Source organism: Klebsiella sp. JB_Kp042 (genome assembly GCF_040065275.1).
GTDB lineage: Bacteria > Pseudomonadota > Gammaproteobacteria > Enterobacterales > Enterobacteriaceae > Klebsiella > Klebsiella quasipneumoniae.
Window position 1 is genome coordinate 1 of record NZ_JBEAJL010000090.1, and the last position, 56273, is coordinate 56273.

The 56273-nt window shown below is 60.0% G+C and carries 56 protein-coding genes and 2 pseudogenes (1 of these 58 running past the window's edge); 24 read left to right on the forward strand and 34 right to left on the reverse strand.

What is annotated here, in order from left to right:
- Nucleotides 1-409 precede the first annotated feature (409 nt).
- The 6 genes from ABLV54_RS16590 to ABLV54_RS16615 all read left to right on the forward strand — a co-directional run bounded on the left by ABLV54_RS16590 (nt 410) and on the right by ABLV54_RS16615 (nt 4976).
- Entirely contained in the window at nt 410-724 is a 315-nt protein-coding gene (locus ABLV54_RS16590) for a BON domain-containing protein (RefSeq protein ID WP_023290762.1), read from the forward strand.
- Nucleotides 725-869: 145 nt separating this feature from the next.
- Entirely contained in the window at nt 870-1436 is a 567-nt protein-coding gene (gene yqaB / locus ABLV54_RS16595; protein ID WP_004205690.1) for a fructose-1-phosphate/6-phosphogluconate phosphatase, read from the forward strand.
- Nucleotides 1433-1861 (forward strand): YqaA family protein, encoded by a 429-nt coding sequence (locus ABLV54_RS16600; protein ID WP_023290761.1) that lies wholly within the window; start codon nt 1433-1435, stop codon nt 1859-1861. Before yqaB ends, ABLV54_RS16600 begins: the two co-directional genes overlap by 4 nt.
- Nucleotides 1862-1927: 66 nt before the next feature.
- On the forward strand, nt 1928-3484 hold the full coding sequence (gene gshA / locus ABLV54_RS16605) for a glutamate--cysteine ligase (RefSeq protein WP_049013824.1): 1557 nt from the start codon (nt 1928-1930) through the stop codon (nt 3482-3484).
- 156 nt (nt 3485-3640) lie between these two features.
- Nucleotides 3641-4156, forward strand: a complete 516-nt coding sequence (gene luxS / locus ABLV54_RS16610; protein WP_023290759.1) for an S-ribosylhomocysteine lyase — start codon at nt 3641-3643, stop codon at nt 4154-4156.
- 52 nt (nt 4157-4208) lie between these two features.
- On the forward strand, nt 4209-4976 hold the full coding sequence (locus ABLV54_RS16615; RefSeq protein WP_032456498.1) for a helix-turn-helix transcriptional regulator: 768 nt from the start codon (nt 4209-4211) through the stop codon (nt 4974-4976).
- On the opposite strand, the gene leuA is transcribed toward ABLV54_RS16615, so the two are convergent.
- From leuA to ABLV54_RS16685, 14 genes are all read right to left on the reverse strand, one after another.
- Nucleotides 4955-6631 (reverse strand): 2-isopropylmalate synthase, encoded by a 1677-nt coding sequence (gene leuA / locus ABLV54_RS16620; RefSeq protein ID WP_101881224.1) that lies wholly within the window; start codon nt 6629-6631, stop codon nt 4955-4957. The two genes, ABLV54_RS16615 and leuA, sit on opposite strands and share 22 nt — an antisense overlap.
- Before the next feature lie 135 nt (nt 6632-6766).
- On the reverse strand, nt 6767-8305 hold the full coding sequence (gene emrB / locus ABLV54_RS16625; protein WP_002914342.1) for a multidrug efflux MFS transporter permease subunit EmrB: 1539 nt from the start codon (nt 8303-8305) through the stop codon (nt 6767-6769).
- 15 nt (nt 8306-8320) lie between these two features.
- On the reverse strand, nt 8321-9493 hold the full coding sequence (emrA, locus tag ABLV54_RS16630) for a multidrug efflux MFS transporter periplasmic adaptor subunit EmrA (protein ID WP_004205697.1): 1173 nt from the start codon (nt 9491-9493) through the stop codon (nt 8321-8323).
- Between the two features lie 125 nt (nt 9494-9618).
- Nucleotides 9619-10149, reverse strand: a complete 531-nt coding sequence (mprA, locus tag ABLV54_RS16635) for a transcriptional repressor MprA (protein ID WP_002914337.1) — start codon at nt 10147-10149, stop codon at nt 9619-9621.
- A gap of 90 nt (nt 10150-10239) precedes the next feature.
- Nucleotides 10240-10575: an L-valine transporter subunit YgaH gene (gene ygaH, locus ABLV54_RS16640; RefSeq protein WP_004205699.1), complete on the reverse strand. Its 336-nt coding sequence runs from the start codon at nt 10573-10575 to the stop codon at nt 10240-10242.
- Nucleotides 10565-11311: an AzlC family ABC transporter permease gene (locus ABLV54_RS16645; RefSeq protein WP_101881223.1), complete on the reverse strand. Its 747-nt coding sequence runs from the start codon at nt 11309-11311 to the stop codon at nt 10565-10567. Before ABLV54_RS16645 ends, ygaH begins: the two co-directional genes overlap by 11 nt.
- Nucleotides 11312-11491: 180 nt before the next feature.
- A complete protein-coding gene (proX, locus tag ABLV54_RS16650) occupies nt 11492-12490 on the reverse strand; it encodes a glycine betaine/L-proline ABC transporter substrate-binding protein ProX (protein WP_023290755.1) in 999 nt (332 codons plus the stop codon).
- A 77-nt stretch (nt 12491-12567) separates the two neighbouring features.
- A complete protein-coding gene (proW, locus tag ABLV54_RS16655) occupies nt 12568-13635 on the reverse strand; it encodes a glycine betaine/L-proline ABC transporter permease ProW (RefSeq protein ID WP_044524462.1) in 1068 nt (355 codons plus the stop codon).
- Nucleotides 13628-14830, reverse strand: a complete 1203-nt coding sequence (gene proV, locus ABLV54_RS16660) for a glycine betaine/L-proline ABC transporter ATP-binding protein ProV (RefSeq protein WP_002914328.1) — start codon at nt 14828-14830, stop codon at nt 13628-13630. The genes proW and proV overlap by 8 nt, the downstream gene beginning before the upstream one ends.
- A 356-nt stretch (nt 14831-15186) precedes the next feature.
- Complete coding sequence (nrdF, locus tag ABLV54_RS16665) at nt 15187-16149, reverse strand: class 1b ribonucleoside-diphosphate reductase subunit beta (protein WP_032453806.1); 963 nt, start codon at nt 16147-16149, stop codon at nt 15187-15189.
- A gap of 10 nt (nt 16150-16159) precedes the next feature.
- Nucleotides 16160-18301, reverse strand: coding sequence for a class 1b ribonucleoside-diphosphate reductase subunit alpha (gene nrdE / locus ABLV54_RS16670; protein ID WP_101881222.1), 2142 nt, complete (start codon nt 18299-18301; stop codon nt 16160-16162).
- Nucleotides 18274-18684 (reverse strand): class Ib ribonucleoside-diphosphate reductase assembly flavoprotein NrdI, encoded by a 411-nt coding sequence (gene nrdI, locus ABLV54_RS16675; RefSeq protein WP_023290751.1) that lies wholly within the window; start codon nt 18682-18684, stop codon nt 18274-18276. Before nrdI ends, nrdE begins: the two co-directional genes overlap by 28 nt.
- Nucleotides 18681-18926, reverse strand: coding sequence for a glutaredoxin-like protein NrdH (gene nrdH / locus ABLV54_RS16680; RefSeq protein ID WP_048298086.1), 246 nt, complete (start codon nt 18924-18926; stop codon nt 18681-18683). The genes nrdI and nrdH overlap by 4 nt, the downstream gene beginning before the upstream one ends.
- Nucleotides 18927-19109: 183 nt before the next feature.
- Complete coding sequence (locus tag ABLV54_RS16685) at nt 19110-19541, reverse strand: carboxymuconolactone decarboxylase family protein (RefSeq protein WP_023290749.1); 432 nt, start codon at nt 19539-19541, stop codon at nt 19110-19112.
- Nucleotides 19542-19629: 88 nt separating this feature from the next.
- On the opposite strand from ABLV54_RS16685, the gene ABLV54_RS16690 reads away from it, so the two are divergent.
- On the forward strand, nt 19630-21000 hold the full coding sequence (locus ABLV54_RS16690; protein WP_101881221.1) for a PLP-dependent aminotransferase family protein: 1371 nt from the start codon (nt 19630-19632) through the stop codon (nt 20998-21000).
- A gap of 119 nt (nt 21001-21119) precedes the next feature.
- Here ABLV54_RS16690 and ABLV54_RS16695 read toward each other — a convergent pair whose 3' ends face one another.
- On the reverse strand, nt 21120-21467 hold the full coding sequence (locus ABLV54_RS16695) for a DUF883 family protein (RefSeq protein WP_032432206.1): 348 nt from the start codon (nt 21465-21467) through the stop codon (nt 21120-21122).
- Between the two features lie 149 nt (nt 21468-21616).
- Here ABLV54_RS16695 and ABLV54_RS16700 point away from each other — a divergent pair, with 149 nt between their 5' ends.
- Nucleotides 21617-21979, forward strand: coding sequence for a DUF2002 family protein (locus tag ABLV54_RS16700; RefSeq protein ID WP_002914291.1), 363 nt, complete (start codon nt 21617-21619; stop codon nt 21977-21979).
- A 78-nt stretch (nt 21980-22057) separates the two neighbouring features.
- Here ABLV54_RS16700 and alaE read toward each other — a convergent pair whose 3' ends face one another.
- Nucleotides 22058-22507, reverse strand: coding sequence for an L-alanine exporter AlaE (gene alaE, locus ABLV54_RS16705; protein ID WP_004205719.1), 450 nt, complete (start codon nt 22505-22507; stop codon nt 22058-22060).
- Between the two features lie 728 nt (nt 22508-23235).
- Here alaE and stpA point away from each other — a divergent pair.
- A complete protein-coding gene (gene stpA / locus ABLV54_RS16710; protein WP_048298704.1) occupies nt 23236-23637 on the forward strand; it encodes a DNA-binding protein StpA in 402 nt (133 codons plus the stop codon).
- 75 nt (nt 23638-23712) lie between these two features.
- Here the strand turns inward: stpA and ABLV54_RS16715 are convergent, their stop codons facing one another.
- Complete coding sequence (locus ABLV54_RS16715) at nt 23713-23892, reverse strand: hypothetical protein (protein ID WP_023290745.1); 180 nt, start codon at nt 23890-23892, stop codon at nt 23713-23715.
- Between the two features lie 204 nt (nt 23893-24096).
- On the opposite strand from ABLV54_RS16715, the gene lpxO reads away from it, so the two are divergent.
- Nucleotides 24097-24999 carry a lipid A hydroxylase LpxO gene (gene lpxO, locus ABLV54_RS16720; protein WP_032453800.1) on the forward strand — a complete coding sequence of 301 codons (903 nt, stop codon included), beginning with the start codon at nt 24097-24099 and terminating at the stop codon, nt 24997-24999.
- On the opposite strand, the pseudogene ABLV54_RS16725 reads toward lpxO, so the two are convergent.
- The 3 genes and pseudogenes from ABLV54_RS16725 to ABLV54_RS16735 form a co-directional block, all read right to left on the reverse strand.
- A pseudogene (locus ABLV54_RS16725) lies at nt 24980-25526 on the reverse strand (rhodanese family protein). The gene lpxO and the pseudogene ABLV54_RS16725 sit on opposite strands and share 20 nt — an antisense overlap.
- A 7-nt stretch (nt 25527-25533) precedes the next feature.
- Nucleotides 25534-25833 (reverse strand): metalloregulator ArsR/SmtB family transcription factor, encoded by a 300-nt coding sequence (locus tag ABLV54_RS16730; RefSeq protein ID WP_002914277.1) that lies wholly within the window; start codon nt 25831-25833, stop codon nt 25534-25536.
- 76 nt (nt 25834-25909) lie between these two features.
- Entirely contained in the window at nt 25910-26515 is a 606-nt protein-coding gene (locus ABLV54_RS16735) for an NAD(P)H-dependent oxidoreductase (RefSeq protein ID WP_101881220.1), read from the reverse strand.
- Nucleotides 26516-26618: 103 nt separating this feature from the next.
- Here ABLV54_RS16735 and ABLV54_RS16740 point away from each other — a divergent pair, with 103 nt between their 5' ends.
- Complete coding sequence (locus ABLV54_RS16740; RefSeq protein ID WP_048298081.1) at nt 26619-27515, forward strand: LysR family transcriptional regulator; 897 nt, start codon at nt 26619-26621, stop codon at nt 27513-27515.
- Between the two features lie 32 nt (nt 27516-27547).
- On the opposite strand, the gene ABLV54_RS16745 is transcribed toward ABLV54_RS16740, so the two are convergent.
- Nucleotides 27548-29335, reverse strand: a complete 1788-nt coding sequence (locus tag ABLV54_RS16745) for a sigma-54-dependent Fis family transcriptional regulator (protein WP_101881219.1) — start codon at nt 29333-29335, stop codon at nt 27548-27550.
- Between the two features lie 263 nt (nt 29336-29598).
- Here ABLV54_RS16745 and ABLV54_RS16750 point away from each other — a divergent pair, with 263 nt between their 5' ends.
- The 5 genes from ABLV54_RS16750 to ABLV54_RS16770 all read left to right on the forward strand — a co-directional run bounded on the left by ABLV54_RS16750 (nt 29599) and on the right by ABLV54_RS16770 (nt 36951).
- Nucleotides 29599-31119 carry an aldehyde dehydrogenase family protein gene (locus ABLV54_RS16750; protein WP_032453792.1) on the forward strand — a complete coding sequence of 507 codons (1521 nt, stop codon included), beginning with the start codon at nt 29599-29601 and terminating at the stop codon, nt 31117-31119.
- 699 nt (nt 31120-31818) lie between these two features.
- Complete coding sequence (locus tag ABLV54_RS16755) at nt 31819-32400, forward strand: fimbrial protein (RefSeq protein ID WP_064157691.1); 582 nt, start codon at nt 31819-31821, stop codon at nt 32398-32400.
- Nucleotides 32401-32594: 194 nt separating this feature from the next.
- Nucleotides 32595-33257 carry a molecular chaperone gene (locus ABLV54_RS16760; protein WP_101881218.1) on the forward strand — a complete coding sequence of 221 codons (663 nt, stop codon included), beginning with the start codon at nt 32595-32597 and terminating at the stop codon, nt 33255-33257.
- Nucleotides 33258-33293: 36 nt separating this feature from the next.
- Entirely contained in the window at nt 33294-35849 is a 2556-nt protein-coding gene (locus tag ABLV54_RS16765) for a fimbria/pilus outer membrane usher protein (protein WP_101881227.1), read from the forward strand.
- A gap of 7 nt (nt 35850-35856) precedes the next feature.
- Nucleotides 35857-36951 carry a fimbrial protein gene (locus ABLV54_RS16770; RefSeq protein ID WP_101881217.1) on the forward strand — a complete coding sequence of 365 codons (1095 nt, stop codon included), beginning with the start codon at nt 35857-35859 and terminating at the stop codon, nt 36949-36951.
- On the opposite strand, the gene ABLV54_RS16775 is transcribed toward ABLV54_RS16770, so the two are convergent.
- Together ABLV54_RS16775 and ABLV54_RS16780 are read right to left on the reverse strand one after the other, a co-directional pair.
- On the reverse strand, nt 36948-37637 hold the full coding sequence (locus tag ABLV54_RS16775) for a molecular chaperone (protein WP_023290734.1): 690 nt from the start codon (nt 37635-37637) through the stop codon (nt 36948-36950). The genes ABLV54_RS16770 and ABLV54_RS16775 overlap by 4 nt on opposite strands.
- 36 nt (nt 37638-37673) lie before the next feature.
- Nucleotides 37674-38225: a fimbrial protein gene (locus ABLV54_RS16780; RefSeq protein ID WP_023290733.1), complete on the reverse strand. Its 552-nt coding sequence runs from the start codon at nt 38223-38225 to the stop codon at nt 37674-37676.
- Between the two features lie 464 nt (nt 38226-38689).
- Here ABLV54_RS16780 and ABLV54_RS16785 point away from each other — a divergent pair.
- Nucleotides 38690-39542: pseudogene (locus ABLV54_RS16785) on the forward strand (transporter substrate-binding domain-containing protein).
- A gap of 55 nt (nt 39543-39597) precedes the next feature.
- On the opposite strand, the gene ABLV54_RS16790 reads toward ABLV54_RS16785, so the two are convergent.
- The 9 genes from ABLV54_RS16790 to speB all read right to left on the reverse strand — a co-directional run bounded on the left by ABLV54_RS16790 (nt 39598) and on the right by speB (nt 48159).
- Nucleotides 39598-40218, reverse strand: a complete 621-nt coding sequence (locus ABLV54_RS16790) for a transporter (RefSeq protein WP_226563849.1) — start codon at nt 40216-40218, stop codon at nt 39598-39600.
- Between the two features lie 156 nt (nt 40219-40374).
- Nucleotides 40375-41169, reverse strand: coding sequence for an SDR family NAD(P)-dependent oxidoreductase (locus tag ABLV54_RS16795; RefSeq protein WP_065812307.1), 795 nt, complete (start codon nt 41167-41169; stop codon nt 40375-40377).
- 60 nt (nt 41170-41229) lie between these two features.
- Entirely contained in the window at nt 41230-42162 is a 933-nt protein-coding gene (locus ABLV54_RS16800; protein ID WP_226563847.1) for a glyoxylate/hydroxypyruvate reductase A, read from the reverse strand.
- Between the two features lie 5 nt (nt 42163-42167).
- The gene (locus tag ABLV54_RS16805; RefSeq protein ID WP_032453783.1) at nt 42168-42896 is read right to left on the reverse strand and encodes a class II aldolase/adducin family protein; all 729 of its coding nucleotides are present in this window, start codon (nt 42894-42896) and stop codon (nt 42168-42170) included.
- On the reverse strand, nt 42897-44417 hold the full coding sequence (locus tag ABLV54_RS16810; protein WP_023290727.1) for an amino acid ABC transporter permease/ATP-binding protein: 1521 nt from the start codon (nt 44415-44417) through the stop codon (nt 42897-42899).
- A 30-nt stretch (nt 44418-44447) separates the two neighbouring features.
- A complete protein-coding gene (locus tag ABLV54_RS16815) occupies nt 44448-45251 on the reverse strand; it encodes an ABC transporter substrate-binding protein (protein ID WP_023290726.1) in 804 nt (267 codons plus the stop codon).
- Between the two features lie 19 nt (nt 45252-45270).
- Nucleotides 45271-46338 (reverse strand): 2-oxoglutarate and iron-dependent oxygenase domain-containing protein, encoded by a 1068-nt coding sequence (locus ABLV54_RS16820; protein ID WP_023290725.1) that lies wholly within the window; start codon nt 46336-46338, stop codon nt 45271-45273.
- Nucleotides 46335-47198, reverse strand: coding sequence for a TIM barrel protein (locus tag ABLV54_RS16825; RefSeq protein WP_049013838.1), 864 nt, complete (start codon nt 47196-47198; stop codon nt 46335-46337). Before ABLV54_RS16825 ends, ABLV54_RS16820 begins: the two co-directional genes overlap by 4 nt.
- Before the next feature lie 10 nt (nt 47199-47208).
- Nucleotides 47209-48159, reverse strand: coding sequence for an agmatinase (speB, locus tag ABLV54_RS16830; protein WP_046882107.1), 951 nt, complete (start codon nt 48157-48159; stop codon nt 47209-47211).
- A 115-nt stretch (nt 48160-48274) separates the two neighbouring features.
- Between speB and ABLV54_RS16835 the strand changes: the two genes are divergently transcribed.
- Nucleotides 48275-49186: a LysR family transcriptional regulator gene (locus ABLV54_RS16835; protein WP_032731118.1), complete on the forward strand. Its 912-nt coding sequence runs from the start codon at nt 48275-48277 to the stop codon at nt 49184-49186.
- A gap of 194 nt (nt 49187-49380) precedes the next feature.
- Here the strand turns inward: ABLV54_RS16835 and ABLV54_RS16840 are convergent, their stop codons facing one another.
- Nucleotides 49381-50004 carry a hypothetical protein gene (locus ABLV54_RS16840; RefSeq protein ID WP_101881214.1) on the reverse strand — a complete coding sequence of 208 codons (624 nt, stop codon included), beginning with the start codon at nt 50002-50004 and terminating at the stop codon, nt 49381-49383.
- Between the two features lie 205 nt (nt 50005-50209).
- Nucleotides 50210-51331, reverse strand: coding sequence for an FAD-dependent oxidoreductase (locus tag ABLV54_RS16845; protein ID WP_087775194.1), 1122 nt, complete (start codon nt 51329-51331; stop codon nt 50210-50212).
- 185 nt (nt 51332-51516) lie between these two features.
- Here ABLV54_RS16845 and ABLV54_RS16850 point away from each other — a divergent pair, with 185 nt between their 5' ends.
- From ABLV54_RS16850 to ABLV54_RS16875, 6 genes are all read left to right on the forward strand, one after another.
- A complete protein-coding gene (locus ABLV54_RS16850) occupies nt 51517-52416 on the forward strand; it encodes a LysR family transcriptional regulator (protein WP_023290720.1) in 900 nt (299 codons plus the stop codon).
- Between the two features lie 120 nt (nt 52417-52536).
- Entirely contained in the window at nt 52537-53694 is a 1158-nt protein-coding gene (locus ABLV54_RS16855; protein ID WP_101881213.1) for a prolyl oligopeptidase family serine peptidase, read from the forward strand.
- Between the two features lie 22 nt (nt 53695-53716).
- A complete protein-coding gene (locus ABLV54_RS16860; protein WP_348814196.1) occupies nt 53717-54637 on the forward strand; it encodes a VOC family protein in 921 nt (306 codons plus the stop codon).
- Complete coding sequence (locus ABLV54_RS16865) at nt 54637-54996, forward strand: Rieske 2Fe-2S domain-containing protein (RefSeq protein ID WP_049013840.1); 360 nt, start codon at nt 54637-54639, stop codon at nt 54994-54996. Before ABLV54_RS16860 ends, ABLV54_RS16865 begins: the two co-directional genes overlap by 1 nt.
- Nucleotides 54974-55957, forward strand: a complete 984-nt coding sequence (locus ABLV54_RS16870; protein ID WP_032454935.1) for a fumarylacetoacetate hydrolase family protein — start codon at nt 54974-54976, stop codon at nt 55955-55957. Before ABLV54_RS16865 ends, ABLV54_RS16870 begins: the two co-directional genes overlap by 23 nt.
- Before the next feature lie 3 nt (nt 55958-55960).
- Nucleotides 55961-56273, forward strand: the 5' end (the start) of a protein-coding gene (locus ABLV54_RS16875) for a cyclase family protein (RefSeq protein WP_032454936.1). It continues 479 nt past the right edge of the window; only the first 313 of its 792 coding nucleotides appear in the window; its start codon is at nt 55961-55963; the stop codon falls past the right edge of the window.

The following is a 56273-nucleotide window of genomic DNA, read 5'->3' on the forward strand; positions in this document are numbered from 1 at the left end:
GAGCGGTCGGAGGTTCGAATCCTCCCGGATGCACCATATTCTCCTTAGTAACAGCGAAAACGTTGTTTCATGGTCTGCGAATTTATCGTCAGTACCAGGGAGGATAACGTTGCGTAAGCAACGGCCCGAAGGGCGAGGCGCAGCCGAGTAATCCTCCCGGATGCACCATATTCTCCTTAGCAACAGCGAAAATGTTGTTTCATGGTCTGCGAAATTATCGCCAGCACCAGGGCGGATAACGTTGCGTAAGCAACGGCACCCTCTTCACGCTTCCCTCGCCATCCCGATAACCGCGTTTTCCATCCCAGTTTCATCCTGACTTTTTTTATTGGCAAGCCGCGCTTTCCACTATAATTTATCCTTGTATATCAGCGTTATCAGGCTGAGATAAATGCAAGGAGAGAAATCCATGAAATGGTTCAAAGCAATACCTGCTTTTTGCGCGACGCTGCTGGTGGCGACGGTCCTCGCTGGCTGTGCCGGTTCGTCCACCAAAGAAAGTACCGGCGGTTACATTGACGATACCGTGGTGACCACTAAGGTGAAAACGGCGCTCTTTAACGATAAAGACATCAAGTCCTCTGAAATCAGCGTCCAGACCTTTAAAGGCCGCGTCCAGCTGAGCGGATTTGTCTCCTCCGCGGAAAGCGCTAAACGGGCGGTGGAAGTCACCCGTCGGGTGCAGGGTGTGCGAATGGTCGAAAACGATCTGCGTATTAAATAAGGCCGGCTATCCGGTCTGATGCCTGAAGGCGCCTGTGGGCGCCTGTGGGCGCCTGTGGGCGCCTTTGTCGTCTGCGCCGCTGGCCGCGACAACGACCGGCTTTTGCGTTACAGTAACCATTCATTAACCGGTTGGTGAGAAGACGATGTACGAAGGTTACGCAGGACTGATCTTTGATATGGATGGCACCATCCTCGATACCGAGCCGACCCACCGTCAGGCATGGAACGAGGTGCTGGGCCGCTACGGTATGCGTTTCGACGAACAGGCGATGGTCGCCCTCAATGGCTCACCGACCTGGCGGATTGCCCAGGCGATTATTGAACTCAACCAGGCGGATCTCGATCCACATCGCCTGGCGCAGGAAAAAACCCTGGCCGTTAAGGCGATGCTGCTGGATAGCGTACGCCCATTGCCGCTGATCGAGGTGGTCAAAGCGTGGCACGGCCGTCGCCCGATGTCGGTCGGCACCGGTAGTGAAAGCGCCGTCGCCGAAGCGCTGCTGGCGCACCTGGGCCTGCGTCATTACTTCTCCGCGGTGGTGGCGGCCGATCATGTGGTCAACCATAAACCCGCGCCCGATACCTTCCTGCTGTGCGCCGAGCGCATGGGCGTCGCGCCGGAAAAATGCGTGGTCTTCGAAGATGCCGACTTTGGTCTGCAGGCGGCGAAGCGCGCGGGAATGGACGCAGTAGACGTGCGTTTGCTGTGAGCGACGCGCTGTCACTCCTCTCGCTGTTTGCCAGTAGCTTTTTAAGCGCCACGCTGCTTCCCGGCAATTCGGAGGTTGTGCTGGTTGCGATGCTTCTTACGGGGGTTAGTCATCCGTGGTGGTTAGTATTAATAGCAACAATCGGCAATAGCCTTGGAGGGGTAACTAACGTTATTCTGGGGCGCCTGTTTCCGCTGCGTAAAACCTCGCGCTGGCAGGAGCGGGCGGCCGGCTGGCTTAAGCGCTACGGCGCGGTGACGCTGTTGCTAAGCTGGGCGCCGGTTGTCGGCGATTTACTGTGTTTGCTGGCGGGATGGATGCGCATTTCCTGGGGACCGGTACTCTTTTTCTTATGCCTTGGAAAGGCGCTGCGCTATATCGTCATTGCGGCAGCGACGCTTCAGGGCATGACGTGGTGGCACTAATTGGACTGATAGTTCATCCATTACAATTATGCTTATTCAAACGATTTCGACAGGCGGGAGGTCAAATTGATCCCGGACGTATCACAGGCGCTGGCCTGGCTGGAAAAACATCCGCAGGCCCTGCAGGGTATTCAACGTGGTCTGGAGCGGGAGACGCTGCGCGTGAACGCAGACGGTACGCTGGCGACGACCGGTCACCCTCTGGCGTTAGGCTCAGCGCTGACGCATAAATGGATTACCACCGATTTTGCCGAAGCTTTACTCGAGTTTATTACGCCGGTGGACGGCGATATTGAGCATATGCTGACCTTTATGCGCGATGTCCATCGCTATACCGCGCGTCAGCTTGGTGACGAGCGGATGTGGCCGCTGAGCATGCCTTGCTATATCGCCCCCGGTCAGGATATTGAGCTGGCGCAGTACGGCACCTCTAACGTGGGACGCCTGAAAACGCTGTATCGCGAGGGGCTGAAGAACCGCTACGGCGCGCTGATGCAGACTATCTCCGGCGTGCACTATAACTTCTCGCTGCCGATGACGTTCTGGCAGGCGAAGTGCGGTGTGGAAGACGCTGAAAGCGGGAAAGAGGCCATTTCGGCAGGCTATTTCCGCACGATTCGTAACTACTATCGCTTTGGCTGGGTGATCCCGTATCTGTTCGGCGCCTCGCCGGCGATTTGCTCTTCATTCCTGCAAGGAAAGCCGACGACGCTGCCCTTTGAGGAGACGGGCAACGGCATGTACTACCTGCCGTACGCCACCTCGCTGCGCCTCAGCGACCTCGGTTATACCAATAAGTCGCAAAGCAATCTCGGAATTACGTTTAACGATCTGCACGAGTATGTGGCAGGATTGAAGCGCGCGATTAAAACGCCGTCGGAAGAGTACGCCAAAATCGGGCTGGAAAAAGACGGTAAGTATCTGCAGATCAACAGCAATATCCTGCAGATTGAAAACGAACTCTATGCGCCGATCCGCCCGAAACGCGTCACCCGTCGGGGCGAAACCCCGTCCGATGCGCTGCTGCGCGGCGGCATTGAGTACATTGAAGTGCGTTCGCTGGATATCAACCCGTTCTCGCCGATCGGCGTTGACGCCCAGCAGGTGCGTTTCCTCGATCTGTTTATGGTTTGGTGCGCGCTGGCCGACGCGCCGGAGATGAGCAGCGATGAGCTGCTGTGCACTCGCACCAACTGGAATCGGGTGATTCTGGAAGGCCGTAAGCCGGGCTTAACGTTGGGCATCGGCTGCGAAAGCGCGCAGTTCCCGCTGGCGCAGGTAGGTAAAGATCTGTTCCGCGATTTACGCCGCGTGGCGCAGACGCTGGATAGCATTCACGGCGGCGAGGCCTATCAACAGGTCTGCGATGAGCTGCTGGCCTGTTTTGACGATCCGGAATTAACCTTCTCAGCCCGCATTCTGCGTTCTATGATTGAAGAAGGGATTGGCGGAACCGGCCGTGCGCTGGCCGATCGTTACCGGACCCAGCTGCGTGAAGAGCCGCTGGAGATCCTGAGCGAAGAAGATTTCATCGCCGAGCGCGACGCGTCGGTGGCGCGACAGAAGAAAGTAGAAGCGGAAGACAGCGAGCCGTTTGAGGCGCTGTTGGCGCGGCACGCGTAGCGCTGGAAAAGAAAAAGGCCACATCACTGTGGCCAAACTTTCATCTCTGATTCAGGGATGATGATGATAATAAATGCGCGTCTTTCATATACTGAGACTCGCGGCTGAACAAAGAGTTCATTTTATTTTAAAAAAATTCACTCCCGGAGGTGACGAATGCCGTTGTTAGATAGTTTCACAGTCGACCATACCCGAATGGAAGCCCCAGCGGTGCGTGTCGCGAAGAAAATGAACACGCCGCATGGCGATGAAATCACCGTATTCGATCTGCGCTTCTGCGTGCCGAACCAGGAAGTGATGCCGGAGCGCGGTATCCATACCCTGGAGCACCTGTTCGCCGGCTTTATGCGCGATCATCTGAACGGGAATGGCGTGGAAATTATCGACATTTCGCCGATGGGCTGCCGCACCGGGTTCTATATGAGCCTGATTGGTACGCCGGACGAGCAGCGCGTCGCCGACGCCTGGAAAGCGGCGATGGCCGACGTGCTGAAGGTGCAAGATCAGAACCAGATCCCGGAGCTGAACGTCTACCAGTGCGGGACCTATACCATGCACTCGCTGGAAGAGGCGCAGGAGATCGCTCGTCATATCATTGAGCGCGATGTGCGCATCAACAGCAACGACGAACTGGCGTTGCCGAAAGAAAAACTGCAGGAACTGCACATCTAGTGCTTCCGCCGCGGCCCGACGCCTGTCGCCGGGCCGCTCTCCCGACGCCGCCATGACGACCACCACCACCTTCTCCTTTCAGCACCGCCCGCTGGTGCCCTTTGCCCATGATTACGCTCACGGTGACCAGGAAGACTGGCATCAGCATGACTGCGCCCAGCTGCTGCATATTTTAAGCGGCGTGGTGCGGGTGGCGACGCCGGCAGGCTACTGGGTGGTGCCGCCCGGGCGCGGCGTCTGGCTGCCGGCGGGAACGCCCCACGCGCTGCGCATGACCGGCAACGTCGCGGCGCGCACGTTGTTTATCGATCCGCTGGCGCGCGCCGATCTTCCGGCGGGCTGCCAGATCGTACAGATCACGCCGCTGCTGCGGGAACTGATCGTCTCTTCCCTGGCGCTGGCAGAGCGCTATGCCCCCGCCAGCCGCGACGAACGGATTTATGAGCTGATCCTCGATGAGATCCGCGGGATGGCGATCCTGCCGTTTGGCCTGCCGGAGCCGCAAAGCGAAACGCTGCGCCGGCTGTGCCAGCAGGTGCGCGAGGCGCCGGGCGACGTCTGGAGCAGCAGCCAGGCGGCGAAGGCGTGCAGCATGAGCGAGCGAACCCTGAACCGCCATTTTCAGCAGCAGACTAGCCTGACGTGGCGCGAGTGGGTGCGCCGAGCGAAGCTAATGGAAGCGTTGATTCGCCTGGCGCAGGGCCACTCCGTCCTGCGGGTGGCGCTGGAGCTGGGCTACGGCAGCCACAGCGCCTTCAGCGCCATGTTTCGTCGGGTGATGGGCGTCGCCCCCAGCGACTATTTTCGTCCACCGGCCTGATCGGCGGCGCTGAGCGCATTGCACAGCGCCTGCAGCGAGGCGCGCGCCACGTCATTATCGATACCCACGCCCCAGTAGCTTTCTCCTTGCGGAAAAACGCAGCGGATATAGGCCACCGACCGGCTGTCGCTGCGCGTGCCGAGGGTATGCTCATGATAGTCCTTGATCATAAACGGCTGCCGAAACAGCGCGCTGAGGCCGCTGGCGGCGGCGGAGAGCAGGCCGTTGCCCTGGCCCTGCAGGCGTCGGGTTTCGCCGTGGTGACGCAGCGTCGCCTGCAGGGACAGCTGGCCATCCTGCTGGCTGGCGCTCTGATAATCGACCAGCGTCAGCGCAGGCTGCGCCTGCAGCCCGTAGCGCGTGCGGAACAGCTGCCACAGCGCATGGTGGGTCATCTCTTTGCCGTCGCTATCGGTGGCCTGCTGAACGTGCTGGCTGAAGTCCTGCTGCAGCCCGCGGGGCAGCTTCAGACCATGATTTTGTTCGATAAGCCAGGCGCTGCCGCTTTTCCCCGACTGGCTGTTGACGCGGATCACCGCCTCATAGCTGCAGCCAATATCCTGCGGGTCAATGGGCAGGTAGGGCATCCGCCATGGGTCGCCAGGCTGACGGGCATCAAACCCTTTTTTGATCGCATCCTGATGGGAACCGGAGAAGGCAGTGTAGGCCAGACTTCCCGCCCACGGGTGGCGCGGGTGTACGGGGATCTGATTGCAGTTTTCCACCACTTCCACCACCCGGTTCATCTGCTCGAAGCGAAGCTCAGGGTCGACGCCCTGGCTGTAGAGGTTCATCGCCAGCGTCACCAGGCAGACGTTGCCGGTGCGTTCGCCGTTGCCGAACAGGCAGCCTTCCACCCGGTCGGCGCCGGCCATCACCGCCAGCTCGGCGCTGGCGACGCCGGTACCGCGGTCATTGTGAGGATGCACGCTGATGCAGACCTCGCCGCGGCGGGAGAAGTGGCGGCAAAAGTACTCGATCTGATCGGCATAGACGTTGGGGGTGTTGACCTCCACCGTCGCCGGCAGATTGACGATCATCGGTCGCTCGGCGCAGGGCTGCCAGACGTCCGCCACCGCTTCGCAAATCTCGAGCGCAAACTCCGGTTCGGTGAAGCAGAAGGTTTCAGGCGAATATTCATATTGCCAGCGGGTCTCCGGCTGTTGTTCGCACTGCTGGCGGATAAGCCGGGTGGCGCGGGTCGCGAGGGCGATCACCTCGGCCTTGTCCATACCGAAAACCAGTTCGCGGAACAGCGGCGCGGTGGCGTTGTAGAGGTGGACGGTGGCCCGGCGGGCGCCGCGCAGCGCTTCAAAGGTACGCAGGATCAGCGGGTCCCGCGCCTGGGTCAGCACCTGGATGGTGACCTCCTCCGGGATGCGCTGTTCGTCAATCAGCTGGCGGACAAAGTTGAAATCGGTTTGCGAGGCGGAAGGGAAGGCGACCTCAATCTCTTTAAAGCCGCACTCCAGCAGCAGATCCCAGAACTGCAGTTTGCGGGCGCTGTCCATGGGCTCCGCCAGCGCCTGGTTGCCGTCGCGCAGGTCGGTCGACAGCCAGCGCGGGGCGTGGCTGATTTGCCGGTCCGGCCAGCGGCGGTCGGGCAGGGTAATCGGCGGATAGGGACGGTACTTTTCAGCAGGATGGCTCAGCATAGTGTTCTCCTTAATAGTCAGCCTCTATCCTGCCCGAGCGCCGGCTGGCGGGCTTTCGCAAACGAGACAGAAACTAGCGAGAACTGGACAACCTGACGCCGTAAAAAGGGACCCGCAGGTCCCTTAATGTGAGGCTTAGTGCGCGCCGCCGCCGCCGCCGCCGGCGCTGAACGGGGGTCTGGCGAACCACACCAGTCCCAACAGCAGGATGAAAATGGCCGCTGAGATCCAGAAGATTTCGTTGGCGGAGATAATCAGTCCCTGGTTGGTTATCTGCTGCGCTATCCAGCCGGACGCCTGCTGCTGCGTCATTCCCATCCCCTGCAGCTGATCGTAGATCTGCTGCGCATTGGGGTTGAACGGCGTCACCGATTCGGTGAGCTGCGCATGGTGCAGCGCCTCGCGGTTGGTCCACAGGGTGGTGGTGATCGAGGTCCCGATGGAGCCGGCAAGGGTACGGGTGAAGTTCGACAAGCTCGACGCCGCCGCCAGCCGTTCCGGCGGCAGGCCGGAGAGGGTGATGGTGGTCAACGGCATGAAGAAGCAGGCTACCGCGAAGCCCTGGATAAACTGCGGCCACGCCGAGGCGCCAAAGTCCATCCCCGGTTCGAAGGTCCAGGCGCGCCAGTAGAAGCAGACGGCGTACATGATAAAGCTGAAGGTGACCAGCCGTCGCATATCGAGCTTATGCGCAAAGCGGCCGATAATCGGCGACAGAATGACCGGGATCACCCCCACCGGCGCTGACGCCAGGCCGGCCCAGGTCGCGGTGTAGCCGTAGACCTCCTGCAACAGCTGCGGCAGCAGCACGATGGCCCCGAAGTAGAGCATGTAGGCCAGGCTGATACAGAGGCAGCCGATGGTGAAGTTGCGCGACTTAAACAGCGACAGATCGACAATCGGGTTATCGTCGGTCAGCTCCCAGACGATCAGGAAGCTTATCGCCACCACCGCCACGATGGTCAGAATGATAATTTCATTGGAGGAGAACCAGTCCAGCTCTTTACCCCGGTCCAGCATCACCTGCAGGCTACCGATACCGATGATCAGCAGCGCCAGGCCGACGCCGTCGATACGCCGCTGTTCGGTTTTGGTTTCCCGGTTGCGCAGGGTCTGCAGGGTCATCAGCACCACCGCCACGCCAATGGGCACGTTGATAAAGAAGATCCATCCCCAGTGGTAGTTATCGCTGATATAGCCGCCGAGGATCGGGCCGCAGATGGGGGCGACGATCACCGTCATCGACCACAGCGCCAGGGCGATAGAGCGTTTCGCCGGCGGATAGTTGCTGAGCAACAGACTTTGCGACAACGGGATCAGCGGCCCGGCAACAATCCCCTGAATGACGCGGAAGAAGATCAGCATCGTCAGGCTGTTGGAGACGCCGCAGGCCCAGGAGGCGATGGCGAAAGCGGTGGTGGACCACAGGAACAGCTTCACCTCGCCCACGCGCTTGGCCAGCCACCCGGTGATCGGAATGGAGATGGCGTTAGCGACCCCGAACGAGGTGATGACCCAGGTCCCCTGGCTCAGCGATGAGCCAAGGTTACCGGCGATGGTCGGGATCGCCACGTTGGCGATAGTGGAATCCAGCACCTGCATGAACGTCGCGAGCGACAGCGCAATGGTCATGATGACCAGCTGCGCGCCTTCCAGCGGTTTTTGCTGTTGCATTACACTCACCCCGAATTATCCGGCGTTGGCCTGAATGATCTCGTCTATCAGTTTATTGACCGGATCGAGAGCGATTTCGCGGGCATTGCTCTCGTAGACCGGGGAGCTCCGCACCTGGCTTGCCAGCATTTCGCCATCGCGATCGGTGGTGTTTACTTCCACCAGCGTCGAGAGGCCGATGCGCAGCGGATGTTCCGCCAGCTGTTTTTCATCCAGCTCGATGCGGACCGGCAAGCGCTGTACCACTTTGATCCAGTTGCCGGTGGCGTTCTGCGCCGGCAGCAGGGAGAAGGCGCTCCCGGTTCCCATATCCAGACCAACCACCTTGCCGGTGTATTTCACGTCATCGCCATAGATGTCGCTGATTACGGTGGCCGGCTGGCCGATGCGCATATGCGCCAGCTGGGTCTCTTTAAAGTTAGCGTCGATCCACAGGTTGGTCGCCGGAACCACCGCCATCAGCGGCGTGGTGGTGCCGATCTGCGCCCCAGGCTGTACCGAGCGGCGGGAAACGTAGCCGCTAATCGGGCTGACGATCTGCGTACGCTGCAGGGCCAGCCAGGCGTTACGCACTTCGGTCGCCGCCTGCAGCACCGCCGGCTGCTGTTCCAGTTTGGTACCCAGCACGATCGCCTGGTTGGCGTTGTACTGCTGGATCGCCACGTCAAGCTCGGCCTGCGCGCTGGCGACGGTGTCGCGGGCGTGCTGCAGCTCTTCGCGGCCGATGAGGTTCGCGGCGCCCAGCGGGATGCGGCGGTTCAGGTCAGCCTGCGCCTGGGCGAGGGCGGTCTTTTTGACGTCAATATTCGCCTGCAGCTGCTTGCTGTTGATCATCTGCTGACGGGTTTGACGCACGCTGGCGGCCAGCTGCGTTTTGGCTTTCTCAAACGCCTGTTGGGCATCGGTCTGATCGAGAGTGACCAGCGGATCGCCTTTCTGCACATAGTCCGTGTTGTCTGCCCAGACTTTGGTCACGCTGCCCGAGACCTGGGCCATAATTTGTACCTGGTTCCCTGCCACGTAGGCATCGTCGGTCTCTTCGTAGTGACGCAGTACCAGAAACCAGTAAATCCCATATGCCACGGCAATAATAATGAAGAGCAATGTCAGCAACAGAAGGGCGCCTTTACGCTTCCCTTTTTTGCTGCCTGGTTGCTGCGGGGTTTGGCTCTCCGCATTTGCGCTCATGTTATTCTCCACGATCTTATTATTTCACATCGGCTGAGCCGACCTGTTTATCAGAAAGGCCAGCAGAGATCTGCTGGCCTGGCTGTTTTCCTTGCAACGTAAAAATGGGCTGAGCGACGCCGCCCTTAGCGTAGAGAGTCCGCCAGCACGCCTTCTTCTTCCATCTGGTCAAGGCGGCTCAGGAGTTTGCGGGTAATGTGTTCGAGCTGATCTTTTTCGCTGGTGCTGAGTGAAGACCACAGCTGGTGCAGGCAGTTATGCTGCGGCGGCAGGACTTCACGCAAAAACTGATGGCCCTTTTCGGTCAGCTGCAGATGCAGACAGCGTCGATCGTTATCGCTCTCGCGGCGTTCAATCCAGCCGCGTTTTTCCAGTTCATCAGCGATACGGGTGGCGTTAGTACGCGACGAGCCCAGCGCACAGCTCAGCTCGGACGGCTGAATGCTGTGGTTTTCCTGCGACTCCAGCGTAATCAGCGCCATAAATAATGTCTCGTTAATTCCCTGCGCTTTGAGCATTTTATTGCGATTTTCCAGCAGTTTACCTTGCATATGCATGCAAAGACGAGTTAACAGAATCTCCTGGAACGGGAAATCTTCATGGCGGCTGGCGCGGAACTTGAGCATTTGCTCAATGGGAGTAAACGAACTATCCATTTGGGTATGACCTCATTAATTACAGCCGATATAATAACTATTGTGACAAATAAATCAAATGAATTATTGACCAAAATTGATACGCAAAGCTTAGAGCCCGCTGGCGATTTTCCAGGCCAGACCGTAGGCCAACGCCGACAGCAGGGTCGGGATAATAATGCTGCGGGTTTTCCAGAAGGCGCCCCCCAGCACCAGGAAGCCGATCAGCGTCGGCGCCAGGCGATGGGCATCGGCGAGGATCTCCGGCACGCTGGAGACCACCAGCAGCGCGCAAATCGAGGCGATGCCGATGGTATCCAGCAGCACGCTGACCGGGCCACGACGGGCAGGCCGGGCATGACCCGCGCGCAGACGCAGGGGAAGATAACGAAACAGATAGTTCACGCCGCCGACAATCACTCCGAGCAGAAGGACCTCACTGTTCATCCGGCATCCCCTTCAGCATGGCCTGGATCAGCGCCGTCAGACACCCGCAGACAATCCCGGCGAGGATCGCCGCCGGAATGGAAAATAACAGAATGCCGCCCAGCGCGCCCGCTAGCGCCGCCGTGACGCACAGCGATTGCTGGCGCTGGAAAGAGGCCAGCAGGAAGCTCATAAATAGCGCCGGCAGCATAAAGCCGAGCGCGGCTTCCACCGCCGGATAATCCACCAGCAGGCCGTTGCCGGACCAGGCGCCGGCCAGCGTGCCGCACACCCACGATGCCCACGAGGTAAACGCGAGACCAAGCATCCAGTTTTCGCTCCAGCGTCGGTTGTCGCGTACCAGCCTGGCGGTGGCGGCGGCGAAAACCTCATCGGTCAGGCCGAAGGCCCAGAGGGCGGTCTTCTTTTTGTCCAGCGCGGTATGAATGCGGCTGCGCAGCGAGGGGCCATACAGCACATGGCGGACGTCCATCGCCATCACCGTCAGGGCGGCGACCCACAGCGAACTGCCGGCGGCCAGCATGGCGGTGATCACAAACTGGCTGGCGCCGGCGTAAATAATGCAGGAGAAAAACAGGCTTTCCAGTGGGGTGAACCCCAGCCGGGTGGCGTTCAGTCCGAAGGCGAATGCCACCGGAAGGTAGCTGATGACGATGGGGAGACTGTCTTTAATGCCTTCGCCGACGGTAGCGACACGTTCAGATAAGGCACAGGTTAAGGGCGCGGGGTTTTCCATATGAATAACTTATCGCTGGATCCATGTGAAGGTGGCAAATTGACCGATGTCCCCACCTTAACAGAGCGCGACGCGCCTTAACACTATGAAAATGCCCGCAATCCGCTTTTCCATGACCCTGACGGGATGAAAGGCGGGGAAGGGGCCCGGATAAGGCGCCAGGCCTTATCCGGGGGCGGGTTACTGCTGCGCGGCGAGCGCGGCTTTCACCCAGCTGTCGAACAGCGGCTGGTGGGCTTTGATCCAGCCATCAACATGACCGTTAATGTCGGCTTCGGAAGCATGGCCTTCGTGCATCATCGCATTCTCGGCGTTGATGTCGGCGATCGGCAGCTTCATGACGCTAAACAGAGTGGCGGCGGCCGGATTTTTCTCCGCCCAGGCTTTGTTGGCGACAATGTGCATGGTGTTGACCGGGAAGCCATAGTTGGCGCCGTTGGCCAGTTTGGTATCGATGTTTTTCTGCTCGCCCGGCAGGGAGGAGAACGGCACCTGCAGCCAGACGACGTCTTTGCCAGGCTTCAGCACGTCGCTAACCCAGTACGGCGTCCAGGTGTAGTAGAGCACCGGTTTACCCTCTTTATAGCGGGCGATGGTGTCGGCCATCATCGCCGCGTAGTTGCCCTGGTTATGGGTGACGGTTTTGCTCAGGCCATAGGCGTCAATCTGGTGGTTAATCACCGCTTCGCAGCCCCAGCCCGGGGTACAGCCGGTGAGGTCCGCTTTACCGTCGTTGTTAGTATCAAACAGTTTGGCGATCTGCGGATCTTTGAGCTGATCGATAGAGGTGATGTGGTACTGCTCGGCGGTTTTTTTATCGATCAGATAGCCCTGGGCGGCGCCTGAGACGTACACCCCCTTGCGGTAAAATTTGTTATCACCGCCCGCCGCGGCGTACATGTCATCGTGCAGCGGCTGCCAGTTGGTGGCGATAAAGGTAGTATCCCCGGCGGCAATCGAGGTATAGGCGACGTTATAGTCCACTTCGCTCGGTTTTTCGACGGTGTAGCCAAGCTTCTCCAGCGCGCGGCTGACCAGCAGGGTCTGGAAGCTCTCTTCGGAGATAGTGCTCTGCGCCGGCTTGACGGTAATTCCTTTGCCCGGCAGGTCGGCGGCGAAGGCGCTGGTGGCGATCAGGGTGGCAAAGGCGGCGGTGGCCATCATCGTGCTATGTCGCATGGTGGTTCCTCTTATTGTTTAACGGGAAGGCGGCTCCCCGGCATCGGCTGGTGCCGGGGTGCGGCGCTGTTATCGACTTATCGACAGAAAGGGCGAGTGAGAAGCCCCAGCGGGCCGGTGGTGTACCAGCGGCGGTTGCCGCGACTGCGGGCGTCGCGGCCGACGGCCTGGGTGAGGCGGTCAAGAATAATCGCCAGGATCACGATCCCCACGCCGCCGACGGTGGCCAGGCCCATATCCAGGCGGCCAATGCCGCGCAGCACCATCTGGCCAAGACCGCCGACGGCGATCATTGAGGCGATCACCACCATCGACAGGGCCAGCATTAGCGTCTGGTTAACCCCGGCCATAATGGTGGGCATCGCCAGCGGCAGCTGAACTTTAAACAGCAGCTGGCGCGGGCTGGCGCCAAACGAGCGCGACGCTTCGATCAGATCCGCAGGCACCTGGTTTATCCCGAGGATGGTCAGACGGACGATCGGCGGCAGGGCGAAGATAATCGTCACCACCACGCCGGGCACGTTGCCGATGCCGAACAGCATCACGATCGGCACCAGGTAGACGAAGGCCGGCGTGGTCTGCATGGCATCCAGCAGCGGGCGGATAATTTTCGCCGCTCGCGGGCTGCGCGCCAGCCAGATCCCCAGCGGCAGGCCGATGATCATGCAGAACAGCAGGGCGGTGAGGACCAGCGCCAGGGTGACCATCGCCTGCGACCACGCGCCGATGGCGCCGATGGCAATCAGCGAGACCAGGGTGGCGACCCCCATGCCGAGGCTGGAGATCTGCCAGGCGATCAGCGCGAAGACGATAATCGCCACCGGCGCCGGCATCCCCAACAGCAGCTGCTGGAAGGCGCTGAGGATGTAGTCGATCGGCACGCGGATCCCCTGGAACAGCGGGCGGAAGTGCAGCACGATCCAGTCGATGGCGTGGGTCACCCAGCTGTCGAGCGGGATCAGGGTCTTATGGAACGGATCCATGATACTGAACTGTTCCGGCTGCGGCGCCGGGGCGCTGTGCAGCCAGTCGGCGCCGCCGCCATTAGTCGGCGCGGCAGTTGAGGCGCCACCCCAGGCGTCTGCAGCCTGAGCGGCGCTGTCGGTTGCCGGGGCGCTGTCCCACGGATTGGTTTGATCAGCCATGATTCACCCCCTCGCGATCTAAAGCCTGGAGCAACATTCGTTTGGAAATGATGCCAATATATTGTTGTTCTTCATCCACCACCGGGACGGCGCACGGGGCGTGGCCGACGTGGGAGAGCAGATCGCTGAGCGGCGTTTGCGCCTCCACCGCCAGCGGGGCGTCAATCAGCGCCGCCTCGATCCCCTGGCCGGCGCTGAGCGCGGTTTTCAGAGAATCGATCGAGACAATCCCGACAAAGCGATTACCGCGCTCAATGACATAACCATATTCCCGGTCTTCATCCTGTAATAATTTCAGCGCAGAGCGGGGGCCAAAACCTGGCGTTTTACGAATCAGGCCGACCGGGCTACGACGGGCAATATCTTTCGCGCTGAAGACCTGGCTAATATCGACGCCGCGGAAGAAGGTGCGGACATAATCATTGGCCGGATTATTCAATATTTCATCCGGAGTGCCGACCTGAACCACTTCGCCATTTTGCATAATGGCGATACGATCGCCAATTCGCATGGCTTCATCAAGGTCATGGGAAATAAAGACAATGGTACGCTGATGCTTAGCCTGTAATTTGATCAGCTCATCCTGCATTTCGGTGCGAATGAGCGGATCGAGCGCGGAGAAGGCTTCATCCATTAACAGAATATCGGGATTAATCGCCAGGGCGCGGGCTAAACCGACGCGCTGACGCATCCCGCCGGAGAGTTCATCCGGCCAGGCGTGGGCATAATTCTCCAGCCCCACCTGACGCAGCGCTTCCCGCGCTTTTTGCTCTCGCTCAGCGGCCGGGACGCCGGCAAGCGCCATGCCAAACGCCGTATTGTCGAGCACGCTCATGTGCGGCATTAGCGCAAAGGACTGAAAAACCATCGCAATTTTTTTACGACGCACCTCGCGCAGCTCGGCGTCCGACATTTTGGCGATATCGACCCCGTCAATCAGCACCTGGCCGCGGGTGGGTTCAATCAGGCGATTGAGAAGGCGAACCATGGTGGATTTCCCCGAGCCGGAGAGCCCCATGATGACGAATATCTCGCCTTCTTCAATGGCCAGACTGGCGTCTTTGACGCCAAGCGACAGCCCCGTTTTTTCCAGTATTTGCGCTTTGTTGAGTCCTTTCTCAATATATTTGAAAGCACGGTGAGGGTGCTCGCCAAATATCTTATAAAGATTTTTAATTTCTAATTTAATTGCCATGCAATAGAGAAGTTCCTGTTATTTGTTTATTGCGATATGGTACCCAATGGTGATAATGATCTTTTTACACCCTAACATACTCAGATTCTGTGACAACCCTCAATGGCGAACTCTCGGCAAAATGGAGGGAGGGACATGGCGGCACAGCCCCCGTGATATAAGGGCTGAGCGGTAATTTGTTGTGGGTAATATTTTTTGATTATCTTTGGATAATTAGACTGAAATGGGCCGGTTTTCTGCTAAATATGACGAAGTGATGACGGTTAGACCATGGAGAGAATATTTGGTGGATTAATCGCGATTCTGTGAAATTGATCACCAGGAATATGCGGGCGATATTCCTGGTGAAAGTACGGTTAAAAGTCCCAGTCGTCGTCGGCGGTCTCTTCCATTTTTCCTATCACGTAGGAGGAGCCGGAGCCGGAGAAAAAGTCGTGGTTTTCATCGGCGTTGGGTGACAGCGCCGCGAGGATCGCCGGGTTAACCGCCGCCATCTCCGCCGGGAACAGCGCCTCGTAGCCGAGGTTCATCAGCGCTTTGTTGGCGTTGTAGCACAGGAAGGCGCTGACGTCGTCGAACCAGCCGCTCTCGCCGTACAGTTCCCGGCTGTAGGCCAGCTCGTTGTCGTACAGATCCATCAGCAGATCGAGGGCGAAGTTTTTCAATTCTTCGCGCTTACCGGGGCTGACGATCTCCAGTCCTTTCTGATACTTGTAGCCGATGTAATAGCCATGCACCGCTTCATCGCGAATGATCAGGCGGATCAGATCCGCGGTATTGGTCAGTTTTCCCCGACTGGAGAAGTGCATCGGCAGCCAGAAGCCGGAATAGAAGAGAAAGGATTCGAGAAACACGCTGGCGATTTTTTTCTTCAGCGGCTCGTCGGCCTGATAGTAGCCCAGCATCAGCTGCGCTTTGCGCTGCAGAGGTTCGCAGCTTTCGCTCCAGGCGAAGGCGGCATCCACCTCTTTGCTGTGGCACAGCGTGGAAAAGATGGAGCTGTAAGAGCGGGCATGAACCGCTTCCATAAAGCTGATGTTCGACAGCACCGCCTCCTCATGCGGGGTCAGAGCGTCCGCCATCAGCGCCGGCGCGCCGATGGTGTTCTGAATGGTGTCGAGCAGGGTCAGCCCGGTAAAAACGCGAATGGTCAACTGTTGCTCCGCCGCGCTGAGGGTTTGCCAGGCGGGAATGTCGTTCGACAGCGGCACTTTCTCCGGCAGCCAGAAGTTGCTGGTGAGACGATTCCACACCTCCAGATCTTTATCGTCATCGATGCGGTTCCAGTTGATCGCGCTGACGCGCGTTAAATGGGTCATCCTGTTCTCCTTACAGCGCGCAGGACACGCAGCCTTCAATTTCAGTGCCTTCCAGCGCCAGCTGGCGCAGTCGGATGTAGTACAGCGTCTTAATGCCTTTCTTCCATGCGTAGATTTGCGCCTTGTTGATATCGCGGGTGGTGGCGGTATCCGGAAAGAACAGGGTCAGCGACAGCCCCTGATCGACGTGGCGCGTCGCCTCGGCGTAGGTGTCGATGATCTTCCGGGGGCCTATCTCGTACGCATCCTGGTAGAGGGCCAGATTATCGTTATTCATAAACGGCGCGGGGTAGTACACCCGTCCGGTTTTCCCCTCTTTGCGGATCTCAATCTTCGAGACGATCGGGTGAATGCTGGAGGTGGCATGGTTGATGTACGAGATCGAGCCGGTGGGCGGCACCGCCTGCAGATAGCGGTTGTAAATGCCATAGCGCATGACGTCGTCGCGCAGCTGGCGCCAGCTTTCCCGGTCGGGCAGGGAGATGCCGGCGCGGGCGAACAGCGCGCGGACCCGTTCGGTTTTCGGCTGCCACGACTCCTGCAGATATTTTTCGAAGTATTCCCCGCTGGCGTAGCGCGACTGCCCGAAGCCGGCGAAGCGCTGGCCGCGCTCGCGGGCCAACAGCATCGAGGTGTGCAGCGCGTGCCAGGTCACGGTGTAGAAGTAGATATTGGTGAAGTCCAGCCCCTCCGGGCTGCCGTAGGCAATGCCTTCCCGCGCCAGATAGCCGTGAAGATTCATCTGCCCCAGGCCGATGGCGTGGGAGGCGGCGTTGCCGGCCGCCACGGAGGGGACCGACTGAATGTGGCTCATGTCGGATACGGCGGTCAGGGCGCGCACCGCAGTGGCGATAGTGAGGCCGAAATCCGGCGAGTCCATGGTGTGGGCGATGTTCAGCGAGCCGAGGTTGCAGGAAATATCTTCCCCGATATGGGCATAGCTGAGATCTTCATTATAGGCGGACGGCGTACTGACCTGCAGGATCTCGGAACACAGATTGCTCATGGTGACCCGCCCGGCCACCGGACTGGCGCGGTTCACCGTGTCTTCAAACATGATGTATGGGTAGCCGGATTCAAACTGGATCTCCGCCAGGCGCTGGAACAGATCGCGGGCGCGGATCCAGCGTTTGCGAACCCGATCGTCGGCTACCAGCTGTGGATAGAGGTCGCCGATGGCGCAGTCGGCGAAGGGTTTGCCGTACAGCCGTTCGACATCATACGGCGAGAAGAGCGCCATCTGCGCGTCTTCTTTCGCCAGCTGGAAGGTGATGTCAGGGATCACCACCCCCAGCGACAGGGTTTTGATGCGGATTTTCTCATCGGCATTTTCACGCCGGGTATCAAGGAAGCGCAAAATATCGGGATGGTGAGCGTGCAGCCAGACCGCCCCCGCCCCCTGGCGGGCGCCGAGCTGGTTGGCATAGGAGAAGGCGTCCTCCAGCATCTTCATCACCGGCACTACGCCGGAGGACTGATTTTCGATGCGCTTGATCGGCGCCCCGGTCTCGCGCAGATTGGAGAGTAAAAAGGCCACGCCGCCGCCGCGCTTCGACAACTGCAGCGCCGAGTTCACCGCCCGGCCGATGGACTCCATATTATCTTCAATGCGCAGCAGGAAGCAGGAGATCAGCTCCCCGCGCTGCTGTTTGCCGGCGTTAAGGAAGGTGGGCGTGGCCGGCTGGAAGCGGCCGCTGAGTATCTCCTCCGTCAGCTGCCGCGCCTGCTGTTCATCGCCCCGGGCCAGCGTCAGGGCCACCATTACGCTGCGTTCCGCGAAATCCTCGAGGTAGTGCTTGCCGTCAAAGCTCTTCAGCGCGTAGCTGGTATAGAACTTCCAGGCGCCGAGGAAGGTCTGGAAGCGAAACGCGGCGCGCCGGGCATGGGCGAACAGCGCCAGCACAAACCCGCGATCATAGCCGGCCAGCAGCTGGGGATCGTAATACCCCTCGCGGACGAGCCAGCTGAGTTTATCCTCCTGACTGGCAAAGGCGAGGGTGTTGGGCTGAACCTGGGTCGCCATAAAAGCCTCAACCGCCTGGCGATCTTTCTCAAACGGGATGCGGCCCTCGCTGTCGTACAAATTCAGCATCGCATTGAGGGCGTGAAAATCCACGGCGGCGGTTATACGTTCTGCGGTTGTCGTTGCCAAAATTCGCTGACTCCTTTACGCACGTTATCGATATCGTCGGGGGTTCCCATCAGCTCGAAGCGGTAGAGATAGGGCACGGCGCATTTCTGCGCGATGACATCCCCGGCGCGCCCCCAGGCGTCGCCAAAGTTGCGATTGCCGGCGGCAATCACCCCGCGGATCAGCCGACGATTATGTACGTCGTTTAAAAAGCGGATCGCCTGACGCGGCACGGCGCCGGCGGTACCGCCGCCGCCATAGCTGGGAACGATGAGAATATAGGGCTCGTCTACCTGCAGTGGTTCACGCTCGTTCAGCGGGATGCGCACCGCCGGCAGCCCCAGGCGCTGCACAAAGCGATGGGTATTCTCCGAACGGCTGGAGAAGTAGACGATGAGGCTCATGCGCTGGCCGCCGCGACGGAGGGGCGCAGGCGATTGATCATATCCGGGCGGAAGCCGCTCCAGCGCAGGTCGCCGGCGATCACCACCGGCAGCTGGCGAAACCCCTGCTCGCGCAGGGTGTCGGCGGCATCCGGCTGCTGGTCGACGTTGACCATTTCAAAGGCCAGTCCCCGGCTCTCCATGGCTCGCCGGGTGGCATGGCACTGCACGCAGTCATTTCGAGTGTAAATAGTAATGCGCATGATTCGTATTTCCATTTAAGATAACAGCACGGCGCTAAACGTAGCGTCGAACGTTGTGGGCCATTCGATAAGGAAATACTAGATGTAGTTATTTAAAACTTCAACCACTCAATATATAGCGTTTTTAGCAAAGAATTCCCCCGCCGGGGTGGCCAGGCGGAGGAGGGGGAAGGCTGCGCGAAACTACAGACGCATGGCGACGGCGAGGCGGTTAAAGGCGTTCATCAGGCTGATGGCGAAGGTGAGATCGCTTATCTGACGTGGGGTAAAATGTTCGCGCAGCGGCAGGTAAACCTCATCTTCCGCATGGCTGGCGGCGATGTCGGTGACCGACTCGGCCCAGGCAAGCGCCGCGCGTTCGCCAGGGGTAAAATGGTCGCTCACCCGCCAGCCGGCCAGGGCATCCAGCTTGCTCTGCGCCATGCCGCCTTTGCGCAGCGCCTGGCTGTGCTTCTCAAGGCAGAAGGCGCAGCCGTTGATCTGCGACACGCGTAAATAGACCAGCTCCACCAGGGCGCTGCCCAGCTCGCTTTTCTCCAGCGCGAGGCTGGCCTGCACCAGCCCTTTATAGACTTCCGGGCTCAGTTCACTGAATGGCTGACGTAATTGGCTCATGGTGTTCTCCTCTCTAAGACGGCAGCCAAAATAGCACTATAATGGACTGCAAAAGATAGCCATATTGTGATGAAAAAAGCAGACCATAATGGAAGCCAGCCACCTCCCTCTCTATCAACGCATCGCCCGCCAGCTGAAATCCGCCATTGAACGTGGCGAACTGGCTCCGGGCAGCCGTCTGCCCGCCAGCCGGGTGTTTGCCCAGGAGCAGGGCGTCTCCCGGGCGACCATCGAAAACGCCTGGGGCGAACTGGTCGCCCAGGGCTGGCTCGAGCGACGCGGGCAGGCGGGAACCTTTGTCAGCGAGCGGCTCAGTCCGCGCCAGCTGGCGCCTGTGCCGCCAGCGCAGCCTGCCGCGCCGACGGAGCCGTTGCCGTTTCAGATGGGGCTCCCGGCGCTGGATCTCTTTCCGCGCGGGCTGTGGGCGCGGGTGATGGGGCGCCGGCTGCGGACGCAGTCGCGGTTCGATCTGGCGCCCGGCGATCCCGGCGGCGACCCGCTTCTGCGTCAGGCGATCGTCGACTATCTGCGCCTGTCGCGCAGTATCGACTGCCAGCCGGAGCAGGTCCTGATCGCCGGCAACTATGCCACCGCCATGAACCTGATCCTGCGTACCCTGGCGCAGCCGGGGCAGCATATGTGGATGGAGGATCCGGGATATCCCTTTATTCGCCCGGTGGTCGAGGCCGGGCAGCTGGTGGTGGATGCGATCCCGGTGGACGACGAAGGGATGGATATCGCCTGGGGCCAGCGCCATCACCCGCAGGCGCGGTTTGCCCTGCTCACTCCGGCGCATCAGAGTCCGCTGGGAGTGGCGCTCTCGCTGCCCCGGCGTCGCCAGCTGTTGGCATGGGCCGCGGAGCGTGACGCCTGGATCATTGAGGATGATTACGATAGCGAGTTTCGCTATCGCGGCAAACCGCTGCCGCCGCTGAAAAGCCTTGATGCGCCACAGCGGGTCATCTACGCGGGCACCTTCAGTAAGTCGATGTTTCCGGCGCTGCGCACCGCCTGGCTGGTGGTGCCGACCGCGCTGGCGGCGCGCTTTCACCAGACCGTGGAGCGCCAGCCCTGCACCGTTCCCACCCTGTGGCAGCAGACGCTGGCGGATTTTATCCAGCAGGGCCATTTCTGGCGTCATCTGAAAAAAATGCGCGCCAGCTACAGCCAGCGCAGGGAGTGGCTGGAGTCGGCTCTGCAGGCGCAGGGCTTTCAGGTCACGCCGCAGCAGGGAGGGATTCAGTTGGTCATGCCCGTCAGCGGCGACGATCGCCTGCTGGCCCAACGGGCGGTGGCGGCCGGGCTGGCGGTACAGGCGTTGAGCGACTGGCGGATGCGCCATACCGGCGAGGGGGGATTACTGATGAGTTTTACCAATATTCGCTCGCCGGCAATGGCTGGCGCGCTGGCCCGGCGACTGAGGGAGGCGATCGGCGGCGTCACGCCCGCTGGCGCATAAAAAACCCCTGCGGCCAGAGGCGCGCAGGGGCTGACGCGTATTTGTTATCTTCATTGCTTTCCGTGAAGCTGGCGGGCTTCCGCGCGCTTATCGCGCAGCGGCAGCAAACGCTATAGCTATTATCGACGTAAATTGAGCAATACGCCAATAAATACCCCGACGGCGGCGGCGGCGCCCACGCTGTGCCACGGTTTATTGCGCACGTAGGTGTCGGCGCAGCCCAGCGCATCGCACGCTGCCTGGCGCGCATCCAGCGCCGCCTGCTGCACCCGGTTGTGGCCATTAAGGCGGGCGCGGGTCTCTTTTAACAGCGACTGCGCTTTGGCACGCGCCGCTTCCGCTTCCTCTTTCGCGTCACTGCCCCACGATTTCAGCACCTCTTCCAGCGTGTCCGCTAATTGGCTGACATCGTTATGAATATCTTCGGCATTCTCGTCAAAATTGTTGCGGTTCACATGGTTAGCCATCGTTATCTCCCTTAATTCCATCGAGTGAGTAAGTGTAGGACAAGATTTTGAATTATGCTTACTGCTGTGGTTTCTGGAATATTCCGAAAGCACTGCCCTTAATGAATAAGGTAAGGTCAATGTGCGGTAAAAGATAACGAGGAATCAGTATGTATTTAAGACCCGATGAGGTGGCGCGTGTTCTTGAAAAAGCCGGCTTCACCATGGATGTTGTGACGCAAAAAGCGTACGGCTATCGCCGCGGCGATAATTATGTTTATGTGAACCGCGAAGCGCGCATGGGGCGAACAGCGTTAGTTATTCATCCAGCGTTAAAAGAGCGCAGCAATATGCTGGCTGAACCGGCTTCAGATATCAAAACCTGCGACCATTATGAACAGTTTCCGCTGTATTTAGCCGGGGATGCGCAGCAGCATTATGGTATTCCGCACGGCTTTAGCTCACGCATGGCGCTTGAGCGTTTTCTTAATGGACTGTTTGGCGAAGCCCAGCCGGCCATGTCGACGAATTAATTCGCTGGATAAAGACCCGGGAGAAGCTGGCTGGCGGGAGGAAGCGACTGGCAGAGCCAGTCGCTGTTAACGTGTCGGTCAGGCTTTTGCCTGCTGGTAGGGCGCCACGCGGAACAGGCGGCGGCAATAGTCGAGGAAGTAGCCGTAAGCGGCGCCCATCATCATTGAAACCGCCAGGTTCGAGCTCACCGCAGCGACAATCTGGTGCCAGTCCGCACCCACGCTCCACAGAATGGCGACATAAACCGGCGACTGGAAGGTCACGTAGGCCAGCACGTCGGCCATATTTTTCATCCAGCCGGCCGGAGTGATGCGCCGGGCCTGACGCATCGCGAAGTCGCGATAAATCCCGTAAGGGACAGCGATAATAATGTTGACCGGGATCGCCACCAGGCGCGACGATAACGACTGCTCAAACGTCATACCAGAGAGAAAAATTTCGATCATCATGTTGACGACGGTGCAGTAAACCACCATCGCAAAGGTGTCTGCAACCGCATGCCGCAAGCGGGAGTGCGCAGAGAACATCGGAGTGCTCCTCGAAAATGAAGTCAATAACGCCGAAAAATGCGCGTTGGTATAGCGTTTTTGGGCTGCCTGTTTTGATGTGCGTAGAGTATATCTCTGCATTAAAAGTGGCAACTAGCTATAAATTTTTATTTATTGCCTTTTTGTCGATAAAATACTCTGCGAAGGTCGGTTTTTTGCCCGTTACGCTACTTTTATTGCTGGTTTTATTAAATTCTTTTACTTTCAAATGGTTGTATTGTTTTGCGCCATGATATCTGACCAGGGGGTCGGCATCTGACCGCCCGCTGTGGCGCAAAATCGCGTTAGCCTGTGATGAGGGTCATGTTTAGATGTTTTTATGCCATTATGCCGGTTTTTGTGGTGAAAAATTCTAAAACGATATGTGGCATTTTATTCTGCATGACTGAGTAACTATTCATTTGGCCGCGCGGAGAGGGCCTGCGCATTCACCGACGATAAGAGGATAACCCGCTGACCATAAAGGTAATATCGCCTTCTTGATATATTTCCCTATCTCACCATCCGCCGTTTTTATTTATTCAGGGTCTTATTGGCCTGCGCTGGCGAAAAAGAACCGGGGATTTCCCGATATAAGGTAGTTGGAAAAGGTTTACTCGCTGCATAATATATTTATCTGGATAACCGAAGGCTGGAAATAAATAAACGTTTCTATTACACTTGCCGCGTTGTGTCTTTTAATTTGCTATTTGGAAATTTTTAATTTTATGTCTTCAATGTTACACAAACTGAATAATATCCGTTCACTGCGTGCGCTGTCCCGTGAATTCTCCATTGACGTGCTTGAAGAGATGCTGGAAAAGCTCAGGATCGTCACTGAAGAAATACGTACGCAACAGCAGCAGGCGGCGCAGCAGCAGGCGGAATATCAGGAAAAAGTGAATACCTGGCTTGAGCTGATGCGCGCCGACGGTATTTCTCCTGACGAGCTGGTGGCCGATATTCAGCCGCCGATGGCGGGCGGTAAAAAGCGCAAACCGCGCCCGGCGAAATATCGTTATACCGATCATACCGGCGCCGAGAAAACCTGGACCGGCCAGGGAAGAATGCCGAAGCCGATTGCCCAGGCGGTCGCCGAGGGGAAATCGCTGGACAGCTTTTTAATTTAAAACCGATGCGGCCAGCGCCGCGACGGCGGAAAGACCCACCGCCCGGCCTGGCCTTATGATCTGCAGCGAGGGGGTTCAGCAGACGCCGAAGTCCCCCTCTTCCTGATAGGACGTCACCTCGTCTGACTTCAGCGTATAGCGTTCTCCCTGCTCCTGCGCGGCCTGAACCACCACCAGATCCTCGCCCTGCACTTCGACCACTTTCAGTTTTGGCCCGCCCGCACGCGGTTGTACCAGATCGCCGACAGAAAACATCATTCACTCCTCACTGTTAATACCACGGATGAACCTAAACCATAGCTCAACGCCCGCGCACTGAACACCGGGTGTGCTCTTTTTTGTTAAAACAATTTGGAGGTATATGTATTAATGTTGTTAATGTTTTGCTGGCGCCATACCGCTGCTGACAAGGGGGACGGCGAGGGTAGGGTTACCATCAATCAGGTCAGGAAAGACACCATGAAGTATATCATTCTGTTGATCATTGTTATTGCTGTGCTGTATGTCCATTACCGCGGACGGGTGCGCTATCGTTTCTGGCGACAGCTCTCCGACCATTCCACATTTACCGCGCCGTTGAATGGATTTATGTATTTATTTTCCCGCGTGCCGAATACGCCTTATCTGCGCCCGGAGATGTTTCCCGAGCTGGCGATATTGCAACAAAACTGGCTGGTTATTCGCGAAGAAGGCATCCGCCTCCAGCAGCTGGAGCAGATTAAAGCGGCCGATAAATATAACGATGCCGGATTTAACTCATTTTTTAAAACCGGCTGGAAACGCTTTTATCTGAAATGGTATGAGGATGCCCATCCCTCCGCCAGCCAGCTTTGCCCACAAACTACCGCGCTGCTGCGGGATATTCCGTCGGTGAAGGCGGCCATGTTCGCCACCCTGCCGGACGGCAGCCGTCTGCCGCGCCATCGCGACCCCTACGCCGGTTCCCTGCGCTTTCATCTTGGCCTGGCGACGCCGAACGATGACCGCTGCTTTATCGAGGTGGATGGTCAGCGCTACAGCTGGCGCGACGGGGAAGGGGTGCTGTTTGACGAGACCTATATCCACTATGCGGAAAATACCAGCGGTGAGAATCGGCTGATTCTGTTCTGTGATATTGAACGGCCGATGCGCTACCGCTGGGCGCAGAAGGTCAACCACTGGCTGGGGCGCAATCTGATGAGCGCCGCCTCGGCGCCCAACGACGCCAGCGATCGCACTGGCGGAATTAACCGGGCGTTTCGCTATATCTACCAGATCCGCATTGTCGGCAAGCGGCTGAAAAAATGGAATAAGACGGTCTATTACGTCGTCAAATGGCTGCTTTTCGGCGGCATTGCCTGGCTTATCTGGAGTGCGTTTTAACTCCCCTGGCGCCGGTTCCACGGCATGATCGCCAGCAGGCGCGCCATGCCGCAAAAGCCGGTTATCCCGGCGAAAGTGAGCCCGGCGCCGACCGCGCCGCTGAGCAGGAAAAAGCCGCCGTTCACGGTATAGCCCAGCAGCACCCCCAGTAAGATCAGAGCGCCAGCGGCGATTTGCACCTGGCGCATCAGCGGCAGCGGTTGCGATTTATCTTCCTCAACCGGGAGCCCCGCGGCTTTCCATGCCTGAATCCCGCCCGCCAGCAGGCTGACCTGCGCCGGCGCGGCGGCGGCGGCCAGACGAATGGCGTTGCTCTGCGTCCGGGAGCCGGCCTGGCAGTGGAAGATCACGCGCTCGCCGGCCCGGGCGTTTAGGGTCGCGCCGCCGTTCAGGGTGGCGAGCGGCACCAGCTCGGCATCGGGAATATGTTCGCGCGCGTATTCATCCGCATCGCGGATATCTATCAGTCTGGCGCCCTGGGCAATCTGCACCCGGGCTTCGGCAGGGGTTAAGGTGGCGATGGTCATAGGATCCTCACGGGCAATAGAGCGTTTTCAGCGTGTTGATCACCTGCTGTACCGCAGGATGGGTGATGAAATAGTGGATGCGCTGAGCGTCGCGTTCGCTGTCGATCAGCCCCTCGTCACGCATCCGCGCGAGGTGCTGCGAGGTGGCGGAAGGGCTCAGGCCGGTAGCGCGGGCCAGTTCACCGGCGCTGGCCCGCGGCGCGTCGCATAGCATGCACAGGATCAGCAAGCGGTGAGGATTACTCATCGCTTTCATCAGCGCGGCGGCTTCGCCGGCGCGGGCCTGCAGGTCTTCGGGTGTGGTCATTTATTTTAGCTTTTTCTAAATTTAGATAACTCTAAAATAAAAAAGCCGCCAGCGCCAGCCCCTTTTTCCCCGCGACTCAGGCCGGAACGGCGAGATCGGCTATCTGCGCCCGGGCGCTGGCGATCCCGGCGTCGCGACCGTGCGGGCGGTTATCCAGCCCTTCGGCATAGATAAATTCCACCTCATGGATCCCCATCAGCCCCAGCACCGCGTGCAGATAGGGGGTGACGGCGTCGGTGGTTTCTCCCTGGTGAACACCGCCGCGGCTGCTGACGACCACCGCCCGGACGCCCTCGACCAGCCCCTGCGGCCAGCGGTCGGTGTAGCGAAAGGTTTCCCGCGCCCGCGCCACGAGGTCGAACCATTTCTTCAGATCGGTCGGGACGTTGAGGTTATACATCGGGGCGCCGATCACCAGCAGGTCGCTGGCTTTTAACTCGGCGATAAACTGGTCGGAGAGCGCTACCGCCGCGCGAATGGCCGGCCGCGGATCCGCCGCCCCGCGCAGGGCGGCAAACAGCGCGCCATCCAGCGTCGGCAGCGCCATAGCGCTGAGATCGTGTTCGCGGATCCGATCGTGGCGGCCCGCCGCCTGGCGCGCCGCGAGAAATTCGTTAATCAGCTGATTGGTCAGGGAAGTTTCGCCATTAATACTGGACTTTAATACCAGAACGTTAGCCATGATGAGTGCCTCAAGTGAAGGATAGAAGCAGAGACTAACACTGTCTTTTTTCTCTCTGGAGTGACATTATTTTCCTCTATTGTATCCCGTAAGGAACCAATCTGTGCGCGACGATCTGAATGCGATCCCCGTGTTTGTCACTGTGGTCGAGAGCGGTAACTTTGCCAGCGCGGCGACGATCCTCCACGTGACGCGTTCGGCGGTGGGAAAAACCATTGCCCGGCTGGAAGCGCGTCTCGGCGTGGCGTTATTCCAGCGCACCACCCGCAGGCAACTGCTGACGGAAGAGGGAGAGCAATTTTATCACCAGTGTCGGGAGGCGCTGGGACGCATTCGCGAGGCCGAAGAAGCGCTGCAGCGCGGCAAAGGCGAGGTGCAGGGACGGCTGCGCATTTCGCTGCCGGTGCTGTTTGGCCAGCGCTGCGTGGCGCCGCTGCTGTTCCGCCTGAGCCAGCGCTATCCATTGCTGAAGCTCGAGCTCCACTACAGCGACCGGCAGGTCAATCTGCTGGAAGAGGGGTTTGATCTCGCGGTGCGTATCGGGAGCCTGGCCGATACCGGGTCGCTACGGGCGCGGGCGCTGGGGGAGCATGGCATGGTGCTGTGCGCGGCGGCGGAGTACCTGCGTCGCCAGCCGGCGCCGCAGACCATCGCCGGGCTGAGCGAGCACCGCACCCTCGGCTATCTGCATAACGGTCAGCTGCAAAAATGGCAACTTTACGACCCGCAGCAGGGCGAAGTGCGCTTCACCCCGGAGGCGTGGCTGGTGCAGGATGACTTTGCCGCCATCGCCGCGGCGGCGCAGCAGGGAATGGGCATCGCCTGGCTGCCGGACTGGCTGGTGGCGCAGGCGCTCGCCGACGGGACGCTGCAGCAGGTTCTGGCGCCCAGCGACCGTGTGCGTTTCGCCATCCACGCGGTGTGGCCGGAAGGGCCGTGGCTGCCGCAAAAAACGCGGGTGACGATCGATGCCCTGCGGGCGGGGCTGGGTCTGGCGTAGCGTCCGCGGCCGGCGCGCTTTAGGCCATCGCCTCAGCGGCGTGGCCGTCCGGCACGGGCGGCGCGGCGGTATAGCGTGCTGCGGGCGATGCCCAGCATCTGCGCCGCCCGGCTGACGTTGCCGTTGACCCTGGCGAGGGTATCGACAATCAACTGCTCGTCATGGGCCTGTAACCCCCCGCGCGGCAGCGGCGCAGGCGCAGCGCGGTATGCGTCCGGCAGCGCATCGGGCGTCAGCGTGTCGCCCTCATCGGCCAGAGCCAGCATCACCTTCAGGACGCTCTGCAGCTGGCGCACGTTTCCCGGCCACGGCAGCTGGCTGAGGTGGGTCAGCAGCGCGGTGGACAGCGTCACCCGGCGCGAAGCGCCGCCCAGGTCGCGCCACAGGGTGGCGATAAAGGTTTCCAGCGCCGGCCACTCGCGTAGCGGAGGCAGTGCCAGGGCGTACTCCCGCAGGCGCCACAGCAGATCTTCGCGGAATTCGCCGGCGCTGACCCGCTGGGTCAGGTTGCGGTGCGTGGCGCAGATCAGGGCGAAGTTCACCGGCACGCTGCGGCTGGCGCCGAGCGGGGCGACCTCTTTCTCCTGCAGTACTCGCAGAAGGCGGGTCTGCAGCGCCAGCGGCATATCGCCGATCTCATCAAGAAACAGCACCCCGCCCTCGGCCTCGCGGATTTTGCCGATATAGCCGTTTTTGCTGGCGCCGGTAAACGCCCCTGGCTGGTAGCCGAAAAGCTCGGACTCGATCAGCGATTCCGGGATGGCGGCGCAGTTAATGGCGACGAATTTACCGCTGCGCCAGCGGCTGTGCTGGTGCAGCGTGCGGCTGACATACTCTTTGCCGCTGCCGGTTTCCCCCTCAATACAGAGCGCGATGCCGGCGTTAAGCAGCCGGAGCAGCTTTTCGCCTTCCCGCGGGCTGGTGAAGGGGAGCTGCATGGCCGGCGGGGCGCTCATCGCCACCCGGCGGCGGGTGGGCTCGCGCAGGCGATAGTGATAGCGGCCCTGCGGGGTGGTCAGGGGCAGGGGAACGCTGACCGCCGTTTGCGTCAGCGTCGGAAAAAGCGACGCAAAGGTGAGCTGGCCAAACTGCGCCGCGCTCAGGCCGAACTCGCGCATCGCCAGCCGGTTGCCGGCGGTAAGGACGTTGTCGGAAAAGACCAGCAGCAGTTCCTCCACACTGTCGAGCTTGTCCACCTGCCGGTGGAGGCTCATCAGCCACTGCTCAGGATGCAGGCTCTGCTTCACCCACAGATACTCAATCTGCTTTGCCGCCGCTTTCACCCAGCCAAAGGTGTGCTGGTGGGGAAAATCCGCCGGGCCGGAGATATCCAGCACGCCGGCGATGCTTCCGTCCGGCCGCTGGAGCGGCATCGCCGCACAGTACAAATTCTGGTTGCGGGTGAGAAAGTGCTGACGCCCATCGATTTCGCAGCCGTCGTCAATCGCCAGCGCGGTGCCGATGGCGTTGGTCCCGCGTCCGCTTTCGCTCCACAGATTGCCCGGCGCCAGCGCGACGCGCTGAGCCTTCTGCATCGCCTGGGTATCGCCGACGGTATGGAGCACCAGACCGCCGGGGTCGGAGAGGATCACCACCGACTGCAGGTCCGCCACCTGGCGCGACAGGGCTTCCACCACCGGCTGCGCCAGCTGCTGCAGGCTGCGGTGGCTGGCGAGCCGGTCCGCCAGCTCGCCGGCGTCGAGGCGGGGAAAATCCTCGGTGGCGGGATCCAGGCCGTAGCGCTGGCAGCGAGACCATGAATCGCTCAGCAGGGGATTGGCGTTAACCTCTGGGGCGAGAAGAAAGGGATTGCCTGGCACAGGGCACCTCTGGGTCGATGTTGCTGTGTTGCAATATTGTAGCCATTTGGTTTATTTGGTGTTGCGATTTGCAACACATAAGTGGAAACCCGTGCGACAGTGGCTGACCATCTGCCCAGTCAGTGAATGCAACCTGTTAATAAATGAAGATATTTAGAGAAAATGAAAAACTGGCATAACCCCTGCAAAGTGAGAAGCGTTCGGCGGCAAGTTTAAAAAATCAATATGCCGCTGCGTCTCAACCCTACAGAAGGAGATTTGCGATGCGTTATGCACACCCTGGCCAGCCCGGCGCCCTGGTTTCATTGAAATCCGCTTACGGCAACTTTATTGACGGTAAATTTGTCGAGCCGCTGAGCGGTGAATTCTTTATGAACACCTCCCCGGTAGACGGCAGCAACATTGCGCAGTTTCCCCGGTCGGACGCCAGAGACATTGACTTCGCCCTCGACGCCGCCCACCGTGCGGCGCCGGCGTGGGGCAAAACCTCAGTGCAACAGCGCTCCAGGCTGCTGCTGCAGGTCGCCGACCGTATTGAACAGCATCTGGAATATCTGGCGGTGGCGGAGAGCTGGGACAACGGCAAACCGATCCGCGAAACGCTGAATGCCGACCTGCCGCTGGCGGTGGATCATTTTCGCTACTTCGCCGGCTGCCTGCGCGCCCAGGAGGGAAGCACTGCCGAAATTGACGAAACCACGGTGGCCTACCATTTCCATGAACCGCTGGGGGTGGTCGGTCAGATTATCCCATGGAACTTCCCGCTGCTGATGGCCGCGTGGAAGCTGGCCCCGGCCCTGGCGGCGGGTAACTGCGTGGTGCTCAAGCCGGCGGAACAGACGCCGCTGAGTATTACCCTGCTGCTGGAGCTGATCGGCGATCTGTTCCCGGCGGGGGTGCTGAACGTGGTGCAGGGCTTCGGCAAAGAGGCGGGCGAGGCGCTGGCCACCAGCAAGCGTATCGCCAAGCTGGCGTTTACCGGCTCCACGCCGGTCGGGCGACATATTCTCGCCTGCGCGGCGGAGAATATTATCCCCTGCACCGTCGAGCTGGGGGGTAAATCGCCCAATATTTACTTCGCCGACGTGATGGAGGGTGAAGAGGAGTTTATTGAGAAGGCGGTGGAGGGGCTGGTGCTCGGTTTCTTCAACCAGGGTGAGGTCTGTACTTGCCCGTCGCGGGCGCTGATCCATGAATCTATCTATGAGCCCTTTATGGCGCGGGTCATGGAGAAGGTGGCGCAGATCCGTCGCGGCGATCCGTTAGATACCGACACCATGATCGGCGCCCAGGCTTCCCGCCAGCAGTTCGACAAGATCCTCTCCTATATTCAGATTGCCCGGGAAGAGGGCGGACAAATCCTCACCGGCGGCGAGCGGGCGGCGATCGCGCCGGCGCTGGATAATGGTTTTTATATTCAGCCCACGCTGATTAAAGGTCGCAACGATATGCGCTCCTTCCAGGAGGAGATCTTTGGGCCGGTGATCGGGGTGACCACCTTTAAGGACGAAGCGGAAGCGCTGGCTATCGCCAATGAGACCCAGTTTGGCCTCGGCGCTGGGGTGTGGACGCGCGATACCAATCTCGCCTATCGCATGGGGCGCGGTATTCAGGCCGGTCGCGTATGGACCAACTGTTATCATGTCTACCCGGCTCATGCGGCGTTCGGCGGCTATAAACAGTCCGGCGTCGGGCGGGAAACGCATAAGATGGCGCTGGATGCCTATCAGCAAACCAAAAACCTGCTGGTGAGCTACGGCACCGCGCCGCTGGGCCTGTTCTGAAGCCCATCTCATTACTGATTGATCCTCAGTCCGCAATCCGTTCGGGTTGCGGATTTTTTTTGCGTCAAAATAACCCGGTGAAAGGGAGCGGTTACGGTGGCGGATAACGGCAATACATTTGGGTTAATGAAGTAATGGCTTTCATTTGAAAACAAAAACACTTCCAGAACAAGAAATTACAGCGCAGCTCAGGAGCGCTTTGCCCTAATTTGTGTAGAAATGATGAAGATTAATACCAGGAAAATTCCTAATTTTTTCGTGGCAACGGGTTTGAGCACAATAAAACAAGACGCTTTTTTGAGCAATTACCTTTAAATTTGTTAATAAAATTGACGTGTTGTTGTTGAGAAGTATTTAATTTTCTTTTGTATAGATATGTAAATTAACATCGAAATGCCATTTCAAAAAATAACTTTATGGCGAGTATAGTCATTAACCTGTATGTAACATTTCATCAGGTTGCCTTTTTTTACATCGGGTAATATATTTATTTTGCACATCAAAATAACTCTTTTTCTTCTGCTTGTTATTCATGGCCACCTTTCGGCGAAATAAAGCGGAGTCAAAGGACGTGTGCCGATTATCCTGCGGAAGGAACGTAATGAACATTTACAGGGAGGAACGGACGAGCCGTTTCGCGATAGCCATGGGGCTATTGCCGATGACGGGAAAATATATTCGTTAACGATGAGATAAATAATGAAAACGCAACTTCGTATTATGGCAATTCTCATGGGAGCGCTGGTTTCTGGCGCTGCAATTTCTGTTACTACGCCAACCATTAACGTTAACCCTGGCACCAAGGCGGGTACCCAGGGTACCGGCGGACAGGTTATCTTCAATGGATCAATCACCGACAGCTCCTGCAATATCGACAGCGCATCCACCAGCCAGACGGTGGATCTGGGCAAATGGGCCAGCACCTATTTTACCAGCACAGGTTTTGAAACCACCAAAACGCCTTTCCATATCAAAGTAAAAGATTGCCCTGCCAGCGTGACAAATGTCGCGGTGCTGTTTGACGGCGCGCGCGATCAGTCCGATAACACGCTGTTGGCTACCACCGGCGGCGCCGCTGGCGTGGCGATCAAGCTGTATGAAGATGACAAGTCTACGGCGGTCAGCCTCGGCAAAGTGTCGAAAGCCAAAAATGTCGTTGCGGGCGCGACTGCCGGCACCGGCACTGCCGACCTCGAGTTTTTCGCCGACTATATCTCCACCGGTGCGGTGACGGCAGGCGATGCCAACGGTACGGCTAATTTCAATATGATTTATAACTAATCATATTGCGCGCTATTCAGAGTCAGTCCACTGCGTCCTGATTAATTGCAGATAGCTAAAGTGATAATTGTCATAAAGTCACGAAATATATTCGTGACGGTATAGTTGTTTTTGCTAATTATCCCGACGGGTACTGGCTCTGATATTCCCTGCTTTATTTTACTGTTTGTTCAACCTTTACCTGATGGTAAGTCATGATGAAGAAAATAATTGCCGTTGCGGCCTTTCTGCTGTGCTCCACGGCAGCGCAGGCCGGTATTGTCATGGGTGGAACCCGTGTGATTTATCAGGAAGGGAAGCGTGAAGCCGCTATTTCAGTCACTAATGCCGATACCCATACGCCCTATCTGGTGCAGTCGTGGGTGGAAAATTACGCGGAAAACGATAAGGCCAAGGTGCCCTTTATTGTTACGCCGCCCTTATTCCGTCTCGATCCGGAGCAAAATAACGTCCTGCGCATTAACTTTATTGGCGTCTCGCTGCCCAGCGACCGTGAATCGGTCTACTGGCTGAACGTCAAAAGTATCGCCCCGACGCCCAAGGGCGAGGTGAACAAGCTGCAGGTCAATATTAAGTCGAAATTCAAAATCTTTTATCGCCCCAACGGCCTGGCGGGCGACCCGGCTAAAGCCTGGCAGCAGCTGAAGTTTAGCCAGTCTGGCGGCCATCTGACGGTGGCAAACCCCACTCCCTATTTTGTCTCTTTTTACGCCGTCGAAGTGGGCGGGAAGGCAATCGACGAGCCTGGCATGGTGGCCCCCTTTGGCGAGAAAACGTGGCCGGTGAGCGGGCACGGCACCGTCAAATGGCGGGCGATTAACGACTACGGCGGCGTCAGCGATTACGCCCAGCAGTAATTCCCCTTTGTGATGAGCTTACCGGACGGCGCCAGCATGAAAAGAATAACAACAGCCAGGGTGCGGGAGTATGCCGCGTTGCCCGTCACCGCCGGACGGGCGCTGGCGCTGGCGACGCTGCCGACGATGATGTGCTGTCTCAGCCCGCTGAGCCGGGCGCTGGCCGACGACTATTTTGATCCGGCGGCGCTGGAGTTTGCCGACCCGCAGCAGCAAACCTCCGATCTGCACTACTTCGCCAAACCCGGCGGGCAGCAGCCGGGCACTTATCCTGTCACCGTGGTGGTTAACGACCAGGAGCTGGGCCAGGCCGATATCACCTTTGTTGACGATGGCGGGCAGCTGCAGCCGGTGCTGACGCCCGGGCAGCTGGCGGATTATGGGGTCAACGTCAGCGCGTTTCCGGCTTTTCAAACGCTGCATGAGGGTGAGACCTTCACCCGGATCGAGAAGTTTATTCCCGACGCCAGCAGCCGCTTCACCTTCGCTAACCAGCGCCTGACGCTGAGCATTCCTCAGGCGGCGATGAACGTGCAAAGCCGCGGTTATGTCGATCCCTCGCGCTGGGACGATGGCGTGCCGGCCGCGTTTGTCGATTACTATTTTTCCGGCGCGCAGATAAAGAATGCCGATGAAGGGGAGAGCAGCCGCTCAAACTATCTCAATTTACGCAGCGGCGTGAACCTGGGCGCCTGGCGGCTGCGCAATATCTCCTCAATGCAGTACGACCAGCAGCGCCGGCACTGGGATTCACAGAGCACCTGGCTGCAGCGCGACGTCCGCTCGCTGAAGAGTCTGCTGCGGATCGGCGATACTTACACCACCGGCGATGTGTTTGACAGCATCCCGTTTCGCGGCGTCCAGCTGATGTCTGACGATGAGATGCTCCCGGACAGCCAGCGCGGCTTTGCCCCTACCATCCGCGGCGTGGCGCACAGCAATGCCAAAGTGACCGTCTCCCAGCACGGGTATGTGATCTACGAAACCTTCGTGTCGCCGGGGGCGTTCGCCATCAGCGATCTTTATCCCACCTCGCAGAGCGGCGATCTGGAGGTGAAGGTGACCGAGAGCAATGGTTCGGTGCGCACCTTTACCCAGCCCTATTCCGCCGTGCCGTACATGCTGCGCGAAGGGCGCGGCAAATTCAGCCTCAGCGCCGGTCGCTACCACTCCGGGGCGGATTCGGTGCGCTCGCCGGAATTCCTGCAGGGCACCCTGTTCTATGGTCTGTCGGCGGGATTTACCCTCTACGGCGGCACGCAGCTGGCCCAGGATTATCAGTCGTGGGCGCTGGGCCTGGGCCGCGGCTTTGGCGAGTTCGGTTCGCTGGGAGGCGACGTCACCCAGGCCGTCACCCGTACGCCGTCGGGCAAGCGCTATGCGGGCCATTCGCTGCGCGCTCAGTATCAGAAAGATTTCGTCAGCTCGGGCACCACGTTCAGCCTCGCCAGCTATCGCTACTCCTCCAGCGGCTATTACGATTTTGCCGAAGCCAGCGCCCTCGAAAGCGCGCAGGGGCAGGTGGACAACCGGCGCCGCCGGGAGGAAGTGTCGGTGTCACAACGCCTCGGCGGTCTGGGCAGTCTGGCGGTTTCCGCCTGGTCGCAGGAATACTGGCACCGGCAGAGTCGGGATGAGACGGTGCATCTCGGGTTCTACAGCGCCTGGAAAGGGATCTCCTGGGGCGTGGGCTATTACTACACCCGCGCCAGCGGCCAGCAAAAAAATGACCGTTCCTGGTCATTCAATATCAATATTCCGCTGGGCGGTCCGCTGTCCGACAGCGCGGTGAGCTACAACACCACCTCGGACAGCAATGGCTATACCTCGCAGCAGGTGTCGCTGTATGGCGCGGTGCCGACGCGGCCGAATCTGTTCTACTCGGTTCAGCAGGGCTACGGCAACCAGGGGCGGGGCACCAACAGCAGCGTCGCCCTGGACTACCACGGCGGCTTCGGCAACGCGCAGCTTGGCTATCGCCATGACGCCGCCAGTAATCAGCTGACCTGGGGAGGCGCCGGCTCGGTGGTCGCGCATCCGCACGGCGTGACCTTCGGTCAGACGGTGGGCGAGAGCTTCGCCATCGTCCGCGCGCCGGGGGCTGCCGGCGTGGCGGTGCAAAACGGCAACAATGTGCACACCGACTGGCGTGGCTATGCCGTGGTGCCGTCTCTGACCACCTACCGGAAAAATGTCATTACCCTCGACACAGAGTCGATGGCGGATGATACCGACGTCGACCAGCAGGGTCAGACGGTGATCCCCGGCGGCGGCGCGGTGGTGATGGCCAACTACCGGACCCGCATAGGCAACCGGGTGCTATTTACCCTGCGCAATGCGCAGGGGCCGTTACCCTTTGGCGCCAGCGCACGGTTGGTCGGGACGGAGGAGGGCGGCAATGCGCCGGGCGGCATGGTAGCCGACGGCGGTCAGGTGTACCTCAGCGGCGTGCCGCAGGAGGGAACCCTGGCGGTGAGCTGGGTCGTCAATAACCAGTCGCAGAGTTGCACGATGCATTTTCATCTTGCGGATAACCCACAGCAGAGTCTGAATACGGTGAAAACCGTCTCCGGGCTGTGCCAGTCACGCTGAGGCGGCTATGAAATCTGTTTTTCGTCTACTTCCTTTTCTCTTTTTGCTGGCGCTGAGCGGCTATCTTCCCGGCGCGCGGGCTGAAAACTGCCGCGCGAATATCGGCCAGACCACCGTCAATATTCCCAATATCAAGTATTTGCCCACGCTGCCGGTCAATACCCAGATGACCAGCGCGATGGCGGATAACGGCAGCGGGATCCCCTTTTCCTGCGACCTGCAGCTGCCGACGGCGAGCGCCAAACGCATTGTCTATAAGCAGCTGAAAACCGGCGGCTCGCCGGTGGTGATTAACGGACAGCACGTCTACCCCAGCGCCATCAATGGCATCGGCTACTCGCTTAGCTTCCAGTGCGCCGGCGGCCCGATGCGCGCTATCGACGGCAGCCACTCCGCTGGCGGCGAGTCGGTGGTGGTCTGCGACAGCACGATGCTCCCGGCGCTCATGACGCAGCAGCAGACGACGGTCAGGATCGCGGTAACCTTCTATAAGACCGGTACGGTACAGCTGGCGGACGGGACGCATACCAACTCGTCGCCGCTGCCGCAGGTAGGGGAGGTGACCATTGAACAGCAGGCCAACGGAAACGCCGGCTTTGTCGCCAGCGCGCCGGTCAGCATTGATATCGCCGCCCTGAACGTGGACATTGGCAGCAGCGGCAGCTGCCAGGTGGCGACCTCAACGATCCAGGTCAGTCTGGGCACGGTAAACCGGGCGGAGTTTCACGGTAAAGGGAGCACCGGCGGCCAGGCGAAGCGCTTTTCGATCCCGGTGTTCTGTCCGACGCCGACCGATGTGCGCATCGGCTTTTTCGGCGTCAGCGTGGAGAGTGATACCCTGGCGCTAAGCAAGGCCAGCAACAGCGCCAGCGGCGTCGGCGTGAAGCTGACCTACGGCAATAACCCCGGCGCGGCAGTGTCCGATGGCACCAGCGTTAAAATCAATGAGGCCAGCAACTTGCCGATCCTGAAAAGGGTAACCGGCAGTAACGCCGGCACGGCTGAGGCCATCAATTTTAACGCCCAGTATGTGCAAACTGACGCCACGGTGACGGCGGGCACAGCCGACAGCATGGTGACCTTCGCCCTCGAGTATAACTAGCGTGGGGCCGGAGCATAGGCCGCCTGAAGGGGGATCGCCACCACCGCGCCGTCATCGTCGATATAGTTCAGCTTGTACAGGCGAGCGCTGTCGGTCGTTGACACGGTATAGCTGCTGTACGGCCGGAGCATCACGTTTCTCATCGGCGAAATGTGGCCTTTATTATCGATCAGCGCCCCGTTGACCAGGGTGATATGCAGTGGGCCTGAGTTAGTTAAGCGCAGGTTATTGCCGCTCTGCTGCCACTGCAGCTTTCGCACCTCTCTGGCGAGGGTGGTGGCGATGGCGGGAGGACGATAAAAGAGCTTCAGGCGGGTGCGGACGATAAACTGCAGCGTATGGTTACCGTCTGACGGCGGCGGATTCTCCTGAATATTGACCCAGTACAGGCTTTCCCGATCGGCGGGGAGCCCGCCGCCGAGATAGATAAAGCGCAGCTGGGCGGTTTGCTGGGGGGATAAATAGACCAGCGGCGGGGTCGCCACCATCGGCAGGCCGACGCGCGACCTGTTTAGCCCGGCGTCCAGCCAGATCTGCACTTTATAAGGTGTGCGGCTGCGGTTATGAATATTCAGGGTGGCGGCTTTGTCTTTTCCTGAGTAGACCACCCGCGTGGCATCGATGGTGATCCCGGCGCAGGCCTGAAAGGTCATGGCGCTCAACAGCACAGCCAGCTGTATTTTCATCTTCGCTCCCTTTACGTCTCATCCCTGACCGGGAAGCTATTCCTGCATAATGGTAAACCGGGCCGTTGCGTTGCCGTCGCCGGGGAGTACGTGGGCTTTATCCCAGGTGTAATAGAAGGCTTTCAGACTGAAGGTGCCGGAGCCGCCGTCCACCGGGATCTCAATGCGGGGATCGTGCTGTGGATCGAGGTGTGCATCGAGGCCGATTGGCGTCCCCGTACGGTCGGTGAGCAGAATACCCACGCTGCCGGCCGGCTTACCGCTATCGTTGAGGGCCAACACATGATTTTCAGGCGTGGCGGTGGGAGAGGGGCCATCCACCACAATGTAGTAGGTGCCTTTCTCGCAATCTTTGACGCGAATATCGACGCCGACCGCTGGCCCGGTACCCGACTGGCTGTTTTTCAGTCTCGACAGCGGAATATCGCCCATGCTGATGTCGATGACCCCGTTATTGCCCGCCCCTTCGAGTTTGCAGGCGCCGTTCACGACCCTGCCGATGAAATTTAGCGTGCCGTCGGCCGCGTAAACCGGGCCGGCGGCCAGTCCGACGAAGAGCATCGCCAGACCCAGGGTGGTTATTTTCATGTTCATTCCTCCTGTCGTGCCGGTAAACCTGGCGCCAGGGTCATTATTTTGCGGGTCAGATATGGCACAAAATGACTTTAATCGGGCATGTTTTTTATTAATTCATTTATTTGGCAAATATATTGTCGCCTGGAATTAATATATGCTTGTTATTTATTACCTGCGTTTTCCGGGATAGTACTGTGGAGGAATGCTGGAGTAAATAAGACGGTAGTTATCGGTGTCTGAACGCGAAATATCGTGCATTTAAATAAATTATTAATTTATTCAATTGGTTGCTTCTCTCTTGCTGCTATTTTTTGTGCTTAATTCGGTACGGTTTCAGTCTGGAAAATACGATCGCTGGCGTAAAGCTACGCCCGGCGGATGAGAAATCATTCACCGGGCGATAGCCCTGTTTCGTTGTCAGATTTGCGATCGGCAACCCGATCGTCGGGTTGTATGTCCCGATGTTTAAAAATAGGATGAATTCCCTGTTACGCGCTGCGGATGATGTTGACTGAGAAGCGGCCGGCCACCCCGGCGCGAAAACCCGATAACAAAAAGGATGGCGAGATGAAACTGACGGTGGGGCTGGCGCTGACGCTGGCGATAATGACCTGCGGCGCCCAGGCGCGCGATATGCAAACCATCGAGCGCAGCGGTGAACTGAAGGTCGGCGTGCCGGGCGACTACGCCCCGCTGGCGTTTCGCAATGCCGCCGGCGAGCTGCAGGGCTATGACGTGGACATGGCCCGCGATCTCGGGCGCACGCTGGGGCTGAAGGTGAGCTTCGTCTACACCAGCTGGCCGGCGCTCGCCGCCGATCTGCAGGCGGACAAGTTTGATATTGCGATGGGCGGCGTGACGCAGACCCCGGCGCGGGCGAAGGAGTTCGCCCTCAGCCACCCGGTGGTGGCGAACGGTAAAATCGCCTTAGCCAACTGTCAGGCCGCCCCCCGACTTGGATCGCTGGCGAAGATAGACCGTCCGGAGGTGAAGGTGGTCGTCAACCCTGGCGGCACCAACCAGAGCTTTGTCGATGAGCATATTAAGCAGGCGCAGATCATTCGCGTGAAGAACAACGTCGATAACCTGGAGGCGCTGCGGCAGAAAACGGCCGATATGATGGTGACCGATCTGATCGAAGGCGACTATTACCAGAGCAAAGAGCCCGGCGTGTTCTGCGTCGCCAACGAGACGCCGTTCGCCGGCACCGCCAGCGACAAGGTGTATATGATGAGTAAAGATAATCCGGCGCTGCTGGAGAAAGTGAACCAGTGGCTGGATAGCCAAGATAAAGAGGTTCTCAAACGGAAGTGGAAAATTCGCGGTTAAGCGCTGAGGCGCCCCACCGCCGACGGGCGCGTCCGGCGGTGGTTGTCGGCCGCGGTTAGCGCTGCGGCGACAGCGTCTGTCGCACCAGGCCGCGGAAGTAGCAGGCGTAGCCGAGGGTGGCGGTCAGGCACAGCATATAGCCAAACGACTCGCTGCCTTCCTCCACCGTATTTTTCACCACCCGTGCGTAGTTCTCATCCAGCACGGCGTACCACAGGCCGTGCATACCGAACAGCCGCGAGAAGACCAGAATCGCCAGCAGGCCGCTGATCATCATCCCGTAATACGGGGTGCGGGTATAATCCGCCAGCTGCGACAGGGTCTGGCGCAAATGTCGCAGCGGCATCAGCAGGGACCCTGCGGTAGCCAGCAGGGCAAACCACACCCAGCTGCCATGGGAGAGTAAATCAAACAGGCCATCCAGTTCGCGGATCAGCATGGCGAGGAAGAAGCCACCGATGAGGATATTGCTATAGCGCAGGTGGGCATATTTGCGCGCCAGCAGAAGATGAACCAGCACGATGACGGCCAGCACGCTCTCCTGAACCACTTCGGTGAGCGACACCTCCGGGATGTCGTTGCCAAATACCCGAATATCCACCCACAGGCAGAGTACCGCGATGGCGGCCGCGACCGCCGCGCCGAGAAAGAAAAGCAAGCTTCGTAACAGAGACATTAACACCACAACTTATATTTAAAACAAATATCATAAGTTTTGGGAATACATGTTCCTGTTCACTTTGTGCGACTTTGCGGCTGTTTTTTAACGTTTTGCGCTTTTTAGCGCCGGGAAAGACGACAGGGGAGGGGGACTCCCCTGAATGAGAGGACGTCAGAGAATATCATCCACCACGCCGCCGTCAACGCGCAGCGCGGCGCCGGAGGTGGCCGACGCCTGCGGCGAGCAGACGTATACCACCATATTGGCGACCTCTTCCACCGAGGCCGCCCGCTGGATCACCGAACTCGGACGATGGGTCATGACAAACGCTTTCGCCAGTTCCTCCAGCGACTGGCCGGTTTTCGCCACTTCGTCTTTCAGCATTTCGGCAAAGCCGTCGGAAATCGTCGGCCCCGGCAGAACGCTGTTAACGGTCACTCCGCTGCCGGCGACATATTTCGCCAGGCCGCGGGCCAGCGACAGCTGGGCGGTCTTGGTGACGCCATAGTGGATCATATCCGCCGGGATATTGCGCGCCGATTCCGAGGAGATAAACACCACCCGCCCCCAGCCTTTACTGACCATCGCCGGCAGCAGCCCCCGCGACAGGCGCACGCCGGACATGACGTTGGTCTGCCAGTAGTTTTCCCAGGTCGCGTCATCGGTGGCGTAAAAATCCTGCGGGCCGTAGATCCCGGCGTTATTGACCAGAATATCGACGCCGGTCACGGCCTGCAGCAGCTGTGCCGCGCCGTCGGCGCCGCTGAGGTCGGCGACGGCGCGGCGCGCTTTCGCCCCCGGCACCTCATTTTGCAAGCGGGCGATCGCGGCGTTCACACTCTGCTCGCTGCGCCCGTTAAGGATGATCTCTGCGCCGCTCTCCGCCAGGCCTTTGGCGATAGCAAAGCCAATACCCGCCGTGGAGGCGGTGACCAGCGCGACTTTCCCCGATAAATCAATCTTCATGTTCCTGCCTTCTGGTTGTGGATCTCCCATTAAGCGTAGCAGCTGCGGTATCGGTGGGGATCAGTAACCGGCGTGCTTATTGACCAGGTTTTTGAGCGGTAGCCCGCGACGCTGGCGCTGAATGTTCTCCAGCAGCTGACGGGCGATCACCTCGGCGGGGGCCGCAGAGGCCATATGCGGGGTGATCACCACCTGCGGATGGCGCCACAGCGGATCGTCCGCCGGCAATGGCTCCTGCGGGAAGACGTCGAGCACCGCTCCGGCGAGCTGGCCGCTCTCCAGCGCCGCCAGCACATCCTCATTGACCATATGCTCTCCACGCCCGCAGTTGATTAACACCGCCCCGGCGGGAAGCCGGCTGAAGAGCGGCGCGGCGAGAATACCTCGGGTCTGCGCGGTGAGCGGCAGGAGGTTAATCAGCCCGTCAAGCGACCCGAGGAAGCTGTCGAGCGCCTCCTCGCCGCGGTAGCAGGTGACGCCAGCCAGCTGCTTTTCACTGCGCGACCAGCCGGAGACCCGATAGCCAAGGCGGGCCAGCTGGTCGGCGATATAGCCGCCAATTTCGCCGAGGCCCATAATGCCGATATGGAAATCGGCGGCGGCGCGCTGGGGATAGAGCTTCCAGGTTTGGGTCCGCTGGTGGGCCCGCGCCCGGTCAAAATAACGCTGGAACCACAGCACGCCCCACAGGGCATATTCGAACATGCCGTGACGAAAGTCCTCATCGATCACCCGGCACAGCGGGATATCGCTGGCGAACAGCGCGGGCGGCAGATGATCGACCCCGGCGGACGCGGCCTGGATCAGCTTCAGCCCTGGCGAGCGGGTCAACAGCTGCGGGCTAGGGAACCAGCAGCTGGCGTACTGCGCGTCGCGCGCCGTCTGGTGATGGGGCAGGAGCGCGGTGACGTCGGGAAACTGCTGCAGGGCGGTGCAGATATCGCGGGCAAAATCCGCGTCGTTACAATCCACCACGATAGTGATATCGGACATAGGCGTTAGTCTTTGTAAGAAGTATCGAGACGGTCAAGACGGCGCAACCACGCCTGCCAGACCTGTTGACGTTCATGCTCCACGCCCATCAGCTGCTCGCAGGCGTGCTGGCTGAGGTGCGGGGCGATGGTGTGGATCGGGCTGAGGGCCGCCAGCTGGGCGGCGGCCATCTGGATCTCGCAGGCACGATTGAGGTAGAACATGATGTAAAAGGCGTCAGCCACGGTACGGCCCACCGACAGCAGGCCGTGGCTCTGCAGGATCATGGCGATATTATTCCCCAGCGAGCGCTGAATGCGCGCCCGTTCGTCGAGGTCAAAGGCCACCCCTTCATAGGGGTGGTAGCCGACGCGCTGGTAAAACTCGGTGCTGATTTGGTTGAGCTGCAGCAGGCCGTCCTCGCAGGCGGCCACCGCCATCCCCGGCAGGGTGTGAGTGTGGATCACGCAGTGGGCGTCTTCCCGGGCCATATGCACCGCGCTGTGGATGGTGAAGCCCGCCGAGTTAGCCGGCGCCTCGCCCTCTACGACCTTGCCCTGCATATCCACTACGATCAGATTGCTGGCGGTGACCTCATCAAACATCATGCCGAAGGGATTAATTAAAAAGCGCGGCTCGCCGTCGCCGGGCAGGCGCACGGAGAAGTGGGTGTAGAGGGTATCCTCCCAGCCGAACAGCGCCGCCAGACGGTAGGCGGCGGCCAGCTGCTGGCGCAGGTGTTGCTCAGTTGCCATTTAGTGCACTCCCATAAATTCACGGATTCGTTGCAGAGAAGGGGCCTCCAGCGGGCTGCGGATCACCTGCGGGGCGATGTCGGCCTGCACCACGCCGTTCTCCATAAGCACCACGCGGTCGGAAATCGACAGGGCGAAGTCCATCTCGTGGGTGACAATCAGCATGGTCATACCTTCGCGGGCCAGCGACTGAATAACCTTCAGCACCTCGCCCACCAGCTCGGGATCCAGCGCCGAGGTCGGTTCGTCAAACAGCATGATGTCCGGCTTCAGCGCCAGCGCCCGGGCGATCGCCACGCGCTGCTGCTGGCCGCCGGAGAGCTGTCCGGGGTACTTGTGGGCATGGGCCAGCAGACCGACGCGGTCGAGCAGCGCCAGGGCCTGCTCGCGGGCGACCGGCTGATCCAGCAGCTGGTGGTAGCGCGGGGCCAGCATCACGTTGTCGAGCACCGTGCGGTGGGGGAACAGGTTGAAGCTCTGGAAGACCATGCCGATGCGCCGCACCCCGGCGCGCATCTGGCGCTTATCGACGATGGCTCCGCCTTTCAGATAGTCCTCGCCGTAGAGAATGATCTCCCCGCCATCAATGCTTTCGAGGGCGTTGATGGTGCGGATCAGGGTTGTTTTACCGGAGCCGGACGGGCCGATGATGCTGATCACCTCCCCGTTATCTACCTGCAGGTCGATGCCTTTCAGCACCTCATGCTGGCCCCAGGATTTGCGGATGCCCCGCAGATCCAGCGCCGGCGGCGCGCCGTTGACGGCCGGGGTGTTGATCGCTTCCGTCATCGCCGGCAGGCTCTGGCGCAGCGCCTGGCATTCCGCCTCGCTGAGCGTTTGCGGACGCTTGCGCTGAATATCGAGGCTATTCTCCAGCGCCCGGAACAGCCAGGTGAAGACGGTAACCACCATGACGTAGTACACCGCCACCGCCAGCAGCGTCTCCATCACGAGGAAATTTTGCGCATACAAGCGCTGGCCGGTGAGCAGCAGCTCGGGTAAGGAGACCACCGATAAAATCGAGCTCAGCTTAATGATGGTGATGTATTCATTGATCAGCGTCGGCAACGAGATGCGAAACGCCTGAGGAATAACAATCAGCCGCTGGATGCCGATAAAGCTGAAGCTCAGCGCATGGCCCGCCTCGCTTTGCCCTTTGGCCACCGACAACAGCCCGCCGCGGTGGATCTCCGCCATATAGGCCGCTTCGGTGACGGTCATCGACACCAGCCCGGCGATAAAGGGCACCCCGAGCAGCGGCTGGGTCAGCGGAAACAGCTGCGGCAGGTTGTAGACAAACACCAGCAGCACCATCAGCGGCACGCTGCGGAAAAACCAGATATAGAGTTCGACGGGGATCTTGATCCAGCGCGGCGCCGAGAGCTTCGCGCAGGCTAGCAGAAAACCGACCACCAGGCCGATCCCCCAGGACAAGGTGCTGATTACGATAACCGTCACGCACGCCTGCCAGAATGCCCCAATGCTAAATAATGAAAAAAAGTATCCCCAATCGAACGCCATACTGACTCCTGTTGCGCAGTGCTTATTGTCTTAATCGATGCTTTCTAAGTTGTATTTTTTGATCAGCGCGGCATATTTGCCGTTGGCTTTGAGCGTGGCGAGGGTGGCCTTGATCGCCTCCGCCAGCTCGGTGTTGCCTTTGGCGACATAGATCCCCAACGGCAGCGGGTAGACGAGGCGCGTCGAGCTTATCCCCAGGCGACCGCGGCTCTTATCGACGATAATCTGCGCCGCCGGGGCTATCTCAAGCTGGGCGTCGATGTTCTTCGACAGCAGCGCCTGGGAGGCTTCCGGCGCCGTCGGGAACTCCTGAATAGTGATGGCCGGTTTGCCGTTTTTCAGGCACCACTCATCGGAGTGTTTTTTCAGGCTGGTCACCCAGGTGGTGCCTGCCTGCAGGCCGACCTTCACGCCGCACAGCTCATCTTCGGTTTTCGGCTGCGCCGCGCCGCCCTTGAGGGCGATGATCGACGCGCCGGAGAGGGCGTAAGGGATGGCGTCGGCCTGTTTCTGGCGCTCCGGCGTCACGTACATCCCGGAGATCACCGCATCATATTTCTTGCCGATGCCGAGGATCAGGCTGGTGAACTTGGTGTCGATCAGCTGCGGTTTGGCCTGCAGATGCTCGGCAATCAGCGTCGCGAACTCCGGGTCGAGACCGACGATGTTGTTATTGCTGTCATAGGACTCAAACGGCGGGTAGGTGACCTCCATCCCCACCTTAAAGACGCCCTCGGTCAGCAGTTCCGCCGCCTGGGTGACAGAGGAGAAACAGGCGCTGACGGCGAGGGTAAGCGCGACGCGGCGCGAGATTTTTTTCAGGGTGCTAGTCATCATGGATCCTCACGGGTGGTTAGGGTTTTTTTTGCTGTGCCTGTTTTTTCAGATGGCCAAAGGTATGGGTGCCGCGCGCGCGCGCTGGCAGCTGGAGCTCGCCGCGATTGACCTTCTCGCGCAGGTAGCGATAGGTTTGCAGCGCCTGGCTCCACATATGCTCGCCGATGCTCAGCTCCTGATATTCGCTGGCTTCGCCGGCGGCGAGAAAGGTCGGCAGCGGGCGGATCAGCGTGTGGTAATCGCAGGCGAAAAACAGCGGGAAGGAGTACCGCTCCTGCGGCACTTTGCGCACCCGGTGGGCTGTAGCAACAAATGTGCCAGCGCTGAGCACTTCCAGCATGTCGCCGATATTGATCACGAACGCCTCTTCTCCGGCGGCGTTCGTGACGGGAGGCGCGTCGATCCACACGCTTTCTTCATTGAGGACTTCAAGCCCGGGCTGGTCGGCGAGCAGCAGGGTGAAGCACTCATAGTCGGTGTGTGCACCAATTCCGGGAACATCTTCGACGCTGGCGTCGAACGGGTAATGGATGAGCCGCAGCTTGGCCGGCGGGCAGGTCACCATCGGTTTGAAATACCCTTCCGGCAGACCGAGCGCGAGGGCGAAAGCGTCGAACAGGCGGTGGCCGAGGGCGAAGACCGCGTCGTAGTAGGCCAGCACCCGCGCGCGGAAATCCGGCAGGTCGGGCCACTCGTTGGCGCCGATCAGCGGCGTACCGGCGAGCACCAGCGGATGGTCGTCCGCCGCCTGGAAGCCAATATCGAAGGCCTCTTTATGGTCCGGCTTGCCGGCGCCGTAGATCTCTTCTCCTTCCGGGACGTAGCCCTTATGGCTTTTGGAGCGGCCGATGTAATAGTTCATCTTCTCCGCCATCGGCAGGGCGAAGATCTGCTTCGCCGCCTCGCGGACGCCGGCGATCAGCGCCGGGTCGATGCCGTGGCCGGTGATGTAGAAAAAGCCCACCTCGCGCGCCGCGCGGCCGATGGCGTCGGCCACCGCCTGGCGCCTGGCGAGATCGTCGCCGGCCAGATCGCGGATATCGATGGTCGGGAGTTCAGTAAAAGCGTGCTTCACGGCGGTCATGGCTGCGGTTCCTGTTCAGTGAGCGTTAAAAACTGCTGAAAGTGGGCCTGCTGGCGCGCGGCCATCCAGGCGTTGAGCGACCAGAGGTCGGCCACCGGAACGTTGGTGAACGGCAGATGGTGCAGATAGCCGTCGGCGCCAAACTCCGGCGTCAGGGTGGTCTGCGGGTAGCCGCGCCGGCGCTGCGAATGCCAGATTTGCTCCCAGAAGCGCTCGGCAAAGGCCAGCGCCGGCTGATACTCCGGCGCCGCCGGGTGCGGCACCTGCGGCCCCTGGTCGTAGCCCACCCGGGCCTGCACGTGATGCACGCGGTCGATAAAGGCGCTGAAGTCATCGCAGGGGTCATCCAGCAGGCGCTCGCTGACCACCACCCAGTGGCTGATGTCGGCGGTAAAGCGCAGCTGGGGGAGCTGCTGAATGATCTCCAGGGTGAGCCACGGGCTGTACAGCGAGGTGGCGCGATGGGTTTCAAAGCTGCAGGTCAACCCAAACCCGGCGGCCAGCTCGTGCGCCTTGCCGAGAAAATCGACCTGCTGCGCCAGCGGCCAGCGATCGTTGCCCGCCAGCAGATTGACAAAGCGCGGGTTGAGGCCGCTGGCCTCGGCGAAGCGGATCCGCAGGCGCGCCAGATGCTGCTCCGGCGTTTCATGCTGAGCGGGGAGCACCCCGCCGCCGCTGAAGAGAATGGCGATATACTCCAGCCCCGACGCCTGCAGGCGGTCGGCGAGCTGCCGCCGCTCCTCCGCCGTTAACGGGACGCGGGCTTCGATACCGCAGCAGCCGACGCGCTGCAGTTCATCCAGCGTTTGCGGCCAGGGGGTCGTCACTCCCCAGAGGGTGCGAAAGCATTTCAGCTCCATGGCGGCTTCCTCAGGCGTACTTCACGCCGGGCAGGACGCAGAGCATCTCGTACAGCAGGTTGGCCGCCAGCTGGGAGGTATTACCGCTCACGTCATAGGGGGGCGAGACTTCAACCAGATCGGCGCCAATCAGGTTCAGGCCGCGGCAGCCGCGGACGATCTCCAGCGCCTGAATGGAGGTCAGGCCGCCGACTTCCGGCGTCCCGGTTCCCGGGGCCCAGATAGGATCGAGGCTGTCGATATCAAAGCTGAGATACACCGGCCGGTCGCCCATCTGCTGGCGGACTTCGGCCATCAGCGGCGCCAGCGAGGTATGCCAGCACTGCTCCGCCTGCACCAGGCGAAAGCCCTGGTCGACGCCCCACTGGAAGTCCCCGGCGGCATAGCCCTGGGCGCGCTGGCCAATCTGCACTACCCGCTTGAGGTCGAGCAATCCCTCCTCAACGGCGCGGCGGAAGGTGGTGCCGTGGGCGATTTTCTCACCGAACATCTCATCATTGGTGTCGGTATGGGCGTCGACGTGGATGAGCCCCACCGGCCCATGTTTTTTGGTCAGCGCCCGCAGGATGGGCAGGGTAATGGTGTGGTCCCCGCCGAGGGTGAGGGGGATCAGCGGATAACTATTCAAACCGGTGTAGTAATCTTCAATAATTTGCACCGATTTGAGCAAACTGTAGGTATTGATCGGCACATCGCCGATGTCGGCTACCGACAGCGAGTCGAACGGCGCGGCGCCGGTCGCCATATTGTACGGACGGATCATCACCGATTCGGCGCGAATATAGCGCGGTCCGTAGCGCGTGCCTGAGCGCTGCGAGGTGCCGATATCCAGCGGAATGCCGACAAATGCCGCATCAAGTCCCTGTAAATCTTCGATAAACGGCAGGCGCATCATCGTGGCGCGGCCGGCGAAGCGTGGCATCTCATTGCCACCCTGCGGTTGGTGAAAGAGGTTATCCATGTCTGCTCCTGAATCTGACGGATGAAACGTAACAGGAGAGATAGTGCGCAACCCGCGCTGGACTTTACATCGTCTGGCGTAAATACTCAGTTCATTTATTGGTGAACTAAATACGATGCATCACGACGCCAGCCTCAATATTCGTCAGCTGCAGGTTTTCGAGGCGGTGGCCCGCCTGGAGAGCTACAGCCGGGCCCAGCAGGAGCTGGGCATTTCGGTCTCCGCCATCAGCAATGCGATGTCGCAACTGGAGGGGCAGCTCGGCTTCACCCTCTGTCAGCGTGGGCGCGGCGGCTTTTCCTTAACGGAAAAAGGACAGCAGTTTTTACAGCAGGCGATCCGCGTGCTGAGCGAACTCAATGAGCTGGAGCGGCAGTCGGCCCTGCTCAAAGGGGAGCACAGCGGCACCCTGTGCATTTCGACGCTCGACTCCATCGAGACCGAAACGGCGCTCTCGCTGCCGGTGGTCTTGCGCAGCTTCAGCGACAAATTTCCCCATGTGCATATCAAACTGATTATTCGCACCCCGGCGGAGCAACTGAACGGGGTGCTGAACAACCATATCGACCTGGCCATCGGCAGCTACAACTCGCAGGTGCATAACATCATCAGCGAGCCGCTGTACCGCGAGCAGCACTGGCTCTATTGCAGCGATCTGCACCCGATGTTCTTCAGCCGCCAGCTCGATAAAGAGCAGATCAGCCAGTGTCCGCTGGTGACCCGCAGCTACTGGAACACCAGCGATCTCCGCCGCCGGGGCTTCAGCAAAGGCAGCGCCACCGTTGAGACCGTCGACGCCCAGCTGCTGCTGATTCTTTCGGGGAAATATATTGGCTATCTGCCGGAGCATTACGCCTGGCCGTGGATCAAAGAGAACCGCCTGCGGGGGCTGTTGCCCAACGAGTTTGGCTTTCAGTCGCCGTTCTCGGCCATCTGTAAGCGCGGGCGCAGTAATGAACCCTATCTGAAAGCGTTCCGCGATCTGCTGAAGAAAAACACGGTGGCGCGGCCGAAGTGGAATTATTAAGCGGGGCGGACGCTTCCCTCCGCCGTGGTGGCGGGGTTCGCGCTCAGCGCGCGGTCCGGCGGGGGTGTTTTCCTGTTCAAAAAACGAACGGCGGCCGGTAGCCCGCTTGTGCTGGGGCTGCCGGGCAACTGCCTCCAGGTTATCCACAGGGTTAGGGGCCGCTGATGTGGACAGGTCGCCGGGCGGTGGGCGGGTTAGCGATTCGCTTTGATGGTTTTTTCCGCGATCGAGAGGGTGGAGAGTTTATGCAGGCAGATCAGCGCCAGACAAACCCCGCAGGCGAACAGATAACTTGCCATACAGAATTTTTGCAGACGGGATAAATGATTAATCCGCTCAATCACCGCCGGGCTGGCGAGGCCTTCATACAGGAAAGGCAGAGCCGTTAAGAAGCCGCCAATAAAATAGAGCGCCAGACTGATGACTTCGACGCATTTGCGATAGAGCCAGAAGCGATAGCCCCGCTTTTTCCATTTGAATATCCGCTTTTCATTATTGACGGAAATTAAATGCTGGCATTTGCTGTAATTATCAATATCGCTGACCGGATTTTTGCATTTCAACAGTATTTTTCTTTGTTCCATGGTCAGGTTTTTATCTTTGGTCAGCGCGGCGATACCATATTCGTAGGCGATCCGTTGCAGATCGGGGTCGTCGCTGTTTTTATGCAGCGCCGTGGCGAACTCACTGATGTTTTTGCGCGAGGTGAATATTTTATCTTTAGGGAATACCCAGCCAGAACGCACGGCAAAAATTTGAATAATCAGCGGGATAATAGCGATAGCATATTTTAAGATCTCAGTCGGAATAATATTCATCTCCGTATTTTCCTTATCCATGATAACGGGGCGGGCTGAAATATACCTTAGCCATCATGATGGAGGGGTGTCAAATATCACGAGGCACGCCGGTATATTTTCCATGGCGAAAGGTGAGCGTCTGGTGAAAGAGGGGAGAGGGCGGTCGTGTCGACGAATGAACAAGAGAATACTCCGCCGGCCTGGCCGGCGGAGGGGGCGGCGTTTATATCGGTCTCGCCGTCAGGGTCATCATATCGCCGATCGCCCGCTGGCGGTCAAAATGGCGATCGCGGTGGATCTCGCTCTCGCCCACCTGCAGCGAGGCGGCCCAGATCTGCTGACAGCGCGGCCGGCGGCGGGCGTCAAAATGCGCCAGCGCGGCTGCGACGCTGTCGGTCTGCTGCAGCGCTTCGCGCAGCACGATGGCATCCTCAATCGCCATGCCCGCCCCCTGACCGAGGTGCGGGGTAGTAGCGTGAACCGCGTCGCCCACCAGTACGACACGTCCCTGATACCAGGGATCGTCGACGAACAGCTCCTCCAGCGGCTTATAGACGACCTCGTCGTTGTTAACGATATGCTCGCGCAGGCTCCCCGGTAACCCCGCGCCGGGCGGCAGACGGCGGCGCATCTCTGCCGCCAGCTGGTCGCGGGCGTAGCGGGGGTTATCCGCTTCGTGGGAGGTGATAAACAGATACATCAGATCTTCCCCCAGCGGCACCAGCCCGCAGTTGCAGCTCTCCCCCATAAAGCACATCAGATGGTCCACCTCCGGCGGACGCGGAAAGTTGTAGCGCCAAACGCCCTGACCGGTAAAGCGGGGACGATAGCGCTCGCCATACAGCATGCCGCGCACCCGGGAGTAGATCCCGTCGGCGCCAACCAGCAGATCGTAGCGCCCCTGGCCGCCGCGGCTGAAGCTCACCTCCACGGCATCGTCAACCTGACGGATGGCGTCAATGCTCTCGCCGGTGGTCAGTCGGACCCCCAGCTCCCGGGCGGTGGAACAGAGGACGTTGTGCAGGGCCAGGCGGGAGATGCCGACGTTGGCCGGGAACTGTTCACCCGCCAGCCGCTGGCCGGGAAAGCTGGCCAGCTGGTGGCCGCTCAGGGTGTGCACTGAGACGCTGTCAAACGGCCAGGCGGCGTCCAGATAGCGTTCCAGCACCCCAAGCCGCTGCATTTCCCGCACGACATTGTTCTGCTGAATGATACCGACGCCGTAGACCCGCCACTGCGGCTGGATCTCCACCACGTCGACGGCGACGCCGGCCTGGCGGAGGGCGATGGCGGTACACAGACCGCCGATGCCGCCGCCAACGATTAATACGTTATTGATGTTCATCGTAGCTGTTTTCTCCAGGGTACAGAGTAGAGGACGTTAACCAGGCCAGCGGCGCGCTGACTAATCGCGATAAAGAATGATCGCTATCGCAAAAAACGATATCGCCGTGGAAATTGAAAACAAAAAGTTGCAGAAAAGTTAAATTAAGCCACAGGATAAGCACGCCATTTCTCGTCGGGGGACCCATGCGTTACCAACATCTTGATCTGAACTTACTGGTGGCACTGGATGTGTTACTCGATGAACAGAACATCACCCGCGCCGCGGGCCGGTTGCATATGACCCAGTCTGCCACCAGCGGGGTGCTCAACCGGCTACGCACCTACTTTGAGGACGATCTGCTCACCCAGGTGGGCAGAAAGATGCGGCCCACGCCGCTGGCGGAAGAGCTGCGGGAGCCGGTCCGCGACGTGCTGATGAAAATTCAGACCTCCATTGCCCGCCGGCCGGTGGATGAGCCGGCAACCAGTAAGCGCCATTTCCGCATTATGGCCTCGGATTACGTTATCAACGTGATGCTGAAGGATGCGCTGCAGGCGGTACACCTGCAGGCGCCTAATATGACCTTTGAGTTTTTCTCGCCGGACGCCCAGTCCACCGGCATGCTCAACCGCGGCGAGCTGGATATCATCGTGGCGCCGGAGCGTTTTATGGCCGCCGACCATCCCGCCGAAGCGCTGTTTGACGAAGAGTTTGTCTGCCTGGCCTGGGCGGACAATCCCCACACCGGCGAGGCGCTGACCCTTGAAGCCTGGCAACAGCTGGGGCACGTGTCGGTGGTCTTTGGCCGCGAGCGGCAGCCGGGGCTGGAGGGCAATCTGTTTGCCGAGTCGGGGCTGAGCCGCCGTATCGAGGTGGTGACCCACAGCTACCACTGCGTTCCGCAGCTGCTGATCGGCACCTCGCGGATCGCCACGCTGCACCGGAGGCTGGCGGAGCAGTACGCGGCGATGCTGCCGCTGCGTCTTTTCCCGGTCCCGGTGACGCTGCCGGTCATGCGCGAATTTATTGGCTGGCACCGCTCGCTGGATAACGATCCTATCTTCGGCTGGCTGAAAGCGAAAATCGTCGCCAGCGCACGCTAACCCACTGGTATTGCTCCCGTCGATACCTGACATCCTGAGACATGATTGGTCGCCCGCAGGTGCTTTATGTGACAGTGCCTGCGCTACAGCGATTGCGACTGAATGTTGAAGGATGACCCTATGTTTCGCTATTTCCCTAAAAACTATGTCTGGAACCTGTCGGTGGATCTCTCCATCGAGATGGGCGCCCGCATCGGTGAGATCGAAGAGATGTGCGCGCCGCTATTGGCCGCGTCCGAGCATCCCGACGCCGAAGGCACCCGCGCGTTCCGGGAAACCTGGTCCCGCATGGCCGATAAATTATGCGCGCTGGCCGGCGAAGATGAGGTGCGGGGGCGGCGGCTGTCGGCAGGAGAGAAATATCTTCGGGCGGCCAACTATTACCTGACCTGCGAGCGCCTGCAGGCGCATGGCGCGCCGGACCGCGATGCGCTGTACTGCCGCTTTCTCGATGTCTTTGCCGCCGGGCTGCACCATACCCATGCCAACTGTCAGCGGGTGACTATTCCCTACGAGGGCAAAACCCTGTCGGCGCTTTACGTCCGCGCCGAAGGGGCGACCGGCCGCGCGCCGCTGCTGGTGCAGGTCAACGGTCTCGACTCCACCAAAGAGATGAAATATCTGGTGGGGCTGCCGCAGTGGCTGGCGCGGCGCGGGGTCTCCTCGCTGGTGGTCGACCAGCCGGGAACCGGCGAAGCGCTGCGTCTTCACGGCATGCAGGCCCGCTATGACAGCGAGCACTGGGCCAGCCGGATCGTTGACTGGCTGGAACAGCACCCGGAGGTGGATGCCGGGCGTATCGGCATGGAAGGGGTCTCGCTGGGCGGCTATTACTGCCCGCGGGCGGTGGCGTTTGAGCCGCGCTTCGCCTGCGGCGTGGTGTGGGGCGCCAATCACGACTGGCGGGAGGTACAGCAGCGCCGCCGCGAACGCGAAGGCGATTTTCCGGTACCGCACTACTGGCAGCATGTGCGCTGGGTGTGGGGGGGTGAGGATATCGACGCTTTTATGCGCATCGCGGAGAACGTCCATCTTGACGGCATTCTCGACCGCATACGGGTGCCTTTCCTCGTCACCCATGGTGAAAAGGACTCGCAGATCCCGGTGAAATGGGCGCAGCGCACCTACGACCAGCTGGTGAACAGTCCGCGCCGCGAGCTGAAAATTTTTACTGACCGCGAGGGCGGTGTGCAGCACTCCAGCTTCGACAACTCGATTAACGCCGGGCACTACATCGCTGACTGGGTGGCGGAAGCCCTCGGCGGCCGGGTGGCCTGAACACGCATAAGGAACAACCGCGATGAATATTCTTGGTCCGGATTATCTGGTATTTGGCGTCGATGACCTGGCGGGCTGCCGACAGTTTCTTCTCGACTACGGTTTACGCGAGCAGGAGAACGGTTTCTTTAGCGCGCTGGATGGCACCGGGGTGCTGCTGCGGGTGCGTGACGATCCGTCGCTGCCCGCGGCGCTGCCCAGCGGCAGCCAGCTGCGGGAAACCGTCTATGGCGTGGCGGATAGCGCCACCCTTGAGGCGATCGCCGAGACGCTGAGCCGCGATCGCGAGGTGAAGCTCGGCGCCGACGGCGTGCTGCGCTGCGTCGATGATGCCGGCTTTGCCCTCGGGTTTCGAGTCAGCCAGCGCCAGCCGCTGCAGCGGGAAGGGGAGAAAATCAACGCCCCGGGGGATCGCGCCGGGCGGCCGGTCAACCAGACCGGGGTCAGCGCTGACATGGCGGCAGAGCCGCGCTCGCTCTCCCATGTGGTCTATTTTGTGCCGGATGCCGCGCGCGCGGAAGCCTTCTATCAACGGCTGGGCTTTGTCTGTACCGATCGCTTCACCCACGTCGGCCCCTTCCTGCGGCCCGCCGGCACCCAGGATCACCATACCCTGTTTCTGATCCAGGCCCCGCCGTTTATGACCGGTATTGAACACTTTACCTTTCATCTCGGCGGCCCCACCGAGCTGATGATGGCCGGCAGCCGCTTTCAGCAGAAGGGGTATCAGACCTTCTGGGGGCCGGGGCGCCATCAGCTGGGATCGAACTGGTTCTGGTACTTCAACAGCCCGCTCGGGTGTCACATCGAATACGACGCCGATATGGATCAGCACGATGACCACTGGCAGCCGCGCGAAGCGCTGCCGGGAGCCGATAACTCGCAATATTTCCTGCTGGGGTATCGCGAGAAGTGGGCCCCCGGTCCGGATAACGCCCGCTGATGGTTCGCCTGTGCCGTGCCGACAGCCTGGCCGAGGGCCAGGCGCGGGGATTTGACCCTACGGGCAGCGGGCAGGCGACGGTGATTGCCTGCCGCTATCAGGGAATGCTCTATCTGTGGCGTAACCGCTGTCCGCATCTGGATACCCCGATGAACTGGCGGCAGGACGCTTTTTTCAACGCCCGGGGCGACCGGCTGGTCTGCTTCGCCCACGGGGCGATTTTTATGCCGGACAGCGGCCTCTGCGTGCAGGGCGCCTGCGTAGGCCAACGTCTGAGTCCGCTGGCTGGCGAGGTGGACGCCGACGGCTGGCTCTGTCTGCTGGAGGAGGCAGGTTATGAAACTGGCAACACGAGATAACGGTGAACGCGACGGCTGCCTGGTGGTGGTCTCGGGCGATTTGACGCTGATGGCCGATGCGGCGGATATCGCTCCGACGCTTCAGCAGGCGCTGGAGCAGGCCGCGCGGGTCTGGCCTGCGCTGCAGGCGCGCTATCAGGCGCTCAATGCGCGCCGCTACCCGGCGGCGCAGCCCTATGATCCCCGGCGCCTGCTGGCGCCGCTGCCCCGCGCCTGGCAGTGGCTGGACGGTTCGGCCTTCCTCAGCCATGGCGAGCGCATGCAGCGGGCCTTTCATCTGCCGCCGATTGCCGGCGCCGACCAGACGCCGCTGATGTATCAGGGCAGCGGGGACGACTTTCTTGCCCCCCACGCCGGGATAGTCTGCCGCCGGGTCGAGGACGGTCTCGACTTTGAGGGCGAGTTCGCGGTGGTGGTGGACGAGGTGCCTCAGGGTTGCTCGCCGCAGCAGGCGCTGAGCTGTATCCGCCTGATCGTCTTGCTCAACGATATCAGTCTGCGGGCGCTGGCGCCGCGCGAGATGCAGACCGGGTTTGGTTTTATTCACGCCAAACCCGCCTCGGCCTTTGCGCCGGTGGCCCTTACCCCGGATGAACTGGGAGAGGCCTGGCAGCACGGGCGGGCGGCGCTGACGCTACAGGTGACCCGCAATGGCGAGCCGTTTGGCTGCCAGTCGGGCAGCGAGATGCATTTCCATTTTGGCGAACTGATTGCCCATGCGGCGCAGACCCGCCGCCTGCGCGCCGGGACGGTGGTGGGTTCCGGTACGGTGTCCGGGCCGGACGCCAGCCGCGGCGCCAGCTGTATCGCCGAGGTGCGGGCCATAGAGATGCTGGCCTTCGGCGAGCCGCGCACGCCGTTTTTGTCCCCGGGGGAGCGGGTGACGATGGAAGCCCACGCCCCCGATGGCCGGCCGCTGTTTGGCGTGCTGGATCAACATGTTGTGATGTTAACGGAGTAAACCATGATCAATCTTTTACAGGGGCGTCGGCTGATCGACCTCTCCGTCACCCTGGATAACAATCCCTGGACCGACCCGCCGCCGCTGCTGCCGAACATTGAGTATCAGGATCATCAGCAGGGATGGCCGGAAATGGCGGCGATGTTTCCGGGACTGGAAAAAGCGCAGATGCCGGGAGAGGAGGCCTGGGCCTCGGAGCGTCTGACCGTGACGCCGCACAATGGCACCCATATGGATGCTCCATGGCACTATAGCTCAACCACCAACGGCGGCGAACCGGCGTTTGGCATCGATGAGCTGCCGCTGGAGTGGTGCC

Bases quoted from the DNA above. Each gene is read 5' to 3' on its own strand.
- ABLV54_RS16590 (WP_023290762.1), top strand. From the start codon at position 410: ATGAAATGGTTCAAAGCAATACCTGCTTTTTGCGCGACGCTGCTGGTG.
- yqaB (WP_004205690.1), top strand. From the start codon at position 870: ATGTACGAAGGTTACGCAGGACTGATCTTTGATATGGATGGCACCATC.
- luxS (WP_023290759.1), top strand. From the start codon at position 3,641: ATGCCGTTGTTAGATAGTTTCACAGTCGACCATACCCGAATGGAAGCC.
- ABLV54_RS16615 (WP_032456498.1), top strand. From the start codon at position 4,209: ATGACGACCACCACCACCTTCTCCTTTCAGCACCGCCCGCTGGTGCCC.
- leuA (WP_101881224.1), bottom strand. From the start codon at position 6,631: ATGCTGAGCCATCCTGCTGAAAAGTACCGTCCCTATCCGCCGATTACC.
- emrB (WP_002914342.1), bottom strand. From the start codon at position 8,305: ATGCAACAGCAAAAACCGCTGGAAGGCGCGCAGCTGGTCATCATGACC.
- emrA (WP_004205697.1), bottom strand. From the start codon at position 9,493: ATGAGCGCAAATGCGGAGAGCCAAACCCCGCAGCAACCAGGCAGCAAA.
- mprA (WP_002914337.1), bottom strand. From the start codon at position 10,149: ATGGATAGTTCGTTTACTCCCATTGAGCAAATGCTCAAGTTCCGCGCC.
- ygaH (WP_004205699.1), bottom strand. From the start codon at position 10,575: ATGAACAGTGAGGTCCTTCTGCTCGGAGTGATTGTCGGCGGCGTGAAC.
- ABLV54_RS16645 (WP_101881223.1), bottom strand. From the start codon at position 11,311: ATGGAAAACCCCGCGCCCTTAACCTGTGCCTTATCTGAACGTGTCGCT.
- proX (WP_023290755.1), bottom strand. From the start codon at position 12,490: ATGCGACATAGCACGATGATGGCCACCGCCGCCTTTGCCACCCTGATC.
- proW (WP_044524462.1), bottom strand. From the start codon at position 13,635: ATGGCTGATCAAACCAATCCGTGGGACAGCGCCCCGGCAACCGACAGC.
- proV (WP_002914328.1), bottom strand. From the start codon at position 14,830: ATGGCAATTAAATTAGAAATTAAAAATCTTTATAAGATATTTGGCGAG.
- nrdF (WP_032453806.1), bottom strand. From the start codon at position 16,149: ATGACCCATTTAACGCGCGTCAGCGCGATCAACTGGAACCGCATCGAT.
- nrdI (WP_023290751.1), bottom strand. From the start codon at position 18,684: ATGAGCCTCATCGTCTACTTCTCCAGCCGTTCGGAGAATACCCATCGC.
- nrdH (WP_048298086.1), bottom strand. From the start codon at position 18,926: ATGCGCATTACTATTTACACTCGAAATGACTGCGTGCAGTGCCATGCC.
- ABLV54_RS16685 (WP_023290749.1), bottom strand. From the start codon at position 19,541: ATGAGCCAATTACGTCAGCCATTCAGTGAACTGAGCCCGGAAGTCTAT.
- ABLV54_RS16690 (WP_101881221.1), top strand. From the start codon at position 19,630: ATGGAAGCCAGCCACCTCCCTCTCTATCAACGCATCGCCCGCCAGCTG.
- ABLV54_RS16695 (WP_032432206.1), bottom strand. From the start codon at position 21,467: ATGGCTAACCATGTGAACCGCAACAATTTTGACGAGAATGCCGAAGAT.
- ABLV54_RS16700 (WP_002914291.1), top strand. From the start codon at position 21,617: ATGTATTTAAGACCCGATGAGGTGGCGCGTGTTCTTGAAAAAGCCGGC.
- alaE (WP_004205719.1), bottom strand. From the start codon at position 22,507: ATGTTCTCTGCGCACTCCCGCTTGCGGCATGCGGTTGCAGACACCTTT.
- stpA (WP_048298704.1), top strand. From the start codon at position 23,236: ATGTCTTCAATGTTACACAAACTGAATAATATCCGTTCACTGCGTGCG.
- ABLV54_RS16715 (WP_023290745.1), bottom strand. From the start codon at position 23,892: ATGTTTTCTGTCGGCGATCTGGTACAACCGCGTGCGGGCGGGCCAAAA.
- lpxO (WP_032453800.1), top strand. From the start codon at position 24,097: ATGAAGTATATCATTCTGTTGATCATTGTTATTGCTGTGCTGTATGTC.
- ABLV54_RS16730 (WP_002914277.1), bottom strand. From the start codon at position 25,833: ATGACCACACCCGAAGACCTGCAGGCCCGCGCCGGCGAAGCCGCCGCG.
- ABLV54_RS16735 (WP_101881220.1), bottom strand. From the start codon at position 26,515: ATGGCTAACGTTCTGGTATTAAAGTCCAGTATTAATGGCGAAACTTCC.
- ABLV54_RS16750 (WP_032453792.1), top strand. From the start codon at position 29,599: ATGCGTTATGCACACCCTGGCCAGCCCGGCGCCCTGGTTTCATTGAAA.
- ABLV54_RS16755 (WP_064157691.1), top strand. From the start codon at position 31,819: ATGAAAACGCAACTTCGTATTATGGCAATTCTCATGGGAGCGCTGGTT.
- ABLV54_RS16760 (WP_101881218.1), top strand. From the start codon at position 32,595: ATGATGAAGAAAATAATTGCCGTTGCGGCCTTTCTGCTGTGCTCCACG.
- ABLV54_RS16765 (WP_101881227.1), top strand. From the start codon at position 33,294: ATGAAAAGAATAACAACAGCCAGGGTGCGGGAGTATGCCGCGTTGCCC.
- ABLV54_RS16770 (WP_101881217.1), top strand. From the start codon at position 35,857: ATGAAATCTGTTTTTCGTCTACTTCCTTTTCTCTTTTTGCTGGCGCTG.
- ABLV54_RS16775 (WP_023290734.1), bottom strand. From the start codon at position 37,637: ATGAAAATACAGCTGGCTGTGCTGTTGAGCGCCATGACCTTTCAGGCC.
- ABLV54_RS16780 (WP_023290733.1), bottom strand. From the start codon at position 38,225: ATGAAAATAACCACCCTGGGTCTGGCGATGCTCTTCGTCGGACTGGCC.
- ABLV54_RS16790 (WP_226563849.1), bottom strand. From the start codon at position 40,218: ATGTCTCTGTTACGAAGCTTGCTTTTCTTTCTCGGCGCGGCGGTCGCG.
- ABLV54_RS16795 (WP_065812307.1), bottom strand. From the start codon at position 41,169: ATGAAGATTGATTTATCGGGGAAAGTCGCGCTGGTCACCGCCTCCACG.
- ABLV54_RS16800 (WP_226563847.1), bottom strand. From the start codon at position 42,162: ATGTCCGATATCACTATCGTGGTGGATTGTAACGACGCGGATTTTGCC.
- ABLV54_RS16805 (WP_032453783.1), bottom strand. From the start codon at position 42,896: ATGGCAACTGAGCAACACCTGCGCCAGCAGCTGGCCGCCGCCTACCGT.
- ABLV54_RS16810 (WP_023290727.1), bottom strand. From the start codon at position 44,417: ATGGCGTTCGATTGGGGATACTTTTTTTCATTATTTAGCATTGGGGCA.
- ABLV54_RS16815 (WP_023290726.1), bottom strand. From the start codon at position 45,251: ATGACTAGCACCCTGAAAAAAATCTCGCGCCGCGTCGCGCTTACCCTC.
- ABLV54_RS16820 (WP_023290725.1), bottom strand. From the start codon at position 46,338: ATGACCGCCGTGAAGCACGCTTTTACTGAACTCCCGACCATCGATATC.
- ABLV54_RS16825 (WP_049013838.1), bottom strand. From the start codon at position 47,198: ATGGAGCTGAAATGCTTTCGCACCCTCTGGGGAGTGACGACCCCCTGG.
- speB (WP_046882107.1), bottom strand. From the start codon at position 48,159: ATGGATAACCTCTTTCACCAACCGCAGGGTGGCAATGAGATGCCACGC.
- ABLV54_RS16835 (WP_032731118.1), top strand. From the start codon at position 48,275: ATGCATCACGACGCCAGCCTCAATATTCGTCAGCTGCAGGTTTTCGAG.
- ABLV54_RS16840 (WP_101881214.1), bottom strand. From the start codon at position 50,004: ATGAATATTATTCCGACTGAGATCTTAAAATATGCTATCGCTATTATC.
- ABLV54_RS16845 (WP_087775194.1), bottom strand. From the start codon at position 51,331: ATGAACATCAATAACGTATTAATCGTTGGCGGCGGCATCGGCGGTCTG.
- ABLV54_RS16850 (WP_023290720.1), top strand. From the start codon at position 51,517: ATGCGTTACCAACATCTTGATCTGAACTTACTGGTGGCACTGGATGTG.
- ABLV54_RS16855 (WP_101881213.1), top strand. From the start codon at position 52,537: ATGTTTCGCTATTTCCCTAAAAACTATGTCTGGAACCTGTCGGTGGAT.
- ABLV54_RS16860 (WP_348814196.1), top strand. From the start codon at position 53,717: ATGAATATTCTTGGTCCGGATTATCTGGTATTTGGCGTCGATGACCTG.
- ABLV54_RS16865 (WP_049013840.1), top strand. From the start codon at position 54,637: ATGGTTCGCCTGTGCCGTGCCGACAGCCTGGCCGAGGGCCAGGCGCGG.
- ABLV54_RS16870 (WP_032454935.1), top strand. From the start codon at position 54,974: ATGAAACTGGCAACACGAGATAACGGTGAACGCGACGGCTGCCTGGTG.